Annotated in this window: 39 protein-coding genes (2 of these 39 running past the window's edge); 16 read left to right on the forward strand and 23 right to left on the reverse strand. The window is 51.1% G+C overall.

All coding sequences use genetic code 11. From position 1 onward, the window contains the following. Positions 1 to 1,842 carry the 3' portion of a hypothetical protein gene (locus tag ACEVG1_RS02945; RefSeq protein ID WP_374742063.1) on the forward strand. Its footprint begins 1,146 nt before the window's first position, so the window shows 1,842 of its 2,988 coding nt (coding positions 1,147-2,988); its start codon lies beyond the left edge, outside the window; its stop codon occupies positions 1,840 to 1,842. A 29-nt stretch (positions 1,843 to 1,871) separates the two neighbouring features. On the opposite strand, the gene ACEVG1_RS02950 is transcribed toward ACEVG1_RS02945, so the two are convergent. After that, on the reverse strand, positions 1,872 to 2,633 hold the full coding sequence (locus tag ACEVG1_RS02950) for a sensor histidine kinase (protein WP_374742064.1): 762 nt from the start codon (positions 2,631 to 2,633) through the stop codon (positions 1,872 to 1,874). Between the two features lie 88 nt (positions 2,634 to 2,721). Between ACEVG1_RS02950 and ACEVG1_RS02955 the strand changes: the two genes are divergently transcribed. Genes ACEVG1_RS02955 through ACEVG1_RS02965 form a run of 3 tightly spaced genes read left to right on the forward strand, consistent with a single transcriptional unit; the run spans position 2,722 to position 6,768 of the window. Beyond that, positions 2,722 to 4,173 (forward strand): flavin-containing monooxygenase, encoded by a 1,452-nt coding sequence (locus ACEVG1_RS02955; protein ID WP_374742065.1) that lies wholly within the window; start codon positions 2,722 to 2,724, stop codon positions 4,171 to 4,173. A gap of 40 nt (positions 4,174 to 4,213) precedes the next feature. Further along, positions 4,214 to 6,004 (forward strand): histidine kinase, encoded by a 1,791-nt coding sequence (locus tag ACEVG1_RS02960; protein WP_374742066.1) that lies wholly within the window; start codon positions 4,214 to 4,216, stop codon positions 6,002 to 6,004. 8 nt (positions 6,005 to 6,012) lie between these two features. Further along, positions 6,013 to 6,768: a LytR/AlgR family response regulator transcription factor gene (locus ACEVG1_RS02965; protein WP_374742067.1), complete on the forward strand. Its 756-nt coding sequence runs from the start codon at positions 6,013 to 6,015 to the stop codon at positions 6,766 to 6,768. Between the two features lie 43 nt (positions 6,769 to 6,811). Here the strand turns inward: ACEVG1_RS02965 and ACEVG1_RS02970 are convergent, their stop codons facing one another. Further along, positions 6,812 to 8,746, reverse strand: a complete 1,935-nt coding sequence (locus tag ACEVG1_RS02970; protein WP_374742068.1) for a glucosamine-6-phosphate deaminase — start codon at positions 8,744 to 8,746, stop codon at positions 6,812 to 6,814. A 450-nt stretch (positions 8,747 to 9,196) separates the two neighbouring features. Here ACEVG1_RS02970 and ACEVG1_RS02975 point away from each other — a divergent pair, with 450 nt between their 5' ends. From ACEVG1_RS02975 to ACEVG1_RS03000, 6 genes are all read left to right on the forward strand, one after another. Further along, positions 9,197 to 12,361 (forward strand): SusC/RagA family TonB-linked outer membrane protein, encoded by a 3,165-nt coding sequence (locus ACEVG1_RS02975; RefSeq protein ID WP_374742069.1) that lies wholly within the window; start codon positions 9,197 to 9,199, stop codon positions 12,359 to 12,361. A gap of 34 nt (positions 12,362 to 12,395) precedes the next feature. Then, complete coding sequence (locus ACEVG1_RS02980; protein ID WP_374742070.1) at positions 12,396 to 13,850, forward strand: RagB/SusD family nutrient uptake outer membrane protein; 1,455 nt, start codon at positions 12,396 to 12,398, stop codon at positions 13,848 to 13,850. Between the two features lie 25 nt (positions 13,851 to 13,875). Beyond that, positions 13,876 to 14,571 (forward strand): fasciclin domain-containing protein, encoded by a 696-nt coding sequence (locus tag ACEVG1_RS02985; protein WP_374742071.1) that lies wholly within the window; start codon positions 13,876 to 13,878, stop codon positions 14,569 to 14,571. Between the two features lie 32 nt (positions 14,572 to 14,603). Further along, a complete protein-coding gene (locus ACEVG1_RS02990; protein WP_374742072.1) occupies positions 14,604 to 15,593 on the forward strand; it encodes a hypothetical protein in 990 nt (329 codons plus the stop codon). A gap of 18 nt (positions 15,594 to 15,611) precedes the next feature. Then, positions 15,612 to 17,195, forward strand: a complete 1,584-nt coding sequence (locus ACEVG1_RS02995) for a M60 family metallopeptidase (protein ID WP_374742073.1) — start codon at positions 15,612 to 15,614, stop codon at positions 17,193 to 17,195. A 124-nt stretch (positions 17,196 to 17,319) separates the two neighbouring features. Continuing rightward, complete coding sequence (locus ACEVG1_RS03000) at positions 17,320 to 18,732, forward strand: Gfo/Idh/MocA family protein (RefSeq protein ID WP_374742074.1); 1,413 nt, start codon at positions 17,320 to 17,322, stop codon at positions 18,730 to 18,732. A 21-nt stretch (positions 18,733 to 18,753) separates the two neighbouring features. Here the strand turns inward: ACEVG1_RS03000 and ACEVG1_RS03005 are convergent, their stop codons facing one another. From ACEVG1_RS03005 to ACEVG1_RS03095, 19 genes are all read right to left on the reverse strand, one after another. Next, the gene (locus tag ACEVG1_RS03005) at positions 18,754 to 19,908 is read right to left on the reverse strand and encodes a methionine aminotransferase (RefSeq protein ID WP_374742075.1); all 1,155 of its coding nucleotides are present in this window, start codon (positions 19,906 to 19,908) and stop codon (positions 18,754 to 18,756) included. A gap of 40 nt (positions 19,909 to 19,948) precedes the next feature. Continuing rightward, a complete protein-coding gene (locus ACEVG1_RS03010) occupies positions 19,949 to 20,302 on the reverse strand; it encodes a helix-turn-helix domain-containing protein (RefSeq protein ID WP_374742076.1) in 354 nt (117 codons plus the stop codon). Positions 20,303 to 20,443: 141 nt separating this feature from the next. Next, positions 20,444 to 23,041: a TonB-dependent receptor gene (locus ACEVG1_RS03015; protein WP_374742077.1), complete on the reverse strand. Its 2,598-nt coding sequence runs from the start codon at positions 23,039 to 23,041 to the stop codon at positions 20,444 to 20,446. A gap of 110 nt (positions 23,042 to 23,151) precedes the next feature. After that, complete coding sequence (locus ACEVG1_RS03020; RefSeq protein ID WP_374742078.1) at positions 23,152 to 24,399, reverse strand: YeiH family protein; 1,248 nt, start codon at positions 24,397 to 24,399, stop codon at positions 23,152 to 23,154. A 23-nt stretch (positions 24,400 to 24,422) separates the two neighbouring features. Continuing rightward, positions 24,423 to 25,850 (reverse strand): phytoene desaturase family protein, encoded by a 1,428-nt coding sequence (locus tag ACEVG1_RS03025; RefSeq protein WP_374742079.1) that lies wholly within the window; start codon positions 25,848 to 25,850, stop codon positions 24,423 to 24,425. 129 nt (positions 25,851 to 25,979) lie between these two features. Beyond that, on the reverse strand, positions 25,980 to 27,242 hold the full coding sequence (soxC, locus tag ACEVG1_RS03030; protein WP_374742080.1) for a sulfite dehydrogenase: 1,263 nt from the start codon (positions 27,240 to 27,242) through the stop codon (positions 25,980 to 25,982). A gap of 24 nt (positions 27,243 to 27,266) precedes the next feature. Then, positions 27,267 to 27,857: a c-type cytochrome gene (locus ACEVG1_RS03035; protein WP_374742081.1), complete on the reverse strand. Its 591-nt coding sequence runs from the start codon at positions 27,855 to 27,857 to the stop codon at positions 27,267 to 27,269. A 250-nt stretch (positions 27,858 to 28,107) separates the two neighbouring features. After that, positions 28,108 to 28,602: a molybdenum cofactor biosynthesis protein MoaE gene (locus ACEVG1_RS03040; RefSeq protein ID WP_374742082.1), complete on the reverse strand. Its 495-nt coding sequence runs from the start codon at positions 28,600 to 28,602 to the stop codon at positions 28,108 to 28,110. Between the two features lie 64 nt (positions 28,603 to 28,666). Continuing rightward, positions 28,667 to 30,349 carry a hypothetical protein gene (locus tag ACEVG1_RS03045; RefSeq protein ID WP_374742083.1) on the reverse strand — a complete coding sequence of 561 codons (1,683 nt, stop codon included), beginning with the start codon at positions 30,347 to 30,349 and terminating at the stop codon, positions 28,667 to 28,669. Between the two features lie 21 nt (positions 30,350 to 30,370). Beyond that, positions 30,371 to 31,729 (reverse strand): DoxX family protein, encoded by a 1,359-nt coding sequence (locus tag ACEVG1_RS03050; protein WP_374742084.1) that lies wholly within the window; start codon positions 31,727 to 31,729, stop codon positions 30,371 to 30,373. A gap of 44 nt (positions 31,730 to 31,773) precedes the next feature. Then, positions 31,774 to 33,114, reverse strand: a complete 1,341-nt coding sequence (locus ACEVG1_RS03055) for a RagB/SusD family nutrient uptake outer membrane protein (RefSeq protein WP_374742085.1) — start codon at positions 33,112 to 33,114, stop codon at positions 31,774 to 31,776. Between the two features lie 19 nt (positions 33,115 to 33,133). Continuing rightward, positions 33,134 to 36,112 carry a SusC/RagA family TonB-linked outer membrane protein gene (locus ACEVG1_RS03060; RefSeq protein ID WP_374742086.1) on the reverse strand — a complete coding sequence of 993 codons (2,979 nt, stop codon included), beginning with the start codon at positions 36,110 to 36,112 and terminating at the stop codon, positions 33,134 to 33,136. 554 nt (positions 36,113 to 36,666) lie between these two features. Beyond that, positions 36,667 to 37,578, reverse strand: a complete 912-nt coding sequence (locus tag ACEVG1_RS03065; protein ID WP_374742087.1) for a TIGR01777 family oxidoreductase — start codon at positions 37,576 to 37,578, stop codon at positions 36,667 to 36,669. A gap of 117 nt (positions 37,579 to 37,695) precedes the next feature. Beyond that, positions 37,696 to 39,402: a hypothetical protein gene (locus ACEVG1_RS03070; protein WP_374742088.1), complete on the reverse strand. Its 1,707-nt coding sequence runs from the start codon at positions 39,400 to 39,402 to the stop codon at positions 37,696 to 37,698. Between the two features lie 19 nt (positions 39,403 to 39,421). Beyond that, complete coding sequence (locus ACEVG1_RS03075) at positions 39,422 to 40,804, reverse strand: DoxX family protein (protein ID WP_374742089.1); 1,383 nt, start codon at positions 40,802 to 40,804, stop codon at positions 39,422 to 39,424. A gap of 28 nt (positions 40,805 to 40,832) precedes the next feature. Next, the gene (locus tag ACEVG1_RS03080) at positions 40,833 to 41,717 is read right to left on the reverse strand and encodes a cyanophycinase (protein ID WP_374742090.1); all 885 of its coding nucleotides are present in this window, start codon (positions 41,715 to 41,717) and stop codon (positions 40,833 to 40,835) included. A 17-nt stretch (positions 41,718 to 41,734) separates the two neighbouring features. Beyond that, positions 41,735 to 43,087 carry a RagB/SusD family nutrient uptake outer membrane protein gene (locus ACEVG1_RS03085; protein WP_374742091.1) on the reverse strand — a complete coding sequence of 451 codons (1,353 nt, stop codon included), beginning with the start codon at positions 43,085 to 43,087 and terminating at the stop codon, positions 41,735 to 41,737. A gap of 16 nt (positions 43,088 to 43,103) precedes the next feature. Further along, complete coding sequence (locus tag ACEVG1_RS03090; protein WP_374742092.1) at positions 43,104 to 46,163, reverse strand: SusC/RagA family TonB-linked outer membrane protein; 3,060 nt, start codon at positions 46,161 to 46,163, stop codon at positions 43,104 to 43,106. Positions 46,164 to 46,557: 394 nt separating this feature from the next. After that, positions 46,558 to 47,799 (reverse strand): DUF1684 domain-containing protein, encoded by a 1,242-nt coding sequence (locus tag ACEVG1_RS03095; protein WP_374742093.1) that lies wholly within the window; start codon positions 47,797 to 47,799, stop codon positions 46,558 to 46,560. A 242-nt stretch (positions 47,800 to 48,041) separates the two neighbouring features. Between ACEVG1_RS03095 and ACEVG1_RS03100 the strand changes: the two genes are divergently transcribed. Then, positions 48,042 to 48,695 carry a DUF6266 family protein gene (locus ACEVG1_RS03100; protein ID WP_374742094.1) on the forward strand — a complete coding sequence of 218 codons (654 nt, stop codon included), beginning with the start codon at positions 48,042 to 48,044 and terminating at the stop codon, positions 48,693 to 48,695. Here ACEVG1_RS03100 and ACEVG1_RS03105 read toward each other — a convergent pair. Together ACEVG1_RS03105 and lipA are read right to left on the reverse strand one after the other, a co-directional pair. Next, on the reverse strand, positions 48,692 to 49,168 hold the full coding sequence (locus ACEVG1_RS03105; protein ID WP_374742095.1) for a methylated-DNA--[protein]-cysteine S-methyltransferase: 477 nt from the start codon (positions 49,166 to 49,168) through the stop codon (positions 48,692 to 48,694). The two genes, ACEVG1_RS03100 and ACEVG1_RS03105, sit on opposite strands and share 4 nt — an antisense overlap. A 28-nt stretch (positions 49,169 to 49,196) precedes the next feature. Next, complete coding sequence (gene lipA / locus ACEVG1_RS03110; protein WP_374742096.1) at positions 49,197 to 50,078, reverse strand: lipoyl synthase; 882 nt, start codon at positions 50,076 to 50,078, stop codon at positions 49,197 to 49,199. 203 nt (positions 50,079 to 50,281) lie between these two features. Here lipA and ACEVG1_RS03115 point away from each other — a divergent pair, with 203 nt between their 5' ends. The 5 genes from ACEVG1_RS03115 to ACEVG1_RS03135 all read left to right on the forward strand — a co-directional run. Next, entirely contained in the window at positions 50,282 to 51,844 is a 1,563-nt protein-coding gene (locus ACEVG1_RS03115) for a serine hydrolase (RefSeq protein ID WP_374742097.1), read from the forward strand. A 5-nt stretch (positions 51,845 to 51,849) separates the two neighbouring features. Continuing rightward, entirely contained in the window at positions 51,850 to 52,707 is an 858-nt protein-coding gene (locus tag ACEVG1_RS03120; protein ID WP_374742098.1) for a polysaccharide lyase, read from the forward strand. A 158-nt stretch (positions 52,708 to 52,865) separates the two neighbouring features. Further along, positions 52,866 to 53,750, forward strand: a complete 885-nt coding sequence (locus tag ACEVG1_RS03125; protein WP_374742099.1) for a hypothetical protein — start codon at positions 52,866 to 52,868, stop codon at positions 53,748 to 53,750. A gap of 389 nt (positions 53,751 to 54,139) precedes the next feature. After that, on the forward strand, positions 54,140 to 55,561 hold the full coding sequence (locus ACEVG1_RS03130) for a DUF5125 domain-containing protein (protein WP_374742100.1): 1,422 nt from the start codon (positions 54,140 to 54,142) through the stop codon (positions 55,559 to 55,561). A 12-nt stretch (positions 55,562 to 55,573) separates the two neighbouring features. Continuing rightward, positions 55,574 to 57,671, forward strand: the 5' portion of a protein-coding gene (locus ACEVG1_RS03135) for a SusC/RagA family TonB-linked outer membrane protein (protein ID WP_374742101.1). It continues 1,127 nt past the right edge of the window; the window shows 2,098 of its 3,225 coding nt (coding positions 1-2,098); its start codon is at positions 55,574 to 55,576; its stop codon lies off the right edge, out of view.

A 57,671-nucleotide genomic window follows, 5' to 3' on the forward strand; every position in this document is an offset into this window, starting at 1 on the left:
TTAGCCAGCACGCTATTCTCCATCACCAATGAAGGGGATGGCACCGCGGGCCATTTTGAGATAAACAACAGTGCCGCAACAGTACCGGCGCTCACCGTACAAACCAATAGCGAGAATGGGCTTGGTGGCTATTTCGCACATAATAACCTTGATGGCGATGGCAGTGCGCTGAAAGCGGAAAGCAACGGTTTTACGGCAATTTCTGCCGAATTATCCGGCTCTGGTCTCGCCGCCATTTCTGCCGAGATCTCCGGCTCTGGTAGCGCCGCACACCTTGTCAGTTCAAACCCCGGAAATGTAAATGCTGCCCTCGAGGTTCAGACCAACAGCAATGCGGCGATTGCTGGATCGTTCGCCAACAGCAACCCCAATGGCAGCGGTACTGTGCTGCGGGTAGCAGGTAATGGAACCGGCACCAGTATACTGAGCCGGGCGAGCGGAACCGGCGGACACGCTGGTTTCTTCCATACCAATACCACCAACAACAATTCGAATACCCTGCGTGTGGAAACGATGGGGGGCGGGGCTGCCATAGCGGCGCGGTCGGTTTCCGGCAGCACAATCTCGGGTTTCAACAATAGTTCGGGTACCGTTTTCGAAGGAATCAGTCAGGGTAGCGGCATGGTCGCTTCCTTTCGGAGTGTGAATGCAGCGAATACGCAACCCACGTTGTTTGTGGAAGGAAACAGTAACTCCGGATACACCGTGGATATCACCTCAGCTGGCCGGACCGGACTACGAAGCACGCTAAGCTCGACCAATTCAAACAGTTCCGCAATTTCGGGCATATCAAGCGGAACAAATGGTATCGCGGGGGACTTTCAGGTCAATAACCAGGCCAATTCCAGCGTAAGCCTGCGGGCAAGAAATATGGGAAATGGGCATGCGATACTTTCCTACTCCGCCAAGGGAAGAGCTATAGAAGGTCAGAGCAGCGGTCCAGAGCCGGTGGCCTATTTCTTTACATCGGGGGCTTCTTCGACCGGGCACGTTATCCATGCTCGTAACTCCCAGGCTAATAATCCCAGCGAAGCCCTGCTAGTTGAAACAAGCAGCACCTTGGCCCCCGCCGCGCGTTTTAGCGTGACAAACGGCATTGGTTCGGCAGTGATTGGAGAAACTGCCGTCACGATCCCGAACAACAATGCCGCCGTGATGGGCCGTGCAAATAGCACTGCGGGTGGTGCCGGCGCCTTTATGATCAATAGCGCGGGAAATACCGCCACGGCGCTACGCGTGGCACACCAAGGCACAGGAAATCTGCTGACCTTAACCCGCACAAACGCCGCAAGTACTAGTGACGTATTCGTTGTGGAGTCTGCCGGCTCCGCCAACCTCGCCGTCTTCCGCAGTGGCGGCGCAAACCGGGCCCGGATCAATGCGGCCGGCGTGGGTTTTTTTAATGGTGGCACCGTTGCTGGTGGCGCCGACATCGCCGAAGCATTCGATGTAACGGGGTCGATAGACCAATACGAGCCGGGTGATGTGCTGGTGATCTCCATGGATGAAGACCGCACCGTGGAAAAATCCATGGTAGCCTACTCCGATATCGTAGTAGGCGTATATGCCACCAAGCCGGGCGTGCTCCTCACCGAGGAAGGTATCGATGACGACATCACCCACATGGTGCCGATGGGGGTGGTGGGAGTTATCCCCACCAAGGTGTGCCTCGAAGGCGGAGCCATCAAACGGGGCGACCTCTTAGTGACCTCTTCTATTAGTGGCGTGGCCATGAAAGCCGACAAAAGCAAGATCGAGGCCGGCCAAGTGATCGGCAAAGCCCTACAAGCGTATAACGGCGCCGGAGTAAGCAAGATAAAAGTATTGGTAAACGTCAAATAAACGTATCAGAAAATGACGCTCCCCTACGGTTACCCCGCATCTTTTACCAGCGCAAATTGGAGGTCTACGGCCGTCCCTTTAACTGTGCCATTGGGATCCGTAAGGTCCCTGATGGCAAAAGGAAGTGTGAGCCTATGCGACGTATTGAACAGGGCGATTCGCTTCTGGGTAATGGCAATGCCCAATGACCGCTTGGCAGCGCCCGTCCTATCCGCGGTATCGCTAGCGATTTTACGCCCCACCCCATCGTCTGCAATGGTGCAGCAGAGCACGGCATCCTGCGCGGTGATCCCGAGGTCGATGGTACCCTTAGCTTGGCGGGGGAGCAATCCATGGATGATGGCATTTTCCACAAACGGTTGGAGAACCAAGGGCGGTATCCATATCTTTTCGGTATCGATGTCACTCGCCAACGAGATGTTGATCAATAGGTCCTCGCCAAAACGGAGCCGTTCCAGCGTGAGATACTGCGTTACCAAATCAAGCTCATCGGCAAGTGTGATGGTGGCCTCTTGCGAGTACTCTAATACATTGCGTGTGAGCCGGGAAAGGCTCGTCAGGTAATGAGTTGCCAGCGGTTTGTCGTGTTGACTGATGATGGCGTTGATGCTGTTGAGGCAATTGTTAAGGAAATGGGGGTTCATCTGCGCACGCCAAGCCATGTCTTCCAGCTCACTCACGCGCTGCTGATGCATGAGGCTGATATGAGTGGTTTGTTTTCGGAAATACCACCAGCAACAGCCTACTGTCAGCAGAGCAGCGCCTCCCGCAATGAAAAAATAGGTAATCATGTTTATACATAATTGGACCGCGTAAAGTAAGTGAATTTCAAGCAACTATCGCGAAAAAAGAAAAAGAAAATTTCAATTAAATATCCAAATGAAACATATAGGAATCATCGGGGCCGGCATCAGCGGCCTCACCACAGCAAAAACCTTTATGCAAAAGGGCTACCTGGTAACGGTACTGGAGAAGGCAGATGCCATTGGTGGCGTATGGCACAAACGGTGCTCATACGTCGGGGTAACCACCCAGACCACCCGCGATGAATATGCGTTCTCGGATTTTCCAATGCCTGCACATTATCCGATGTGGCCCACGGGTGAGCAGGTTCGGCAGTACCTGCATGACTACGCCACACATTTCGGGATCATGCCCTGCATCCGCTTCGGTACGACGGTGAAAAGCATGTACTATGACGGGTTCAATTGGGTGGTACGGCTACAAGATGACGAGACAGTAACGTTCGCCTATGTGGTGGTTTGTACCGGCACGTTCCACGAACCGCATGTACCTAAAATCCCCGGCATGGATACTTACCTTAATGCCGGCGGTGCGATACGACACTCTTCCGAAGTGCTGGATGCCGACCAGCTAACGGACAAGGACGTGGCGGTAGTAGGATTTGCCAAATCAGCCACTGATATGGCGACCGTAGCGGCAGAGGTCGGGAAAAGCTGCACGCTGGTTTATCGCCGTGCCCAGTGGAAGGTGCCGCGCTATTTCGGCAATATCATCAATATGAAATATTTGTTGTTTTCTCGCTTTTCGGAAGCGTTTTTCAATGCGCGCAAAAAGCCGATTTTTCAGCGTACCTTGCATTCGATAGGCAGGCCGTTGGTTTGGGCGCAGTGGCGTGCCCTTGAGATGCTGCTGAAAAAACAATTTCGGTTAAAAACTTGTGGCATGTTGCCGGCTCATCGCATCGAAGACCAGATCAGCTGCAGTTTGGGGGTTGAACCCGTGGGGTTCTATAAAATGGTCGCCGAAAAGCAGATTGTCGGGTTCTGCGCAGAGGTGAAACGCTTTGAAGGTCGAACCATGGTGTTAACCAACGGCGAGGTTCTGCAGCCCGACGTGGTGATATTCGGGACGGGCTTCAGGCAACGCCTACCGTTTCTTGGTGTGCAATACCAGGAAATGATTACCAATGCGAATGGCATGTACACGCTATATCGAAACATCGTACATCCGGACTTACCACAAATGGGCTTCGTGGGCTTTAACTCGAGTTTATTTACCACATTGACCTCAGAGGTGGCTGCCCACTGGCTCGCTGCGGTGGTTTCGGGCGACCTGATACTGCCTCCTGCCGAAGACATGCTCGAGGAAATGAGGGCGATGGAAAGATGGCGGTGTGAAGCGCGGCCCATAGCGGCCGAATTCAGCGGTCTATGTGTAGCGCCCTTCAATTACCAGCACCTCGACGAGCTGATGACGGACTTGGGCCTCCGTACACAGGCTTCCCGAAACTTCATCCGTGAGTTTTTTAAACCCATTAACCCAAAAGACTACAAAAAAATGCTTGCAGGAAAACCGAAGGCTTTTTAATCCCATTTTATTACCTTCGCCATAAGGAACTCACTGTAGAATGCGCCGCACGAAACAATACCTTGCCCGACTTATTTCCCTATCCCTGGTATTGGGTGTCGGGATGATTGCGGCGTCAGCACAGGAAATGGATAGCTGGGCAACCGTCCAGAAAAACGGCGGGGGCACCATCACGGCATTGTGGTATGACATTGATCCCTTCATTTTTGAAGACCAAAATGGTGAACTGCAAGGCGTTGAGTTTGAACTGATGGAGTCCTTTGTAACTTGGATCAAGAAAAGGTACGGATATGAGGTGCGGGTCAAATGGTCGGATGCGGGAAGTTTCAATGCCATCTATGACCGTGTCCATCAGGCCAGCAACCAAGGCTTATTCGGGTGGTCTTTCTTTTCGATCACGCCTGACCGGCGCCAAGAGGTTGGATTTACCCCGCCGTATATGCCCGATATCAACGTATTGGTGACCAATGAACTCATGCCCACGTTTACGAATGAGTCGGCGTTCCTAGACACGATTGCGCACCTGCGCGGTTACACGATGCAGTATACCGCCATGGAGAAGGATATGGAAAAGCTTATCCGCGGATTCGACATACCCATTTCCCGGCAATATGACGACTATGAGATACTGGAAAAAATCGCGAGCGATGGGAATGCCTTCGGTTACGTACCGCTTACTGTGTATGTGGTAAGCTTGCAGAAAGGAATCAAAGTAAAAAGACAGCATCTATTTGCCACCGAAAGACCGGGATTGGCCGGTATCTTCCCTAAAGCCAGCGATTGGCAACCTGTGGCCAACGAGTATTTCCAGAGTTTTGAGTGTAAACGGTTGGTCAACACGCTGCTCGCCAAATACCTGGGCAGCGAAATCGGTGGTATCATCTTGGAAGGACCCGGTGCCAGCCCCGACAGGCAGCGCGACGCCGAACTTGAATTGGTAACCAAGGAGCGTGAAATCGTATCGCAACGATTGGCTAGTACACTGCTGGCATCCCAGCGTGATAAAATACTCCGGAACGTGAGCATCCTAATGATTGCTATAGCGATCATCATCGTTATTCTGATCTATAACCGATACCGGATGAAAACACGCTTGACTAAGCTATTGACCCAACGCAACACCGTAATCGAAAGGCAAAACCGGGATATTGAGCGGATTAACAGACGGTTGCACATGCGGGTGCTGCAAGCCCAGATAAACCCCCACTTTTTATTCAACTCCCTCAACGACCTGCAGTATTACATCAACAAGGGCGATACCAGCACCTCGTTGAGCTACGTATCGCGTTTTTCCCGATTTATCCGAGAGCTTATCACGCAGGCCAATGAACCGGAAATTACCCTGGCTCAGGAGGAGCGCTTTTTGAGCCTTTACCTCGAACTTGAAAAGATGCGTTATGGGGGCAAGTTCGACTACGCCATTGCCATGGCGGATGGCACTCCGCGCGATATTACAGGAATACCCCCATTAATCATCTACCATTACGTGGAAAATGCACTGTACCACGGTATCCTCAACATAGAAGGAAAAGGAGAAGTTACCATAGCTTTCAGCTACCACGAGCCTTATTTGATCTGTACGATTACAGACAACGGTTGTGGCCGTGAAGCGGTTAAGGCACGAAACCAGAAGCGCGACGCAAACGACACAACCCCCTATAAGGGTCTTCTCCGCGACCGCATACGCGTCTTGAATGAGGAAGTGCCGGATCGCGTGTTGGTGAATGTAAAAGATCTGGTGTCGCCAAACGGGACCCCGGCAGGCACGCAGGTGGAGTTACGGCTCCTGGTCAATTCACGGACGCGAGAGGAAATTGTGTTTGATTACTGACAAGGCACATGCAAAAAGCAATTATTATTGAAGACGAGGCCCGCAGTAGAGAGCTGCTGTGCGACCTCGTAACCTCCAATTGCCCGCAAGTGGAGGTTGTGGCCCAAACGGGCACAATTGACGAAGCCGTTTCGCTTATCAGGGCGCACAACCCTCATTTACTTTTTTTGGATATTGAGCTTCAAACCGGAACAGGCTTCGAAGTGCTCCAACAGGTTGCCGACCTCAGCCCTGCGGTTATATTCACGACGGCATACGACCACTATGCGATAAGGGCCATCAAGTTTAGCGCCGCCGACTATTTGCTCAAACCCATCGACGTGGAAGAATTGAAAGATGCGGTTAACAAAGTGGCCGGTAGAACAGTGGAGAGCCAACACAAGTTGATGGTGTCGTTGATAGAAAACCTACACCAGTTGAAACATCACCACCCGCCCAGGCTTACCCTGTCCTTAGCTAATGAGTTTATATTTGTTCATCTGGAGGAAATCATCCGGATTGAAGCCGCTGGTGCGTACTCCACCTTTTACCTGACCGATGGCCGCCAAATTATGGTAAGTAAGAACCTCAGGGAATATGAATTGTTACTTTCGGGACACGCATTTATGCGGGTGCATAACTCACACATTATCAACCTCAACCAGATCAAAAAAATGATAAAATCAGACGGTGGATATGCGGTGATGACCGACGATTACCCAGTGATGATTTCACCAAAAAAGAAAGAAGCCTTCATTTATGCAGTAACCAAGCGGAGCCTGTAAATAGAGATGTCGCCAACAGCAAAATGCCATTGGCGACGGGAATCTATGCTTCGTCTTCCTCGAACTTCCACCGAACGAAAGCCTCGATCGCCTCGTACTCGGCCATGCCCAACCGGTCGTATAGTTTTGCTGTTTCGCGCGTGCGCTCTTCCGCACGCACCCAGAATTCGCGCGCGTCGTCGCCGGGAAATACGGGCAGGTCCTTCTGCGATTGGTGCTTGAATATCGCATGCCGCTTGCGCAACACCTCATTTGGCGAGAGCGGCACCGCCATTTCGATTTCGTGGATTTCGAATTCGTGCCAAGCGCCGCGGTAAAGCCACAGCCAGCAGTCTCTCGTCCACGCTTCGGTTTTCCGGAGCCGGGTCATCGCTTGGTGGATGATATCGAAACACACTTTATGCGTACCGTGCGGATCGGCAAAGTCTCCTGCGGCAAAGATCTGATGGGGTTTGATCTGCTGCAGCAGCTCCATGGTGGCCGTAATGTCGTCTTCGAAATCGAGCGTTTTGCTGTACTTGCCCCGGTCGTAGAACGGCAGGTTCTGGAAATGGATGTTTTCATCGGGCAGCCCGGCAAAGCGTGCACCGGCGATGGCCTCCCCTTTGCGGATGAGCCCCTTCACGGTGAGCAGTTCGGTGGTATCCATTTGGTTGGGCTTCTTGCCCGCAATAAACTGGCGTGCATCGCGGTAGAGCACTTCCAGTTTCTGTGTATCGATGCCCTGCGACTTAGCGAAATCGGTGGCAAACTCAATGAAACGGAGCGCGTCATCGTCCCAAACGGCGGTATTGCCCGACGTTTGGTACGCCACATGCACGTCGTGCCCTTGGTCGGCCAACCGGATAAACGTGCCGCCCATGGAAATCACGTCATCGTCGGGATGCGGCGAGAAAATAATCGACCGTTTCGTTGCCGGGTCGCGGCGCTCGGGACGCTGGCTATCGTCTGCATTGGCCTTACCGCCCGGCCAGCCGGTGATGGTGTGCTGCAGTTGGTTGAAAATATCGATGTTGATATGGTATACAGGCCCCTTTTCGGTGGCCAGCTGTGCCATGCCGTTGGTATTGTAATCGTCTTCGGTAAGTTTGAGGACGGGCTTATTGAGTGCTTGCGAAAGCCACACCACCGCTTTCTTGATGGTTTTGCGATCCCATACGCAATCTTTTACCAACCACGGCGTGTCGAAACGCGTCAGCAGGGATGCAGCGTCTTCGTCGAGTACGAACTCCACGCTGTCTGACAGCTGCAAGTAGGTGGCTGGCACCTCGGCAGAAAGCTCGCCCTCAACGGCTTTCTTCACGATTTCGGCCTTTTTCTGGTTCCACGCCATGAGGATGATCTCGCGGGCCTTGAAAATCGTGCCGATACCCATCGTAATAGCCTTGGTAGGTACATTCTCTTTGCCACCGAAGTCACGTGAGGCATCCCGGCGGGTAAGATCATCGAGTGTAACCAGCCGCGTACCGGAATTAGGGGCCGACCCCGGCTCGTTGAATCCGATGTGGCCGGTACGGCCGATACCTAAAATCTGCAGATCCAACCCACCCAGTGCGGTGATTTTTTGTTCGTAGGCTAAGCAGTAATCATGGATGGCTTCCATGGGCAATGTGCCATCGGGAACATGCACGTTGGTGCGCTCGATGTCTACGTGGTCAAAGAGATGCGCATTCATGAAAGTCACATAGCTCTGTTCCGAATCGGGTTGCATCGGATAATACTCGTCGAGGTTAAAGGTAACCACATTTTGGAAACTGAGCCCTTCCTCCCGGTGTAAGCGGACCAACTCCGCGTATACCTTTACAGGAGTTGCACCTGTAGCGAGGCCAAGGATGGCCTGCTCACCTCTTTCTTTCTTGCCGCGGATAAGGTCGGCGATACGTTTGGCCACCGCCAAGGAAGCCGCGGTGGGGTCGGAGTAAACACTTACGGGTACTTTCTCGAAGCGTGTTTCTTCCAGTAAATTTAATCTTGCCATTGTAAGGAATTACGTAAAAGGTGAGAAGCAAAAATAGTTATAAATGACATATATACAGCAAGTTTTTGGTGAAATATTTGTTGATCCATGTGGATTACGCTACGCAATCGTATGCACGAAAGGTTTTTTTTCGGGGACCTTACGGGTATTTTGTTTTCTACCGCCCAACCTTACGATTCGAGTGAGTAAGTACGTCATGTAATTACACTGTTATACACAATCGATTGCGTAAAATGAACAAACGGTTGCGTTGCTCCAGCGTTTCTTTTTGTCAAAAATCTACGTTAATCTTGTTTTGTCATTTCGGGTTTAACCCTACTGGCTGCACAATTCATACTGATTATATAACTAGTTTAAACTGAGGGAGGCTACACAAGTGAGGCGTACGGAATCGTACATCGGGCTTGACGCTTTTTACTAAAAGTTTATACATCAAACAACAAATGCACCATGATGAAACACTGTTTTACAACGTTAACGCTGCTATTTTGTGTCGTATGGGCACAGGCACAACAGCTAACGGTAACTGGTACCGTTAAGGACAAAGATGGCGTACCGCTGGCCGGAGTAACGGTCTTCGAGAAGGCCGTAGCTGCCAATCAAGTCCAAACCAAGGAGGATGGCCAGTATAGTATCACTGTAGATGGCCAAAAAAGCATTTTAGTGTTCAGCTATGTAGGCTTTGAACCCGCTGAACACGCGGTCGGTACCCGCACTCGTGTCGATGTGTCGCTATCAGAAGACGTATCTTCGCTAGACGAGGTAGTCATTGTGGGCTACCAACGCCAGTCGCGAAAAAAATCGACGAGTGCTATACAGGTTATCGGCGGCGAAGAAATTGAAAACCTACCCGCTCCGAGTTTCGAATCCTTACTTCAAGGGCGCGTATCTGGGGTAAACATCCAAAATTTCACCGGCGCCCCGGGTGCACGTAATACCTTTACCGTTCGTGGTAATACGACCATCTCGCAGGATTTGGGCTCCGAAATCGACTTGGCTAACACATTGAGTTCACCGCTTTTCATCATCGACGGAATGCCGGTATCGACCAATGACCTTGCCGGCTCCATGGCTACCGGTACCAATTACATTGCGGGAATCAATGTAAATGATATCGCCACTATTGTTGTGCAAAAGGATGCCGCGGCCACCGCGGTATGGGGGTCGCGGGGGGCAAATGGCGTCATTGTGATCAATACAAAAAAAGGACGGCTCGGGAAGCCTAGCGTCCGTATCGGTTACTACGCGGGCATGACACAAACCCCCGAACTACAACGTACCATCGCAGGGGCGCAGGAACGTCGGCAAAAAATGGGCTTAATGAAAGAATACGGTACGCATGACCAACTTGCAAATATCCCGCAGGTGCTTACAGACAGCCTCAACCCGAGTTTCAACAATGCTACCGATTGGCAAGAGTTATTCTATAATACAGGAATGCTCCAAAACATGGATGTTAACTTTTCAGGGGGCACTGAGCAATTGAACTATCGGCTTGGATTAAATTACTACGATGAAGACGGTATTGTCAGGAACACCGGATTCACCCGTTATTCCCTCCGAGGAAACTTTAATTTCAACCTTTTCCCCATCGCACGTACCAACCTTATCGTCGCCGCTTCCCGCATGAATCGGAAGCGCGGCTTAGGCCGAACCCCTATAGATAATATCACACCTATCAATGCCGCTACACTACCTGCGTCTTTCATCCGGTTGGAGGATGCCGATTACGAATTTTACTATGGGCAATATGACCAATTGAAAGACGACAACATCACCGACGCCTTAAGCGTGTTTTCACAAACCGATATCGACATCCTAAAAAACTTGACGTATAGTTTTCAGGGCTCTATGCAGGGTACCTTAGACCGGCGAGACAGGTTCATGCCCACGACGATAGCAAGCGGTGGTCAATCCTTTGCCGCATCCGAGAAAAACGACAATTACGTTTACAACATTGCCAATATCATCAACTATACGCAAACCGTGGCCAATGAACATACGTTCATCCTCACGGGCATGCAGTCTCTTGATTACACGCAGCATAAAAAGTCCTATCTTATTGGATATAATGTGCCTACAGACGATATAGAGGTAGTAACCGGAATTGCACAACGGGACCTCTCGGGATATTCTGATATTCGTGAAGCGGGCCTGTTGTCTTTTATGGGCCAATTTGCTTACGATTACAAATCGAAATATATCATCAATGCCTCCTGGCGCGCCGATGCGTCGTCTAGATTCGGCACCAACACCAAATGGGGTTATTTCCCCGCGGTATCATTTGCTTGGAATATCTCCGACGAAGCCTTTCTACAGTCCGTACCCTGGGTGAGTTTGCTCAAATTCCGTGCAAGCTGGGGTGAGTCAGGAACGCTTCCGCGCGATTTCTATGCACCGTTTAATGTGTGGGATCTTCCTTCCACCACCTACCGTGGCAATACCATCGCTGTCCCATCATTCTATCAGCCATTAACACTCACCAACCTCACGTGGAACAAGTCGGCCCAAACAAACATTGGAACGGATTTCTCCCTTTTCGGAGGTAGATTTAATGGTATGATCGACGTATACCGTAAGGAAACCAAAGATCCGATCATGTCTTTTGACTTCCCTTTCTATACCGGATATACCAGTTTGTCATATAATGTTCCGATGACCATCCTCAACGAAGGTGTTGATGTACAGCTTACTTCAAATAACCTCAAAGCGTCCAGTGCACTGCAATGGTCTACCACGCTCAATCTTAGCTATAACAAGAATAGGTTGGGCTCCCTGCCAAACGGGGACCGTTCATTTTACCAGGGTGCCAGAGGTGGACAGCAACTCTTGTTCTCTGTGGGCTCTCCTATCTACCAGTGGGCACAGATGATTTATCAAGGCGTGTATACCCATGCCAATGAAATTCCTGTTAATCCGGTAACAGGCAGTAGACTTACTTATTTTAAGGGCAACTATGCAGTCCAGCCCGGGTTTCCCGATTGGCAGGATATCAATGGCGATTGGGATGTTTGGAGCGACGAAGACCGTGGAGCAGCAGATGGTGATCTAACCCCAACGGGCGACCCAAATCCGAGATTTACGGGCGGGTTATATAACGAATTTAACTGGAAGGGTATTTCCGTTGGAATCCTCGGTGTGTTCACTTTCAAACGAGACATCATCAATACTTTTATGGCCGATCAGTACAATGGCGTATGGAACTTCGGTGGCATCAACAATTTTGCTAACCAACGGCTTCCCGATTACAGCAAAGAAAACTATTGGACGCCAAGCAAGGCGGAGGACCCTAATTACCAAGCGGACTTTCCCTCGTTGAGCCCTTATGGCCCCAACTATTATCAGTTTCTCCCTTTCAGTACCTTGTGGAATGAAAACGGTAATTATTTTAAAATAAAAACCGTTACGTTGGGTTATTCCTTTTCCTCCCAACTGTTGCAACGCGCCGGCATTGGGTTACAGGGCGCACGCTTGTACGCTATCATGGATAATATCTTAACTTTTCAATCAGCTTCCGTCCCCGATGCCGAGCTGATCACCCCGCAAGGTGAATACGATGGCGGGGCATATCCATTGCCGCGCAAATTTACGTTCGGCGTGGAAATCACCTTTTAATTCTTAATTGGATAACGTTGAAATGAGGATAATCATGAAAACACGACTTAATAGAATATTTACATACCTGATGGCCGTAGCTATTACAGGTAGTGCACTTATCGGATGCCAAAAGTACATCAATCTGGAACCGAAAAACTCAACTTACGACGGTGTATTCTGGGTGAATGGAGCTAACGTGCAAAAAGCGCTATCGGGCGCATACTCGATGCTTCGTAACGCTTTTCGCCAAGACCGAAGTTATTTTATCTTTGGAGACGTTGCGGCCAATAATTTCGTGTTGGGCGGTGATTTCTGGAACTATAATACGTTCGTTGAAAGCGGCAATTTTCGATTTGGCTATGCGCCTTATCTAGAAGGCTCTGTATGGAATTGGAGCCGGTTTTACGGCATCATCAACCAATGTCACCTCATCGTAGAAAACACCGCTGCCATTGATGTATCGAAATTTAGCGGCGGCGAAGCCCAGCAACGGCAGCTCGAAGGCGAAGCCCGCTTTCTGCGCGCATTTACCTATTTTTATATGCAGCGCGTTTGGGGAGACGTCGTACTTACCAAAGAATCATTCCGCGATCCGCAGAATATCCCAATCATCCCACGTATCCCGGAAGAAGAAACATTAGCGTTCTGCATTGAAGACTTGGAGAAAAGCATCGCGCTTCTGGACAACGCCAGTGATAAAGCACTGGCCGGTAAAGGGGCTGCACAAGCACTGCTTGCACATATCTATGCCTGGAAGCATGATTACCAGCAGGCCGAATCGTATGCCAACGACGTCATCAATGGCCCCTACGCTTTGGAGGATATCGAAAACTATGTCGATATCTGGAAAGGCAATTCGCAAGAAAGCATCTTTGAACTGAACATGCTGTTTGATGCCGTAAGCAACGAAGCGACTTCAGGATTCTTCAATATCTTTTTAACAGACCCCTTTATCCGCAACAAGTCGGCTGCATCGTCTTGGACCATAGGGCAAGAAGTTTCTCAATTACTTTTTGACGAGGACGAGGCTCGGTTTGACACGATAACGACCCCGGGGGCAAGTTCGACACTGCTGTTGAATAAATACCGAGGTGTCGACTACTACGATGCCAACAATCCCAACACCTATGTAGTCAGCAACAACCTGGTGTTGTACCGGCTGGCCGATATCTACTTGCTGCGTGCGGAAGCGCGCTTCAAGAACGGCAACGAAACCGGGGCGCTAGGAGACCTCAATGTTATTCGTCAACGCGCTAAGCTAGCGGATTTCGCTGGTTCCGGCGATGCGCTCTTCAACGAAATCTTTGACGAGCGGCGTCGCGAACTGATAGGCGAAGGCCATACGCAGTTTGACATGATCCGGATGGAGCAACTGCAACGGTTGTACCCCTCGCAATATACCGACGAGCGGATCGCAAAACAAGGGTATTATTGGCCATTGAATATGCGCACCCTGCTTCCGCAAAACCCGGAACTCACCCAAAATGAATGGTGGAGTTCAAACTAGTGTCAAACATTCAAATTGATTGAAAATGAAACTATCGATAAATAACTTGATTTTCGCAGCAGTAGTTACGCTCGCTATAGCATCCTGCAAACAGGACGACTACTTTGTGGGGGGAGACCTGCACAACCCCAATGTACCTTATACCACCTATGACTTCCTTAGAAATAATGACCGTGGATTGTTTGACACATTATTGATGTTGGTAGATGCTGCGGGGATGCAGGAAGAGATAAACCAATCGGGCATCACATTTTTTGCACCAACGGATTACTCCATCAAGAACTATGTCGCGGCGCGTACGGCAATTGAACAAAACATAGACCCCTTCCGAATGTGGACCGTTGATTCCATTATGAAGTATGAGTTATCCCAATTCGCCGACTCTTTGCGGATGTACATCGTACCCGAAACCATCAGCTATGACGATTTGAATTTAAATGGTGATGGCGTGCTCTACCAAACGTTAAATGATGATTATGTCGCAGTAACATACGAGGAGACCGATGATCCCGCTTTAGGATACAATCCCAACAGCTCCCACTTTCCACGGATTATGTATTACAACTATGTGAAAATCCCCAGCGGAACCGAACCAGACTCGGACGCTTCCCTGTCTTTCATCCGCACCCGCGTGCAGACATCCGGTGTAATCAGTACGACAGGCCGGGTCAATGTATTAGAAAATGGCCATCGGCTATTTTTCTTTCGACAAAACTTATGATTGATTTATGTATATCACAAATTTGTAAAGCAATGAAACGCAATATAAAATTAAGTATTCTGGCAGCAGCATCCCTTGCTATGGCTGCAGTGGCGTGCAAAAAAGTTCCCGACGGTTTTCTTAGCGATTACATCCGCTACGAAGAGCTCCCCATAAACGTACCCCAAGGTAGGGCATATGTGAGCTATGCACTCAATCCGGATGGCTCAAACAAGCCGGCGACGATTAAATTGCTGAACGTATATGATAAGGCCACGGGTAACGATGTAACGGATCTCTTTATGCAAAAATACGAGCTCCCGGTGTGGACAGGATATTACGATCCGAAGGTTGACACGACATTGGAGCTTATTGATGCCAAAAGGAAAGACTCGCTGGTGTATCCCATCAGCATCAATACTTCTAGTGGCCAATTGGAAGCCAACCGGGCTACAGTAAACTTACCACTAGGTTCGTATGAATTTGATTTGGAAGTTACCAATTCGGCAGGCACAAAGCAATATCCACGTATAGGCGAGTTTAATCTCAACGAAGCGCCTTTTTTTGAAATTCCTGCCGTACGCAGCACGGTAGCTATGAAAGTCGGAGCGGAGTCGACTACCCAATTGCTTCCGGCGGGCGGCATTGAGGTAAACCGCATAGGTGATGACGAAGACAAAATCATCGTAAGGATTGTTGATGAAAACGGGATATCATTCAACCCGAAGGCTGGAGAAATAGCGCGGCGCCCGGCTTCCGGTACAAGCGGTGGCTGGCTCCAAACCATGCAAGATTATTCGCTCAGCTACGAACTGTTTGATGATCGCATGGAATTCATTTATGGCGTCGTGCCCTTCCCACTCAACTCGCTCGGGAACGGGTTTAACTATTATTACCGCATCCCAACAGAGTATGTCCATTTTGACGAAAGCCTGGGATTGCCGGATGATACCTACTCCTGCAACGCCCGATTTTCGTTCCGAGCGTTTTTGCCGGGTACATACGAAATAACCGTCATCGTTGAAGGAATTACAAAAAGGTAACCATAAACATATACATAAGTGAAAACGAGAAGATTATTTGTACTGCCGCTTCTGGTCCTGGCGTTACTTCAGGCCCAAGCACAGTCTGCCGATGAACTGGCAGCCATCTACGACGACCTATCGATTTTCGAAAGCCCGATGGCAAGCTCGTTGAAAAAAGGAGTCAAGAAGAAAGATGTTGAGCGCGTGCAGAACGCCCAATTAAAGGAAACAGCCCGTCAGCTCCTTACTGGCCAGTATGATGCGAAATTTCGCTACGCCAATTACGAAGCGTACTTAGCGCCAACCACGTTGGGCCACCAATTAATGATTGGCGACGGATATAGCAAATACGAAAACATGACAGGCGTCTACTTACCCGTCGGCAAACACGTGGTGCTGGTTGACGGCATTGCCCAAGGCCAAACGGTGAATCTGCTCATTCCCAATTGGAACCGGCGTGCGCCTGAAGGCATTGAACCCACCAAAGACCCTGCGGGTTGGGGCATCGTGCGCCAAGAAATTCCATTGCATAACGGTGTGAATATCATCGAAGTAACCGATTTTGATGGGTTGGCCTATATCGATTATTTCTCTGACACGCCCGAAAACGAAACCCCCATACAGGTGCATTTCCCCGCTGCAACGGTAAACGGGTACTTTGATGTGGCAGAAAACGACGATAGCGACTGGAATAGGCTTATTGACCATGCTGTCTATCCCATCATTGATGCCCGCGGAAAGCATATCCAAATCGCTTACCCGGCAGCCGATTGCAAAAAATATGCTTATGGAAGAGGTGTCGAGCTAATCAGCAACTACGACTCGCTGGTATATCGCCAGCATCGGCTGATGGGATTGGTGAAATATGACAGAATGCCCAGCAACCGCATACTGGCAAGGGTAAACTACAATTATTACATGTTCCGGGATGGCGATGGTGTGGCCTACATGGGTACGGATCCCGGCAATGCAATGCCCTTGGTGGTGGACCCCAACCGGGTGATATCGGGCGACCCCTGCTGGGGGTTCAGCCACGAGGTGGGCCATGTGCACCAACTGCGGCCGGCGTTCAATTGGGGCGGCTTGGGAGAAGTAAGCAACAATGTGTTTTCATTGTATGTAACGACATCCTTCGGCAATAAAAGCCGGATTTCCGAACAGGGAAATTACCAAAAAGCACGCGAAAGCATCATCGAAGGGAAGATCAGCTACCTGCAAGATGCAGACGTGTTCAACCGACTGGTTCCGTTCTGGCAATTGCAACTGTATTTTTCGGGCGTAGGCGAAAATCCAGACTTTTATCCCGATTTATTCGAGGCATTCCGGATGCAGGCGGCCGAGGATAGGCGCCCAAGGCGAAGGGGTGGATGGGGTGATCGCGGAGACAATCCAGCTCCCTACCAGCTCAACTTTATCAAAACAGCCTGTAAAGTGGGAAAGGTGGATCTGACCGACTTTTTTGACCAATACGGCTTTTTCTATGTTGGCGATTTCGACTACGAGGACTACGGGAACTACCATTACAGCATGACCCAGGAAATGGTCGATCAGTGTAAAGCTGAGATAAAGGCGATGGGCCTGCCCAGGCCGAAGATAGGAATCAGCGGCCTTAGCGACTGAACACAATAAAATTCAAGCAAACGGTTGCGTAACGTTCACATTTTGATAACTCAGCAAACTATCCTATACTTGTTAACCCAACAAGGTGTGATATGTGGTTGCTAACCACTCTAAAATGCTAAATATGAAGTACAATCGAAGAAATTTCTTAAGAAATGCCACCCTTCTTTCGGGAGCTGTGGCTACGCTGCCGGCCGTGGCACGCGATGCCGGTAATGACTGGCTGCTCAATGCTCAACCTGCGCTCCCGCAGCGTTTTAACATGAGTGGCTACGCCGCACCCAAAATCGATAAAGTCCGCATCGGGTTTATCGGCTTGGGCCAACGCGGCCCCGGTGCGGTAAACCGCATGTCGCGCATTGAAGGCGTAGAGATAAAAGCCCTGTGCGACAAGGATCCGGCAAGAGCTACCAAAGCCCAAAGCATCCTCGAGAAAGCCGGTCTGCCCAAAGCAAAGGAATATTCGGGCGAAGATGGCTGGAAAGATATGGTAGCCAATGCGGATTTGGACCTTGTATACATCTGTACACCGTGGGACCTCCACACGCCGATGGCCGTGTACGCGATGGAGCATGGCAAGCATGCGGCAAGTGAAGTGCCCATTGCGATTACGCTGGATGAATGCTGGCAGCTGGTGGAAACGTCCGAGCGCACGAAGAAGCATTGCATGATGCTCGAGAACTGCTGTTACGACTTTTTTGAGATGCTCACGCTCAACATGGCGCGCAACGGCCTGTTCGGTGAAATCGTACACGCTGAAGGGGCATATATCCACGATCTGCTCGACCTCAATTTCGATAAGAACGGCTACGCGGACATGTGGCGGTTACGGATGAATGCGACCCACAATGGGAACCTTTACCCCACACACGGTCTGGGACCCATCGCCCAATGTTTGGACATCAACCGCGGCGATAAGATGGACTACCTCGTGTCGATGTCTACTAGTGATTTCATGATGGGTGAAACCGCGACAGCCAAGGCCGCGGATGATTCTTTTTTCGAATCGTTTGCTGGACGCACCTATCGCGGCAACATGAATACTACGCTCATACATACGGCAAAAGGCAAGACCATGATGGTACAACACGACGTCACTTCACCACGCCCGTATTCGCGCATACACTTGGTCAGTGGCACCAAAGGCGTAGCTTCCAAATGGCCGTCGCCCGAACGCATCGCTTTTGGTCACAATTGGGTGAAAGACGAGGAACTGAAAGAACTTTATGATAAGTACACCCCGGCACTCATTAAGCATGTGGGCGAAGCAGCCAAGCAAGTAGGCGGCCATGGCGGTATGGACTTTATCATGGACTGGCGGTTGATCGATTGCCTACGCAACGGGTTGCCACTAGACCAGGATGTCTATGACGGCGTAGCATGGAGCTGTATATTCCCGTTGAGCGAACAATCGGTGGCTCGCCGCTCGCGCTCACTGGACATACCCGATTTCACCCGAGGTGCCTGGAAACAGAACAAACCGGTAAACCTCACCCTCGAAGGCGGTGCCACTACGGGCGTACGCAAGATAGGATAACCTTACCAACAAAAGGGCGCCTCATACCATTTTGATGGCTATGAGGCGTTCTATTGCCCTTTCCAATGTTTCTTGGCGCTTGGCGAAGCAAATCCGGATCAACCCTTGGTTAACCCGGTTTGTATAGAATGCAGCCACGGGTATGGCCGCTACACCGTGCTGTTGGGTAAGCCATCGGCAGAAGGCATGCTCAGGTTGGTCGCTGATGGCCGAATAGTCTGCCAACAGGAAATAGGTGCCTTCGCACGGCAAGGGCACAAACCGTGTGCTTGCCAATCCGCGCAGCATCAGGTCACGCTTCGCTTGGAAAAATGCATGGAGCCCCAAGTATTCCGCTGGCGTATCCAGAAAATCGGCCAATGCGTATTGGATAGGGGTATTGACGCTGAATACATTGAATTGGTGTGCCTTGCGGAATTCCGCCATCAGCTCGCGGGGTGCCAGGCAATACCCCACCTTCCATCCGGTGATGTGATAGAGCTTCCCGAAAGAGGCAACCACGAAAGCACGCTCGCGTAGCCCGGGATATTGCGCAGCGCTACGATGTGTCTTGCCATCGAATACCACGTGCTCATAAACCTCGTCGCTCAATACGTAGCAATCGCCACCGGCCGTAAGGCGCGATAGCTCGCGGTAATCGGCGTCATCCAATACCCTTGCCGTCGGGTTGTTGGGCGAATTGATAATGATCAACCGCGTCTTGCTGGTCATCAATTGCCCAACCAATTGCCAGTTGATGGTAAAATCGGGTGCCAATACGGCTACTGGCTTCGGGATACCGCCAAATAGCTGTATGGTGGGAGCGTATGCATCGTAGGCAGGGTCGAAGAGAATAACCTCATCGCCTGGCCGGATAAGCGATGCCATCGCAGTAAACAGCGCTTGGGTAGCACCAGCGGTTACCGTGATTTCAGACTCCGGATCATAGTCCGCACCCGTAGTGGCCGCCACTTTCGCTCCGATACGCTCACGGAGTACAGCGACACCCGCCATGGGCGCGTATTGGTTATGGCCAGCCCGCATATGGTGGGCCACCAATTCAATGAGCCGGGGCGAGCAGTCAAAATCTGGGAAGCCCTGTGAGAGGTTAATTGCCCCGTGCTGCGCTGCCAGCTGAGACATTTGGGTAAAGATAGAAGTACCGACATGCGGCAACTTGGATGTTGGTGGAGTCATGGCTATGTGTTAAACGACACCACAAGGTTACGTATTTAACTCAAAAAACCCTTCCTTCTTTAAGCATTTCGCGGTAAAAGCGAATACTGTCTTCCAATTGCGCAATGTATATTTCTTTATCGTGTATTATTTTGTTGTAGAGTGCCTTTTCTTCCGTGATAAACCGTTCAATATCACCATGGGGGGGCTTTTCGCTGCCCACCAATTCATGCAGTGTCGCATCCAATACGTTCGCAATCTGGCTAAGCCGGTCGATATCAATCCGCGTAATCCCGCCTTCGATATTCTGGTAGGTCTTCAATGCGATATGCAGTGCTTCGGCCATCTCCGCTTGGGAGAAGCCCCGCTCTTTTCGCAACCGTTTTATTTTTACCAGAATAGCCGCTTGTTCCATCGTCCCGTACTTAGTTCCGTTTCGGAGGTAAAGGTATTATTTTTTTGAAAAAGACTACTAATTTAGTGGATTATTTTTTTCTTGCGATTGCCGCTGCTTTTTCACCTGTTTGCTTAACCTATGCAGGGGAATACGGAAATATTAAAAGGCGTACCGCAATGTCGCCCCGTATGTCCGTGGATCACCCAAAACACCGGCATAATGGCCGGCATTGCCCCCGGCGGGCAGCAATTGCTCAAAATATTCTGCATCAAAGACATTGCGACCCCAGACGAAAAGTGATACGCCTTTTGCTGCGCGGAAGCCAACCCGTGCGTTAATCAGCGTGTAGCCATCTACGATAAGATAGTTGGATGGTGATGAGCTTGAAGAAAATGAGGAGCGATAAAAACCATCCACTGCAAAAACAAATTCACCCTCTTGTCCAAATAAACTGGTCGGTTTGGTCAGCGCCTCCCCACCGAAAGACGAGGCCCATTTCGAAATTCCGGGCAATGCTCCACCCGAAATGTCCTTAAACGTCGGGCCACCGGTCTCTTCCAGCGGTGGAGGCGCATTCGTGAATTTCACATAAGAGCCGTTCGTGTATGCCAAGGAGGCATACAATGAAAAATAGGACCCTAACCGTGCGTTTGCGTCCGCTTCCAGCCCATTCACCCGGATGTGTTCGGCATTGGCCAAGTATCCCCGGTTCACAGATAAATCTGCCGACTGCACCTGTGCTTGGTAGTCTTTTACCTCGGTGTTATAAACGGTTAGCCCTAAAGAAATATTCCTTGTAGGCTGTGCTTTCACGCCCACTTCATAGTGCCTGACGCTTTCTGGCTTAATCACCGCCAACTCGAGCATCGGCTGCCCACCTGCGTTTGGCAGTCCGCCAAGGTTCAAACCCACGGGCCGGAATCCGGTGGAAAACGTGGCGAATGTGTTTACCTTATCGGACGGTTCGTAAGCAACGGTAACCTGCCCCGACACATTGGTGTCATCGATATCGGCCTGGAACGCTTGCGCCGAGTAGACCGCATTCTTGATGGCAAGCAGATCCGGATCGTCCGTTTGCAGCCCTCCATAGGTTTCACGGCGGAAATCAACCTCTTTTTTGTCGTAATTCAGGCGGATGCCGGGCAACAGGCGGAGCTTTGGCGTAATTTTCCAGTCGACCTGTGCAAACACCGCCCCACTAAACGTTTCCAGGCTAGGGTATGTTTTTATGCCATATCCCTCCAATAATCCCGGCGTTTGCCACAGGGCGCTCTCCGAATTTTGCGAAAAACGCCATTGGTCCCGTCCTGATTCCTCCGTGTGTGCCGAGTCGGCATGGAGCGACTGTCCGAATGCAAAGATCCCAACCACTGCGCTTACCGTCGGTGAAACATCGCCCGCCCAACGTACTTCTTGCGACCATTGCTCGTGGCGCGAGGGGGCCTGTGAAAGGGCTAACCCCTGCAGCCCGGTAAAATCACGGTCATTGGAAGGCATCCAGTTCCAGTAACGCCATGCGGTTGTGGCTGTCAACGTTCCGGGTCCTACCTTTACATCCACGTCGGCCGAAACACCGCCCAAATCTTGACCGGACCGCCACGGGGTGTCGTGGTCAATCAACCGTTCAAAGGGATTGCGGCTTGGCAACTCGTACCCCAAGTCGGCGATGATCTGGTCAAACTGCCGATAGGCAGCCCGTTGGGTCGGTGCTACGCCCGCAATCACCTGCGCATAGCCGTTGGGCCGTTGGCGGGTGGCATCGCCGGCTAGCAATACTTGCCAGTTTGCAGATGGCGCATAGAGGAGCTGGCCGCGTACCCCGAGGTTGTTCAGGTCGTTCAACCGCTGCTGGGTGGCCACATTGTAGAGCACCCCATCCCGTTGCGTGCCGCTGAATGACAGGCGAGCTGCCAGGTGGTCAGACAGCGGACCGCTCACCGAAGCCTTTGCCTGGATGTACCCATAATTTCCGTAACTGAGTTCTGCCCGGCCTTCCGGTATAAATGTCGGTTTACGGGTGGTTACGTTGAATGCCCCCGCTACTGTGTTATTGCCAAACAAGGTACCCTGCGGGCCGCGCAGTACCTCGATTTGCTCCACGTCGATGAAGTCGAGGGTCGTGGCCGCCGTTCGTGCATAGTAAACGCCATCCACGTAAAAGCCAACGCCAGGATCGATGCCGTCATTGGTCAGCCCGAACGTGGTACCCAAACCGCGGATACTCAACCCCGTGTTGCGGGGATTGGACGAATATAGCTGTACGGTCGGCACCATTTCCTTCAGCCGGTTTACGTTGAAAGCGCCGCTTTCTTCGGCAAGCGCACCGCCCACTACCGATACGGGTATGGGCACGTGTAGCAGCAATTCCCTACGGCGGCGTGAGGTGACCACCACCTCGCCCAGACCGGTTGCGCTGCGGTCAAGCACGATCGTCACATTCGGCTCGTTTACCACCACTTCTTTGGTCTCGTAACCTATGTACGATACGATGACCGTGATCGGCAATTTCTGCCCAGTTACAAACCGGAAATGCCCTTGCCTGTCTGTCTTGGTACTGTGGGTAACACCTGCCAGCTGGAGCGTCGCTCCCACGAGCGGCTCGTGGGATGCGGCATCTTTTACCACGCCCTCGAAAGTCGCGTTAATGAGCGGTTGGGATTCTTGGGCGTGAAGAAGCGCGCATACGGCTATCCCGAAGCCTGCCAAGGCAAATCGCTTGATTGCCCTTAAATGAGTACGTATAGGTTTCAATATCATTTGAATTACTTTTAATTGCTAACCGCAACAAAAGTATACCTATCTAGTAGACATTAAAAGGCATAAAAACTGCCTATTATAGGAAGAAAATAGACGTAAAGCCGGTCTCTTTAGCCAAATAGCCACCAAGCAACAGCCAGTGTAATCAGGATGTTGAACGATTGTGCGATCAAGAAAGCCCAAAAAGGTTTGATGCTGTTATGGGCCAATAGGTCCTTAAAATTCGTTTCCAGGCCAATGCTCGTAAACGCCAAAGCAAACCATAACCCTTGGATATCTTTGAGCCCTCCCTTCACCTGGCCAACGGTAGCGGCGTCTAGTACGAATGAAAACAACAGCGATGCGCCGATAAATCCGAGGACGAATTTGGGGAAGCGCTCCCAAATGACACCCAGTCCGGGTTTTTCGACGTGTTCACCATCCGGAGTGCCCCTGTACGTCCAATAAACCGAAATGGCAAGGGCAGCAATACCCAGCAACACATTCTGTGAAAATTTCACAATGGTGCTTATTTCCAATGCACGCTCGCCCACTAAACTGCCAGAAGCTACCACGGCACCCGTGGTGTCGATACTACCCCCTAACCAAGCTCCGGTCACCTCCTGCGAAAGCCCGAAAACCTTGGCGAGGTAAGGCATGGCGATCATCATGGGTATCGCCGTAATCAATACCATCGATACCACGTATGATAGCTTCTTTGAATCGCCTTTAATCGCTCCGGAAGTCGCAATGGCCGCCGAAACGCCGCATATAGACACGGCACTGGATATCATCATGGTCAGTTCGTCATCTACCTTCAACTTGCGGCACAACCAAAATGCAAAATACCATACAGACAGTACAACGATGAGCGATTGCACCAAGCCAAGCGACCCCGCTTTCAGGATGTCCGAGAAAATGACACGTGTACCCAACAGCACCAGACCGATCTTCACCAATAGTTCCGCGTTTAACGAATCCCTGAACCACCGGGGCAGCTGAAACGAATTTCCTATCAACAGACCGATCACCAAACTAAAAATCACCGTTTCCAACCCAAGTTCGTTCATAAACGCATTTCCAGACAACAATAACGAACCGAGCGTCAATAGAAACACGAGGGGGAACCCCAAAAGCTGGGACTTGACAGGCTTTCCGGTAACGAAAGCTCCGATGATAACGATGGCATAAGCAAACAGGAATTGGAAAAAGACGCTTACCCCATTGGATGCGGTAAATAATGCCGTCAGTGCGGCACCGTCATTCCATTCATACGCGGGGATGGGAATAGATAGGCCCCATACGGCCAGTAAAATGATGAGGAACCCCAAAAAAACAACTGCCCAATCTTCGGTGAGCTTTATACGTGATGATGACATAATAAAAAGAAAAATAGTTAGATTTAAAAAATATCCTTTAGCACCTGCTTAGCTGCATAATAACCACACATGCCATGCACGCCGCCGCCAGGCGGCGTAGACGCCGAGCAAATATAAACACCTTTGGCCGAAGTACGGTAGGGAGAGAGCCGGAGCGCCGGCCGATTGAACAGCTGCGCGATGTTGACCACGCCACCGTTGATGTCGCCTCCAATGTAATTGGCATTGTACCGTTCCATAGCTTCGGTATGGAACGTGTGCGTGGCACGGATGGTATCCCGGAATCCCGGTGCAAACCGTTCTACCTGATTGGTTATCGCTTCGGTCATGTCTTTGGTCGAACCGTTCGGCACGTGGCAGTAGGCCCACCCGGTCTGTTGGCCCGTAGGTGCCCGCGACCCGTCGAATACACTTTGCTGTGCAAATAGCACAAAAGGTTTCTCCGGGTGTATTCCTTTCCACACGCGGCGCTCGCCCCCGGCTATTTCATCGAACGTGCCTCCCAAATGCACCGTTCCCGCTTTCCTGGCTGCTTCCGCTCGGAAGGGTACGGGCTCAGTCAATGCCCAATCTACTTTAAATACGCCCATACCATACCGATGGCGATTTAACTGCCAACGGTAAAATGGGGATAGTTTATGGCCGCAGATTTCCAAAAGCTGCTTGGGCGACGTGTCGAACAGGATGGCTTTGGCCTCGGGTAAATCGGCCAGGGTTTTGACCTCCATACCGGTTTGGATTGTACCTCCAAGCGACCGGAAGTAACCCGCCATGGCATCGGCAATGGATTGCGACCCACCCCTTGGTATAGGCCAACCGCCACGGTGCCCGGCGATGGTAAGCACAAAGGCAATGGCGGAAGAGGTCAAGGCATCCAGTGGAATCATGCTATGGGCTACGATACCCGCCCACAGGCCTTTCGCTTCGCGGGTACGGAAACGTGCAGCAATCTGCTTTCCCGATTGGAGTGATTTCAACCCAAAAGACGCTAAAGCGAGCGGATCTTTCGGTATTTTCAGCATCGGACCCAGGATGTGGGTATCGATCCGGGGCCAACTTTGAACCAATGGGGCAAAGAGATTCCGGTAGGCACCACCGTCCACTCCCAATCCTTCTGCCGTTTCGTTAAGCGGTTGGTACAGGGCCGCTGCCGTACCGTCATCAAACGGATGGGCGGCCAGCACGGGAGGATGGATATATTCGAGACCGAAGTCATGCAACGGTAGCGTGCGCAGGAACGGCGACGCCATCCCCATCGGGTGTACGGCCGAACAAACGTCGTGGTGGAAGCCTGGCAGTGTGAGTTCAGCCGTACGCATTCCACCGCCAACGGTATCCTTCGCTTCCAATAGCAATACCTGTAGCCCACGTTGTTGTAACGTGATTGCAGCCGCCAGCCCATTGGGGCCACTGCCAACCACAACGGCGTCGAATTGCTGATGATTATCCATTACCTTACAATTATAACACTAAATTATCGAGTACACTATTTAATTCCGGAAAATTGAACCGGAATCCTTCCGCCGCAATATGTGCGAAACCGTCGGCAGTACTGCCTCCGGCGAGGATGAGATTTGGATTCATGGTGTCGGTCTTCTGCCCCGGCCTCTTCCTTGTGTTTCACTGGCCAGTACCACTTGCCCATCCGGTTTCAGCCGCCAGGGGACGACGGGGTTGAAATGATAGCCGCCACTGGAGCCGCGTGCTTCGACCAACTCTTGCAAGAAAGGTTGGCGGTAGCCGGTTTCGTCGTACGCCCTGCTCATGATCACCGTTTCGCGCCCATCCCATTGCCAAAGGAAACGAAATGCGGTATGCGCTTTATCCAAGACCGGATGCTGCAGGCGCGCCGGATACCAGTTCTTGCCGTTGTCTACGCTCACCTCCACGGTGGTAATTTTACCTCTTCCTGACCACGCGATTCCGCGGATCTCCATCCACCCTTTTTCCACGCTGACCGGAAAGGTCGGAAACGTGATGATGGAGCGTGCGTCCATCACAACGCTGAATTGCCTGATTTTGCCGTCTTTGATGCGTTCGGTATATTTAGAAGTTTCTTCCCGGGTCATGAATGGCGAGTCTGACAATTCGATGCGCCTGAGCCATTTGATAGACGTGTTTCCTTCCCACCCCGGTAGGAACAGACGCGCCGGGTAACCTTGTTCGGGCCTTACCGCCTCGCCGTTTTGGGCGTATACGATCATGGCGTCGTCCAGTCCCTTGCTGATGGGGATGCTCCGTGTCATCACGGCGGCATCGCCCCCTTCGGCGAGGAACCAGCTCGCTTTGGGCTTGAGGCCAACTTCGCGGAACAACGTCGAAAGCATGACCCCCGTCCATTCGGATTGGCTGGTCAGGCCGCAGATATGTTGCGGTGTCAGCTCTTCATTACCCCCGCGGTAGTTGCCCGAACATTCGAGAAACCGGATTTGCGATACCGACGGGAACCGCTTCAGATCGCGGAGCGTAAACTTCAAGGGGCGCTCGACCATGCCATGGATCAGCAACTCGTATTTTTCAGGGTCAATGGCAGGAACGCCCCCATGATGGCGCTCGAAATGGAGGTCGGAAGGCGTGATGATGCCATAGAAATCCTGCAGCGGACTGCGGGATGACGTGAAGGACGTCAATTTTTCCAATTGTTCGGCCGGTGAGCGCGTGCCCAATTTCCCTGGAAACGGCCCCAGCTTCTTGGTGGGGTCGTCAGATGCGCTCATTGGCAGTCCGGCCGTTTGGATCACCCGCTCGAACGGCCCTTGGGTAAGGACCAATCCCATCGCTGCCACGCGCCCGATCAATTGGCGCCGATTGATTTTTTCAAGATGATTATCTTCTTTCATCATTGGATTTGTTGATTCATGCCGAAGCTACTTGATTTCCGGACCACCTTTTCGGTCGTCTGGTATAAACGAAGCCCTTGCTGGCATTTCCACTTGGGGAAGCCGCTTCGCATCCATGACTTCGTTCGAATCGATGATGCCGTTCGCTGACAACAGATAGGCGGTCAGCTGATAGACTTCTTCATCGGTGAGTGTTCCAGGCATGTTGAAGGGCATCGTCCGCCGGATGTAGTCGAATAACGTGGTTGCATACGGCCAGTACGTGCCAATCGACTTCTGCTCGCTGCTGATGAGCACGTCATATGGCCCCTCATCGCCGTTCAGTCCATGGCACGCGGCACACTTGGCCAGGTAAATCGTTCTTCCCGCTTTAGCGCTTCCTGTCCCGTTCGGCAAGCCCTTACCATCCGGCCGGATATCGATATCCCAGCGTGCGATGTCCGATTCGGTGGCATGTTTGCCAAAGCCGAAACGTTTCGGCCATGTTGCTTCTTCGGTTGACGCTGAAGCAACGGAACCCACAGCTTTTCCTGCCACTGACGGGTCCCCATCGCCGTCTTGCCGGATATCGCCCGTTCGGTGTGCATCTGAACAGGCAAACAGCATAAGCATACACATAACGACAAAGTACCTCATAGTAGTAATGCTATTTACATTATCCCTTGGTGCGAAGCGGAAACTGTGAGGGGCTAGTCAAGTACTATCGCGCTGAAATCGTGACCTAAAAGATCTACCAATAGGAGCTGCTAGCGGCCCCATCAATCTTCCAATTACGCGGATTAGTAATACGGGTTCGTCAACTTGTTCCTCGGTTTTCATCGTGATTTTTTTATATATCAAACAAATCTAGGGATAATGTGTCCGTATTTTAAACGGCTCCTTTCACCTGGTAAGAGCCTCCTTCGAAAGCCGGTTCGCCCAAAATTGGTAACTCCGCCTTTATCCTATTTACCAACTGCTTACAAAGGCTAGATGCGGTGGCCCGCCGGGGAGCTACCACCTTCACAAAAAAAAAGCATTCCCCCGTATGTACGCGCCCCAAGCTATGTTTAACGACCATCGTACTGTTGGGGTGCATACTCAACAACTCCCTCTTGATAACAGCCAACCGCTGTTCGCCCATATCTCGATGTGCCGTATAGTTTATAGCAGCCACCGCTTTGCCATCCAGCACGTCTGTCTGTACCCATCCCTGAAAAACAACGATTGAGCCCGATTCTACATCGGGCCAATCTTGGTGCAAGAATCTACCGAGCTGTACCTTGGTTATCGGCCCGTCGACGAAAAGCGAAGTGTTTACCATTTTCTTGTCAAGATACCTGAAGTGCGCTCGAAAATACCCCAATGATAACTTACTCGTCATTATTCACCTACAGCACATCCAACGCTGTTGCAGACAGGTTCTGCATGTTTTGTTGCGCAGCCATTTAACGGTAATTACCTGCCTCCAATTTGCCTTTAGATAGCTTGTAATCCTTTTCGACCCGATCCAAAACGACGTAAAGCGAGTCCCGGTTCTCATCGATGCCATTCAAGATTACGCGGTCTCCGCCGTTGAGGGCTTGATACTGGACGATGAATCGCTCCCGGGTTTCCCTGGCGGCGAGTTCATCCGCCCGTGCGAATTCGCGTAAGCGCCTTGTCGTGCGTGCCCGGGGATGCACATACTCAGCCTCGTTGCCCAAACGGGCCTTTACGTCTGCAGGTATCCACTCTTCCCTGCTGATGGCAGGTTCATCTACCGACGAGAGTGTGCGGATCGTGCGGCTACGTGCGCCGCCGTCTCCACCCGCGCCCGCCGTTACGTTCCGGGCATCGGGTATCAATTTAAACTTATCCTCCAGGTACAGGGTGTTGGAAACCGTATCGACGTAGTAATGGAAGGCGCGTTGGCCACCGGCTACTCCGGACAGCTCAAACGTACGGTTGACATCCCGTTTGGGGTCTCCGCCACCGTTTGACAGATCGAGCGCCAAGGGGCGGTTTACCCGAAAGGATAGGGTAGACCAGTTTTCAAATGTGGCTGACTGCCAACGGATGGAATCCAATGGATTGAACGCGATTTCCCGACCGTTTAACCTGAATTCCGTCACTTGGTAATTTCCGCGCAATTCCTTCACGCCAGCAGTAGACGGTTGTTTGTAGGGGTCGTACAGGAAGTCGATCAATTGCAGGTAGAAGAATACGCCGATAAATACGAATAGGATCAAGGATTTGATCGTGACTCGCGCATACTGTACCAATCCGTTGAACCTAGGGAAAGTGAGGTTTACCTGCGCAGGCAGTTGATGGATGAATACACGTGCGAACGGATGGTAGTATGGCACCAAAAGAAATAACCCCAGCAATACAAAATACGAACTGTAAACATGTACACCGCCGTCATAAGCGAAGTTGACCACGGCAATCGCACCCAACGTGCCGACCAGCAAAGCCGCGCCGATACCTACGGTTTTCCGGAAAAGTAAGAGCGCACCAGCTGCGACTTCCAGCACGCCCGCGAAAATCTGATACCACGGCACAATGCCAAAAGACATCCAGAAAATCTTTTGCGACGTGAGGTCTCCATAATTCGTATCCAGTATCCCTAGCGATGGATAGGGCATTTGCACCGGTAGCAACTTGGTAAAACCAAAGCCAATGATGCCCAAGCCAGCGCGGTATCTTACCACCAGATTCAGCCAGTAATACCACCGTTCAAAGTTTCGAGGGATACGACGTGCCGCTTTGGCCAGCCACGTCCAGATTAATCCTCCTGCTGTTGCGATAAGCAACGTCGTCAGCCAATTGGCGAATCCCAATAGCCGATAGCCGAAAAAGCTATTACCGAAAAGGTTGATGCCCGATCCAAATCGGCAAATATCATATAGGTCCCGATAATCTAGATTGGTCCAATCAATCCGGAATACGTGACTATACCACAACGGGTTATTCGGCACGGATAATGCGATAAAGAAGATAAAGGCGATTCTGAAGAGGACTTTCTGGTACCCCTGCCAACGCGGCGTTATTTGCACGTCTAGGTGTGCGGTGTTTTGCTTGTCGGTACCTCCTGTCTGGGTAAGCGTTCCTGCTGCGGATCCCTGTCCAATGTTTGTTGATTCAGCCATGGCGTTTCGTGGTCAAGTTGGTTATAATTTAAAGCCCAGTGTAAAGCGCCCGACTTTCTTGACCTCTTCGATGAGGTATTTTTTGTCAAGGCGATCCAAGCGTGCCAGCAAGGAGTCGCCGTTTGCGTTCAATCCTTCCAAGACGATGGTTTTGCTGTTGAGCCGTACGATGTCGAGCGACAAGCGGTCATCGGGATAGTTCGGGTTTCGGTTTTGGAGTACCAATTGCCCCTGATCGCCTTGCCCATTATACGAGTAATACTGACGGTCGCCCGCTAGTGCATACTCGTAGCTGCGCAGGCTATCTACCCGCTCCAGCTTGATACCGTTGTATCGATTTTCCGTAACCGTGCTGTTCGAACGGATACTCACCGTATTCCATTTCTCAAAGACGACGTCCCTCCAACGTGTAGGATGATCCGGTGAATAAGCGATGGTGTCGCCGTTGACCACGAACAGGCCGACGTTATAGATTCCCGCTGCGCCTTCCAACCCGGGCGTCTCGGGATAGTGCAGTGTGCCATGTTTGTAAATCGCATAGCTCTTCGCACCGAATACCACGACAAACAGTAGGGCAAAAGCACCTTTAAGTCCGATGCGCCACAGGCGTATCGGACTATCGGCCCAGCTGAACCGGAATGACGATGGCCGGGTGGGCTGGAGGTGTATCGTCAGTTGCGCAAACCGCTGAGCATCATAAAGAAACAACACGAACGTTAATGACAGCAAGAATAGCGAATACACATACCCGGTCCCTTCATATGCAAGGTCCGAAAGGAATACATTACCATAGAACGGAAGGATAAAAATTACGGCAAGGAAAGCCGTACGTCTGAAGAGCAACAGGAGGGCAGACGCCACTTCGACCAAACCCAGGAAGGATAGGTAGGCTGGTGCCACGCCCAGGCTCAGAATGAAGTGTTTCCAGTGGCCGAAATAACCGTATCCCGTGTTGAGGTGGCTGATGGATGGCTCGGGCGCAAACGAGGGAAACAGCTTGACGAATCCGAACACAAATAATGCTGCGGCTAGCCGGTAACGCACGAGCACCCGCAGGTAATAGTACAGGTCGTCGTGATTGAGGCGCACGGGCTTTATCCGTTCACTGCGTTGCCATAAAATGACCGCTACAGCCGCGATTACTGCTAACACGATCCAATCCAGAAACGTACTCTCCGGCCCGAAAAAATGAGGCGTGAAAAGTACCAGGTTCAACACATCGATCACGAAGGTATCCCAGCGCAATGCGAAGAGCTGAGCATAAAAACTCCATTGGAACGGAATGGTCTGCAACAGGAAATAAATCAGCGCAAAGCGAATCAACCAATCCTGCGTGCGATGTTTTTGCGATCCCTGTACGGTGTGATGTTGAGTTGCCATGTTATATTATTGTTTGAACTTCTTTTATACTCGCTACACCTGCATCAATACCCGGGGTTCGGATCAAGGTCGTCGACCACTGTTTGGTTGTATGGAATTGGGAAAAGCAGCTTATTGGGATCTGTCACATCCAATACTTCCGTTGCCCGCTCTGTCCGTACCAAATCGAACCACCGGTCACCTTCCAACGCAAACTCCAACCGGCGTTCATTCTCGATAGCCAGCAAAATTCCATCGGCGTTAAGCCCTTCCAACGCTTCCAGCCCCGCACGCAACCGTACGGCATTCAAATCTGCAAGGGCACCGGTAAGGTCCTCGCCAATGCGCGCTTTGGCCTCTGCTCGGATTAGGTATTGTTCCGCGATACGAAGGATGTAAGCTGGATCCGTAAACGGGCTTCGGTAGTAGAGATTTCCATACCATTTCCCTTGATTGTCTTGTGCAATCAGGACATTTCGGTTCCCACCCGTAGTTGGCGTATTCAACAGGGCCACCAACGCATCATTCGGCGCCCATTGCCGCTGTCCGCCATTGATACTTGACTGCCAGAACGTACGATGTCCGTTTGTATTGTTTGCACTGTAGAATAGTTCGAAAATGGATTCCTTTGTCCCCCGGACATTGTCGGTAAAAAATGAACCGTACGGTCCGATTAGCTCGTAGTTGTTCGTTTGATTGATGATTTCCGTGGCAAATTGTTCGGCCAGCGCCCAGTCTCCTTGATATAAATGAAAGCGAGCTTTCAAAGCACGTACCGTGTTCTTCGTCGCCCGGAAACGGTTGACGGTTTCGGGAAGCAGCGCAAAGGCCTGATCCAAGTCTGCGAGTACTTGGGCATATGTCTGATCCAAGCTGCTCCGCGGAATCCCCCGTTTATCCGAACTGGACAACGTGGGTTCCGTAACGATCTGTACGCCGCCCCATGCACGGGCCAAATCAAAATAGGCCAACCCCCGGATAAAGTGGGCCTCCCCTGTGTATTGGTCTTTTGTTGCCTGATCAAAATCGTTTTGCAATGGCAAGCCAGGGACGGCGGCTATCACGTGGTTTGCTCGATCAATCACCTCGTAAATGCCGGCCCACCCTTGTGCAATGTAGGTATTATCAGTGCTAATATCATGATCGATAAACTGCTGTACGAAATTCTGGGAACCGGTCCACTGTACGTTGTCTCCGGATAGGTAGCCGAAAGCGGGATAGGTCCATCCGTAGTATGCATCGGCTCCAAGCCCGTTGTACACACCGTTGATGGCTGTTAAAGCCGATGCCCCATCGGTAATAGCATTCGTTCCGGAGAGCTCTTCCTTTGGCTCAACCGTGAGAAACGATTCGCATGATGTAAGCAATAGCAAGGCACTGCTCAAACTATATAAGATTGTCTTCATTTTTTTTCAATACTTAGTTCTAAAATGTGAGGTTAACTCCGAACTGGAAGGAACGTGGCTGAGGCGGCGTACCCTGATCCAAACCCTGGATGTTCTGCTCTGACGACACATTGGATTCCGGGTCGGGACCTGTGTACTTGGTGAATGTCAGTATGTTGCTGGCCAGCACATAAAAGCGTATATCTGCATATTTTGTTGCTTGTCGAGGCAGAGTGTAACCTAGCACCAGGTTTTTTAAACGGACGAATGAGCCGTCTTCAAGGTAACGTGAACTCTGTTGCCGGCCGTAATTATCCCCAGCCACCAAACGCGGTACGGTGGTGTCATCGCCCGGTTGTTGCCAGCGGTCCAGTTGGCTTTTGAACAAAATCCGGTTGACATCCAGTTGTCCTCCGCGCTCACCGAAGAACCGCATCAGGTTCAGCACTTTATTCCCTTGCTGAAACGTAAAGAGAAAATTCAGATCGAACTGTTTGTAGTTAAATGTATTGGAAAGCCCCCCGAAGTATTTTGGTTGGGCCGTTCCCAGTATTTGTCGGTCGGCGTCGTTGATCACCCCATTGTCATCGACATCCCGGAATACAGCGTCTCCGGTGTTTGGATCCACATAAAGCTGCTCCCACAGGTACCAGGATTGCAGTGGATATCCCTCTTCGACGCGTACCCAACCACGGCTGTAGTAACTCAACGGTGTCTCCAGCTTTTCCACCTTGTTATCATTATGGGAGATATTGAAGTTCGTACTCCATTGAAAATCCTTGGCCCGGACGTTGACCGAATTGATGGAAAATTCGAAGCCCCGATTGCTGATTTCGCCTGCATTGGCGAAATAGCTTTCGTAACCCAAGAGCGCAGGAACCGGAATCTGCAACAAGGCATCTTTCGTGTATTTCGAATAATAATTGAATTCGAGGTTTATCCGGTTGGCCAGCAAGCCTAGATCGACCCCCACGTTGAACTGGCTTGTTTCTTCCCATTTAAGGTCTGGGTTACCCAACTGTTCCGGCGAAATCCCGGCATAGTCTCCTGCCCCGTCCAATGTGTAAGGTGCCACCCCATTCCAGAGCACCTTTGAAGCAAAATCGGCAATTCCTCCTTGATTTCCCAACACCCCGTAGCTTGCCCTTAGTTTGAGGTTGCTGATTGCCTGCACCCCTCTCAGGAAGTCTTCTTCGTTCACCCGCCAGGCACCGCCGACAGCGGGGAAATAACCCCACCGATTGTTCTCGCCAAACCGCGACGACCCATCAGCACGGAAGGTAAAATCCAGGTAGTATTTATTGCTAAAATTGTAATCAACCCGCCCGAAAAACGACGCCAAGGTAGCTTTACTCCACGATTGCGATCCTGTTCGGTTTGCCGCCGCTGAAATAATCTTGAAATTATCATTGGGAAAACCCCGGCCCTCCGCTTGTGTCAGTTCCAATACCTCACCTTGCAAGGTGTTTCCGAAGAGGATGCCCAATGTATGCCTATCTTCGAACACATCATTATAGGCAATCGTCTGCTCGTTGACCCAAGTAGTATACTGCGAAAGCGCCGAAGTGGCCAGACCATTCGTGGGAGCCCTTCCCAGCAGCAATTTCGAATTCCAGTATTCGTGTTCGTTGTAATTGTTGTAATCCACGCCAAAGCTGGATTTGAACGTAAGCTTTTCCAGGAATTTTAATTCGGCAAAGACGTTGCCCAGGTACCGTAGGCTTTTTGAGCCGATATCATAATTGTCTATCAACAATTGCGGATTGTCAAATCCCGCTGAAAAACCCGGGGTTCCGTCCGGATAGAATATCGGAGTTATAGTAGGTGAGTTGATGGCAGCTTGCAGCATTCCTCCCTGCGGGCCATCACCCGCCCGCGCCTGATTTCGATCGGTTATATTGAAGCTGTTGCTCGCACCGAAGGTAGCCCAGTTCGTCAATTTTTGATCCAAGTTCAATTTTACGCTTGTGCGTTTCAGGTGAATTGGCTTCAATATTGATTCCTGACTGGTATAACTTCCACCCAAATAATAGGTCGTTTTATCCGTTCCACCCGTAATCGAAGCATCCGCATTCAATAGTTTCGCTGTCCGGAACACCAAGCTTTGTCGATCGTAGGTTTGTTGCTCTTCAGGCAATCCACGCCCGCCTTCCGAAACCGGGCGGTACGGTTCGGGCAGGCCATTGTTTCGGTTCCACTCGTTCACCAGGGTAGCGTGTTCGGGGCCGGTGGTCAGTTCCCACAATTTTACGGCTTTTGCCGTGCCCTGCGAATAATTCACCTGCAACTTAGGGCGCGATTGATACGCGCCCCGCTTAGTCGTGATGATGACCACCCCATTGGCGCCCCGAGCACCGTAAATGGAAGTCGCCGTTGCATCTTTCAACACCTCGATACTCTCTATATCAGCAGGCGAAATATCGGCCAGCGGCGAGGTTGCACGCCCGCCGGTATCGAATGTTTGCAGCGATGTATTGTTTACATAGGTTCCGTCTATGATAAAAAGCGGATTATTCGTCGCGTTAATAGAGGTTGCCCCCCTGACGCGTATGTGTATCCCATCACCCGGAACACCGGTGTTGGAATTGATTTGGACGCCCGCGGCAGCGCCCTGGAGTTGCGCATCCACACTGGCAACCGGGATGTTCTTCAGGTTTTCGGGATTCACTTTCGTTACCGATCCAACCAGGTCACTCCGTTTCTGGGTAGCATAACCAACAACCACAACCTCATCCAAGCCTGTGGCATCCTGCTCCAGCTCAATTGTGAGGGGGCTGCCATCGGCAACGACCTCCTTTGTCTTATAGCCGACAAAGGATACGGTAATTGTGTAGGGGAACTTTTGGCCAGTTACGAAACGGAATTGGCCACGGCTGTCGGTCTTAGTGCTATGCGTAACGCCTAACAACTGCAAAGAAGCACCTTCAAGAGGTCGCTTGGTGACTGCATCGACCACCACGCCATCCAACGTGGAGTTAATCAAGGGCTTGGTTTCCTGCGCTTGCAGCAGGATAGGCATCAACGCAAAAACTAACGCTAGAGTCGAATAGTAAAATATTTGATGGAAATAGCGTGTCGTTGCGTCACAACGTCGTAATGTTTTAGTCATAAAATTTCAAATTAAAGGGAACAAAACTCCGCTAAGCGGCAAAAAAACAGATTGGTCTAGTACATGCAGCGCCACATTCGACAGGGATCGGGTGTCCCCGTATAGCAACGGCGATTCTCAAGGTATTGAGTCAATACACACGGTTTGTCCATACAGTCATTATTAATTTTCATGAAGCAAAAGTATACTAAGTTAGTAGACTTTAAAACGTATAAATTATGCGCTATTTAGGTATATATTGTTCGCATTTCCGTCGGAATAGCTCCATGTCGGGTTTTCGGGCCACACAACCGTGCATGAATCCATTTATTGCGTCAATAAAGCGAGCCCATCTGGTATAGGTATAATTAGGCGTGCCGTTTACGTTGTCTTTTAACTATATGGGAGATTTCGGGAAGGCCGATTTCAGGATGCGGAACTCATGAAGACGGCATTGTGTTTTCAATCATCGTTCATCATGACAATTACAACAGTAGGTTATCAAGGGCATGGGCTACGTCAGGATAATCAAACCGAAAATCCTCATCGCGCAGTATCTTCGACACCACACGATGTCCATCCAACGCCAATTGGGGTTCCGTTCCGATGACGCGTGCCCCCAATCGTACCGCCCAGGCCGGCGCGGGGATACCGATTGACACGCGTAATCTCCTGCGCAAGGCTTCCATAAATGCTTTATTCGTTACCGGATTCGGGCTGCACGCATGGACGATTCCCTCCACGGAGTCATTCGTGATTATCCAGCCGACCAACTTCGCGAAGTCGCGTTCGTGTATCCAAGAAACATATTGATTGCCCGGACCGACGGTGCCACCCAAACCCAGTCGCACCAATTTAACCAAGGGGTCGAGCATCCCACCTTTGGAGAGCAATACGGAACTTATCCGAAGTTGCACCTTCCTCGTGGCCGGAACGTTCGCGTCAGCGAAGGCGGCCTCCCACTGCTTTGAAACCTGCGCCAGAAAACCAGTACCGTTGGGCGGATCCTGCTCGGTAAACAACGTCGATGAGGGCTCGAAAATCGAAATTCCACCGGCATTTATCCAAACGGCCGGGGGGTGTTTGCAGCCGGCAATGGCATCTCCGATCAACGTCGTTGTCAGCACTCTAGAATCCAGTATTTCCTGTTTCTTCTTCGCTGTAAAGCGTGTATTGATGGATTGGCCCGCCAAATTGATTACTGCTGTTGCACCCTCGAGTTCGCGGGTCCAATCCCCTAAAGTATAACCATTCCAGTAGGTATATCTTATATTTCCCGAAACCCGAAATCCAGTACGGCTCAACACTACAACTTCCCAACCCTGCTCAGTATATACATCTGACAGTAACATCCCTAATACACCTGCTCCGCCGGCAATAATGATTTTACTGGACATTTACTTGCAATACTACTACCAATTGATTGTTTTTTCCTTGAGCACAGCGTGTTTTCGTACTTATCCAAAACTACAAATAAAGAATCCATTTTTTATAATAATGGTATCGAATTAGTTTTAGTCATATTTACCCGCATCCAACGTGCTTCGTGACAATAGGTAGTTCCGATCTTTGCGTTGAAGCACTACGTAAATCGAATCGCGGTTTTCATTGATGCCGGTCAGCACGACACGGCTTCCATCGTCGGTCTGGTAGTTCAGGATCATTTTGTTGCGGTTTGATGGGCGTTGCGGGCGAGACAATTCCCGTGATCTCCGGGAGGTGGCGCCTCGCGGGTCGATAAAAGAGTTCTCGTCGCCGATGCGTTGCCAAGCCGCTTCACTGATCCATTCCGTACCCAACGGGTCAGCTATCGAGTCGAGTTGAAGACCACCCCGGCGATTTACGGTCTGTGCTTCCCGATTTGTATTACGTCTCGACGCTTGGCTTCGAGTACTCTGTTGAGGGCCATCAGCCGCCGGCATCTGTCGCGAGTCCGGAACTCGTCTAGGGGCAATTTCTCCGCCCTCAACAACACCAAAGCCACCGCTTTTACGGATCTTATCTTGTAAATACAGTGTGCGTTCGGCCGTGTCTGCGTAGTAATGAAATACACGTTGCCCACCACCGGTTCCGGCGATTTCGAATGTTCGATCTAGATCCCGGATAGGACTTCCACCCCCGTTTGACAAATCCAGCCGTGTCGGTCTATTGACGCGGAAGGTCAAGGTGCTCCATCGTTCAAAGGTAGCTTCCTGCCATCGGATCGTGTCCAATGGCGAGTAGGGTATTTCTGTGCCATTGATCTTGAACTCGGCAACATGATAATACCCCCTTAGCGGCTTCACGCCTGCCGTGGAAGGTTGCTTGTACGGATCATACCAGTAGTTGTTGAGTTGCAGAAAATAGAATACGCCCAGGAACAGCCCGATTACAGCTACTTTCAGTCCCAAGCGCACAGCACGCTGCCACTTTTCCGGGAACGTAGGCCAAAGGTCTACAGGAAACGTATATTCCTGTTTGATGAACAAGCGGTAGATCCGGGGCACGTAGTAGGCGAATATGTACACGCCCAACACGACGAAGTAGGCCGCGTACGTCTGCACGCCACCATCATAAACATGGTTTACCAGCGTAATGCTGCCCAATGCACCGAACAGCAGTGCCGCACCGTACACCGTGGTCTGGCGAAAGAACAGCAATGTTCCCGCCGTTAGTTCTACGATACCGGTAAATACTTGGTACCAAGGCACGATACCAATGGAAAGCCAATATATTTTCTGTCCGGTAAAATCACCGAAATGGGTATTGAGCAGCCCTTCAGACGGATAGGGCATCTGGACCGGTAGCACCTTGGTAAATCCGAAACCGATGATGCCAATCCCGGCACGGAATCGTGCAATCACCAAAGACCAGTAGTACAAGGTATTGTATGATTGCCGTTTGCGGTCGATCAACGTCCACACCAGCCCACCGATTGTTGAAATTACGAGCAAGGTAACCCAGATGCCGTGGCCTTCGAGGCGGGGAATACCGAACCATTGGCTTACCTGCGGAAATGAAGGTTGATAACGTGCAATGCTGTACAGGTCTCGGTAATGCAGGTTGGTCCAATCGAGGTTAAACCATTGCTGAAACCATCCGAAATTGGGCGGCCAGGAGAAAATCCCCGAAGGAACGACCAAGAGGATGATATAGATGAAACTGATACGGAAGGCTATTTTCTGGAACTGGTTCCAAGGGCGTGTCCCGTTTTCCGCCTGTGTTGCGTGTTGCTGAGCCATGTGATTTGTTGCTAATTTTCTACAATACTAAACCTCCGCGGCGCCCAGATTTGCGGACTTCCTCTAGAAGATACTTTTTGTCCAGGCGACCCAACAACACTGAAAGAGAGTCTCCACTCGAAGTCACGCCCGACAATATGATTGTATCCACGTCAGGTCGTTCGTAGCGGACGTCAAACCGATCATCCGGATAATGCGGATTTTTGTTCTGCAGGTGGAGTACCTGATTATCGCCGTCAATTGTATAGTGGTAATAGTGCCTACCTTGTGTGCCATCGAGCTCAAACAGGCGATCCGCGTCGTGCGAGTGGATGGTTTCGATACCCCCGAGCCAAGGGATAACGGGTGCCGCTGTTTTGACGCTCAGCGTAGACCAAGTCTCGAATACCACATCCTTCCAACGCACAGAATCATCTTTAGCATAGGGTCGTGCTTGCCCATTCCAGACAAACTCCTGTACGTTGTAAATGCCCGAGGCATCGGGTAGCCCGTTTGCTTGAGGATAATGATAAGGTCTTTCGCCGTACGCGCGATAAGTTTGAATCCCAAATACGCCAATGAAAAGGAACACAAAAAAAGCCTTCAGCCCGATGCGTAGGTTCCGTTGCCAGGCATGCGCGAAATTAGGGCGGTAGGTATCGGGCTGTCCCGGCCTGTTCAGCGAAAATACGTTGATGATGCGTTGGGCGTCATACAAAAGCAGGAAACCCGCGATATGTAGCAAATAGAGCGCATAAATTGTTTCGTTTCCTTCGTACGCTAGGTTGGACAAAACCACGTTACCATAGAAAATCACAATCAGGAACGCCCCAAGCGCCGTAGTGCGACGCCACAACAACAGCAACCCACCCAATAGCTCCAGGCTGCCCAGGAACGTTTCGAAGGTTGGTGCTACGCCCAATGAAAGCACAAATATTTTCCAGGCCGCAAGATCACCGTAATCGGTATTCAAATTGCTGATCGAGGGATAAGGAGCCTGTAGCGGGAATACTTTAATGAGGCCGTAGGCAATCACGCCTAGCGCTAGCCGGTAACGGAGAATCACCCGGAGCGCATAATACAAATCGTCGTAACTGAAACGTAGTGGTTTCCGCTTTTCCCACCAATGCCACAACGCGGCTATCACCACGGAAAGCAAGGCAATGATGGCCCAGTCGCCCAGCGTATTGAGCCCCCAGAAATCGGGCGTGGTTTCCTGTCCAAGTAACTGCGGGGTATACCGGCTGATGTTGAAAAAATCATTAAGACCGAGCTGCAGCCAATTGATGGAGAGTAGGTTGGCGAAATACTTCCAATCCAAAGGTACCGATTGGAGGATGAAATAGATAAATACAAAGCGAAAAATTGCCTTTTCATAGGACCGCCATGCCTGCCCGTTGTTTCTGTTGAATAAAGTTGCCATGATCTTCTTTTAAGTGATATCGGGTATGTTATCGCTCTTCCGCAGGTGGTGGTTCGCGCCGGCTTCGCCGCTCCTGGATGGTTTCGCGCTTATTTAGGTCGTATTTCTGGCCATGGCTCAAGAATAGGAAAGGATGTCCACCATTGACGATGGTTTTGTGATTATATATCGCAACGTATGAATTGCCAATCACCTCCAGCGTATCGCGTTGTACCCATACAGCTGTTGCCTCGTCTAGCCCGATCCCGATCAGTTTGGGCGTGCTTCTCACTACATCAATGAGGTCGAATTGACGATTCCTTTTCAGAAGATGTTGGTCTATCACCGAGTTTTTCAAGAAGGCCAATCCCTGTGTGTGATCGCCGAGCAATACATCGGATCCACTGGTGTCTCCGCGCCAAAGCAGCGACCCCTGGATGCTGGCTCCCGCAGAGCTGCCTGCCAAGACACCACCGCGATCCAACACTTCCAAAAAGGCTTGATGGGCCAAGGTGTTGAGGTAGTAATCTGCGATACGCCATTGCCTACCGCCGATAAAGTAGATGCCGGTAGCCTGGCGAATTGGTTCGACAAATGCCTCGGTATTGGCCTCTTGAATCGAGGTAGTATGCAATAAGCGAATGCGCGACACCCCAGTTATTTCCTTGATAGTTGTAACATGCCGCTCGTCCCAAGCCGATGAATCCCCTGCAGCCGCAGTTATGACGACGATGTTCGCGTGGGCTTTCCCACCGGCCAACTCAACGAATTTTTCCCAAATGGATGCCGTTGTCCCCACACTACCCCCAATGATGAGGAGAGAACCTCGTGTCGGACCGTGACGGGTGTCCCCGGAACTCGTTTTGATAGGTGATTGTGCCGTTGCCAAGCTTGCTGACAGCGCCAAGCAGCTAATTAATACTATTTTTTTCATTATTTATAGTGTTTACTTTATTCGAATCCCGGATTTTGCTCCAATGCGGGATCCTTTTCGACCGAGCTTGCCGGTATTGGGAATACCCATTGGTAAGATTCTTTCAATAGCGCGTTATATTCCCCAAGTACTTCGCCTGCACGGCCGGTGCGGACGAGATCGCTGAATCGATGGCCTTCGAAGGCAAGTTCTAACCGCCGCTCGTGCTCAATTGCCGCCAATACGTCCTCAGCGGCAGACGTTGCGGTCAATTCTAGCACGCTGGTCACCTCCGCGCGGGCTTGTACCGCCCGGATATCTTCGATTGCCGCGGCGATATCGGCGTTGGTTTTACGCGCGCGTGCTTCCGCGCGTATGAGGTACTGTTCGGCAAGCCGCAATACGAACAGCGATCCGGTTCCGTCCTTTTTGTTATAAAGTTGAATAGCGAATAAACCTGGTTCCTGCGAGGATTCGCGAAGCACCTGTTGGCGTGTGCCGCCCCGTTCCGAGTCGCGCAATGCAGCGATCAGCGATGCTTCGGGCACATACGTCTGATTGCCGCCATCATCGCGAGAGAGGTAGCTCCGCCAATAGGTGTTGGCATCTGCGGCCGTAAATACGATTTCGAAGATAGACTCGTTGCTGAGCTTCGTCGTATAGAACGCCGTATAAGGCTTAACCAACGCCAGGCCACTTGTCGCAATAGTTTTGGACGCGTATTCTTCGGCTTGATCCCATTGTTCCGTGTAGAGAAACAGGCGCGCTTTAAGGGCGTAAACAGCATAGACGGTAGCCCTGCTTCGGTCGGTGGTGTTGGTAATCAGCCTCTCCGCTTCGTTGAGGTCTGCCAATACCTGTTCATACGTGGCTGGCAGTGAACTCCGTTTTAGGCCTTTGTGGGTATCGATACGTTCGGTAGGTTTTGTAATGAGCTGCACGCCGCCATAAAAGCGCGCTAGGTCAAAGTAGGTCAGAGCACGCAAGAAGTACGCCTCACCGATAATTTGGTTACGTTCGGCCGAGGTGAATTGGTTATCGACCACGCCAGGCACACGATGGATGATGAAGTTGGCTCGGTTGATGGTTACGTAAAGCGCCGAAAATGGTGCTCCGCCGTTGTCTTCCACATTCCGGTCCGGCACGATAATGGTTGGATTGGCATAGGTAATCACGTTATCGCCAGCCAGGTTGAAAGCGGTCACAGTAGTTGGATAACTACTCTGTAAGTTGTTGTAGATGCCATACAATGCCGCCAGCGAGGTACGTTTATCGGAGATTACCCCTTGGTCAGATACTTGCGTCTCAGGCTCTAGGTCGAGTAGTCCGGAGCACGAGGAGAAAAGGACAAGGGGAATGAACGAGAATAGGATTCTTTTATACTGTTTCATGGTTGTTTTGAAGTGATTATAGATTTGCATTTATACCAAATAGAAAACTGACGGGTTGGGGTACCGTGTTAAAATCCATGCCTAAGACGAAATCCCGATTCGTTTGCGAGTTGGCTTCCGGGTCAGGGCCGGAATACTTTGTCAGCGTGATGAGGTTTGCCGCGGTGAATGTTGCCTTCGCACCCGCGAAGCCGACGGATCGCACCCATTGTGAAGGAAGTGAATATCCTAGGGTTATATCTTTCACCCTTAAGAACGAAGCATCTTCCAAAAATCGGCTACTGTAGCTGTTGGCACTCGCGGGTTCATAATTACGACTTCCATCCGGATTCGTCGCCGATGAAAGCCTGGGTAAAACGTTGGTATCTCCCGGTTTCTTCCAGTAATTGAGCTGACTTTTTTGCATGGCGCGTTCGGTTGACCGCACACCACCCGACTCCAAGAAATACTTGGTATAGTTATAGAGTCTATTACCCCAGCGGTAGGTAATGTTCACGTTCAAGTCGAAGCGCTTGTAGGAAAGTGAGTTTCGCAGCCCTCCTTCGAAATCTGGCCAAACGCTTCCCAGCAATTGCCGATCCGCTTGCGTGATTTGGCCATCGCCGTCCACGTCCTCGTAAATAACATTGCCGGTCTGAGGATCCACACCCAACTGCTTGTGTACCCAGATCGACGAAATCGGGTGTCCCTCTTCCAGTCGGAACTGCCGATAGCCCCCTGTGATGGGTTGTAGCAATTTTTCAACCTTGTTGGTATTACGCGAAATGGTGTAGGTGGTGCGCCATGACAAGTCTTTGTTATTGAGATTCTCTGAGTTGACGATCAATTCGACACCTTGGTTGCTGATTTCTCCTGCATTATAGGTAATAGCAGAAAATCCAGTGATATCCTGCACAGGAAAACTGTTTAGCAACAAATCTTTCGTGTATTTATCATAGTAGCTGATCTCAAAATCCAAGCGTTGTTTAAACAAAATACCGGACAACCCGACGTTCCATTGCGCCGTGGTTTCCCACCGTAAGTCGGCATTGGCCATTTGCGATGGTGCAATCCCGGCTAAGTCTCCATAGTTTTGGTTGCCTTCCCATAGGCCAAGCGATTGGAAGTCGCCAACCGACGCATTTCCCGTCAAGCCCCAACTCGCTTTCAGGCGGAGTTCATTGATAATATCTGATTTCGGGAAGAATGGTTCATTGCTAATTCGCCAGTTTACTCCTGCCGCGGGGAAATAGCCCCAACGATGGTCTTTGCCTATACGGGAGGAGCCATCCGCCCGGAAAGTACCGTCAATGACATAACGTTCTTTATACGAAAAATTCACCCCGCCGAAATAAGAAAGCAATGCGTTGGACGAGGCTGTTGTGGTGCCGTTTCGAACGCCTGCCGAGGCGATGGTCCGGTGTTGGTCGCTCGGGAACTGGCTTCCGGTAATGACCTGTCCTGCTTTGTCCGTATACTGGTAACTGGTACCCAGAAATACCGCTAGGTCGTTGCTTGCAAAAGACTTGTTGTAATTCAACAACTGGTCTGCCGTGAAAGTAGCCCGCTCTGTATTGCGGTACTCCGCAGCACCTGCGGGTAAACCGGTACGTAATTTGGTGTTGAAGTAGGTGTCTTCCTTATAGATATTGTAATCTACACTCCAGCTGGACTTGAAAGTCAAGGACGGGAACACCTTCAACTCGCCAAACACGTTATTGACGGTCCGCAAGCTGTTGGATCTGGTGTCCGTATTTTCCAGCATCGCCAAGACGTTGTCAAACGTGAAATGGGTAGTGTATTGTCCGTCACTGTCAATGATGGGAAAAAACGTCGGCGTGTGCAATGCGGCTTGGAAAAGGCCAGTGCCACCGTCGCCCACGCGGATAAGCTTCCGGGGTGTGGCGGATAGGTTGTTGCTCGTTCCAATTTTAAATCGGTCATTGATTTTGTAATCAAGGTTCACTCGAAACGTGTAGCGAGAAAAGTCTTGTGCTTTCACCGTGGATGGCTGATCCAGGTATTCGCCACCGATGTAGAAATTGGAACTGGCCCCTCCACCTGCGATCGACAGATTGTAGCGTTGTGATATGGCAGTACGCCAGATGCTCCCCAATCGGTCGTATGTTTGCTGTTCCTCGGGCAAACCCCATGCTGGAAACGCCGCCGTCGCTTCTTCCACTGGCCGGAACGGCCGATTCTCATAGAGGCCGCCGCTGTTAACAAACGCTTCGTTGACGATTGTTGCGTGCTCTTCGCCCGTGACGAGTTCCCATAGGTTGCGTGTGGTGGATGTACCTGTTTGCAAGCCGAAGTTTACACGTGGCCTGGCCTGTGCTCGCCCCCGGTTGGTTTTAATCAGAATGACGCCGTTCGCACCACGAGAGCCATAGATTGCAGTAGCATTCGCATCCTTGAGCACTGTTATTGATTCTATATCCGTTGGGCTGATATCTGACAAGGGATTGACTAGTTGTCCACCGAGATTCGTCCCCTGAAGGTTGTCGCTGTTGATGATGACATCGTCCACTATGTAGAGGGGATCACTGCCACCTGTTATCGAATTTGTGCCCCGGAGACGTACCAACACCGACGTGCCCGGAGTACCTGAATCATTCGTTATCAATAAGCCGGGTACCTGTCCCTGCAGCTTCTCAACGATGCTGGTGTAAGGTGCTTGGGATAAGTCTTCCCCTTTCACCACTTGAATGGCACTGGTCAAAGCGCTTCGCTTGGTCTTGGTGTATCCCACAACCTCAATCTCATCGATTGCACTGTGATTGCGTTCCAGTTCGATGATAATTGGGCTACCTGTAGCAACAACGGTCTTTGTCTTATAACCGATATAGGATACAATCGACGTGTATGGAAATCTTTGTCCTGTCACGAATTGAAACTTCCCATGGTCATCGGTTTTGGTACTATGTGTCACTCCTTCAATCTGTATGGTGGCTTCAGCTAATGGCTCTTTCGTTATTGCATCGACCACAACCCCATCTAACGTGGAATTTATCAAAGGGGTGGTCTGCTGCGCGCTGGCAATCGCCTGCGACAGCAACAACACGAAGAGGCAAATTTTATGTCTAATTCTGGTCATTTCAATTTTTTAATTACGATTATTTGTAATGTCTTATAAATCAATCTATAGCCCTTTACGGGTAGACACTAAACGGCCATAGGGTTTCCGTAACCGCTTATCACTTGCGTCAATACGCAACGTGTCTATTAACCGTAAGTCAGTAGGTGGTAGGGGTAGGTAACATTACATGCACATGTACATGTGATAGCGGCGAGGCATATTGGCAAGGATAAATGTAGGGGGGTTCGAATTTGTAGTGACTCCGTAATACATGATGTTAACTTTTAAAAAAAAATACGATTTCATTGTGGATGCAATCATTCATTAATTGCAACCGCACAAAAGTATACTAAGTTAGTAGACTTTAAAACCCCTAAATCATGCGTGCTTTAGGTATAAATGCTGCCTGAAATTACTGCCGCCGGAGCCGTGTCTTCAAATAAAGACTTGTTTCATCGTTGATAAGGTAGTAAGTCTCTTGCTGCTGCTCGGCCTGCCGGTCGGTGAAAAGGATACCATAGAGGTGGTCCGTCTCATGCTGGAAAATCACCGCCGTGAAGCCTTCGATCATTTCCTCATGCGCTACGCCCTCCCTATCCTGGTAGGTGAGTCGGATGGTATAATTGCGCAGTACCTGTCCCATGGTGTCGGGGATGGAGAGGCAGCCCTCCAGCCCTTTGCGTAGCAGTTTAGAGCGCCACGTGATTTTGGGGTTGAGATACAATTCCATCGGTTCACCCGGTTTGTCGAAGCGCTGTACCCAAATGAGGTTGCGGTTTATGCCTACTTGGGGCGCGGCAATACCCACACCGGGGTGCAGCGAATCCGTTACGGACAGGTACATACGCTTGGCCAAGAGCGGGAGCAATGGTTCGTTGGGACTTATATCCACCGAAGGCTTTCTCAATACCGCTTCTTCTGCGGCTACCGTATCCTGGATGACACGCATCAGTCGCGCCGTATCGCCCGATAGGACCAGCTCGCGTTCTGCCGTGGTAAGCGGTTTTGGTGCGATCAGCGGTTGGGGGCGCTCCCGGACCGGGCCGGTGTAGTTCTTTTCGCCCGCCTTTACGGCAATCGGCAGAAAATTTTCCGCCGGCGGTATCGGGCACCGGTAACCGCTGCTGTATGCGCAGTAGGGATTGTAAGCCGTATTGAAATCGATGGTGATGCTGCCGTTGCGGATGTCGTTTAAAGACAGGTCAATATAGCGACCTCCGCCATAGGTTTCCCCACCATTGGTCTCGTCCGTGAATGGCAGGAACAGGTGGTCGCGGTATAAAGGGTTGGCAAATAGATCCGGGCTCCGATATAATGTCAGTTCTTCTTCATGGCCTTGCAATTGAAACCGCACTTTGGCATAGCGGACATAGCTTTTGCTGGTACCGTCGGACGTGGGCATGCGGAAGGGTTGCTCTCGAAGGAGGATTTCAACATGGCCGTGAGCCACATATGTACTGTCGGGATCGTAATGGTGGATATGCTGTATATCTTCAACTGTCAACGGAGCACCAGGATCGTTCGCCAACCGTTCCAGTTTCAGTTGCCGGAGCTTACGCGCGCTGTCTATACTATATTGCCCAATTACCAACTGTGCAATGCAGGACAACATTGCGGTGACCGGGACCAGTTTGGCAATAAACGAATGGATCATTCCGCAAATATAATTGGTTTAGTGTGCACCAAATGACATTTCATCATCGAACTTTCTATCCTAGCCGAAATTTGTCCGTTATTAACTCAATATTTATAGTGTTTAAACAAAGGTATAATAGTGCTATCACATAGGGTTAACAAAGGTATAACTCTATCAAAGCTGTATTAATACATTATTTTTAGTTTTTTTATTCTATCTTTGAATAGTATAACATTAGGAAAAACTAAGAAGCAGATATTATGGCCATAGGGCACCAAGGTATCAATGGCCCCTTTAGGGGAAAGGTAGGGACGGTTGTGGGGTACAACCTCAACGGACAGCAAGTGATGCGTTCCGTAGGTCGTCGCATCAAGCCTTTTACGCCATTGGAGCTTTTAAACCAAGCAAAGATGAAAGCGGTGTCTAAATTTCTCTCGCCGATCCAGAACATCGTCAAATTCGGTTATCAGCAGGAGGCACCTTCCGGAAGCCGGGTAGGGGCATTTCAATTGGCACAATCGTACGTCAGAAAAAATGCGATCGATCTGGATGAGGAAGATGCGCCATTCGTCAATCCGGCGAAAGTACTGATTTCGCGAGGTACGCTGCCACCCCCACTGAACGGCACGGCGACATATGAAGATAACCGGTTGACCATCCACTGGGAGCAATCTGGAAATGCGTGGGGCGAGGACAGGCTCGTGGTACTGCTTTACGACGGCTACCTATTCCGCTATTTTAGGGAAAGCGGTGCTGAGCGTCAAGAAGGAACGGAAATCTTGGTGATAGACGCCCTGCGTCGTATAGAACAACCGGTGCATGTGTACGCAGCATTCCGGAATGCCTTTTCCGGCAGGATTTCGGATAGTGTATACTGCGGTGCCCTCATGCCCGGAGAAACGGGAGGTCGTTAAAATAAAGTCTGTTGTTTATAGGGATTTTCATGGTCTAGCAACCATTTTTTGCGCCACAGCCCCCCTGCATACCCGGTGAGCGATCCATCGCTTCCGATGACACGGTGGCACGGCACCACAATCCAGAAGGGGTTCTGCCCGTTGGCGGCGGCCACGGCACGGATAGCCTTCACATCACCGAGACGCCGGGAGAGTTCCAGGTAGGAAATCGTTTTCCCGTAGGGGATGTTGAGGAGTTCCTGCCATACGCTTTTTTGGAAGTCTGTACCTTTCGGGTTCAGCCGAAGTTGGAAGGTCTGTCGGGTTCCGGCGAAATATGCTTCAAGCTGTTTAACGGCATCGACTAACGAAGCGGGAATATGCTGGGATGGTTTGACGGCATCCTCCTTCGATACAGAAACCGCGACAATCCCGTCTTCATCACCTTTGATTGCGGTCATCCCAAGCGGGGTCTGCATAAATACTTCTTCCATGCTCGATAAGGCGTTCGGAGGGCAGCGTTCACTGCATATCAAACAAATGCTTCTCGGCGTGGTAAGACGACCGCACCAAGGGGCCGCTTTCCACATACTTGAAGCCCATGCGCAACCCTACTTCTTGGTAGTACTTGAATTGATCGGGCGTAATCCATTCTACCACGGGGTGGTGTGTTTTGGTGGGCTGCAGGTATTGCCCGAGGGTGAGTATATGTACGCCGGCTTCGTACAAATCGGTCATCGCCTCGATTACATCGGCCTCGGTCTCGCCGAAGCCAAGCATGATGCCCGATTTCGTGCGCAATCCGGCAGCGGAGATACGGCGCAGGCACTCGAGGCTACGATCGTATTTCGCTTGTATGCGCACTTCGCGCGTAAGCCGTCGCACGGTTTCCAGGTTATGCGAAACGACTTCCGGCCTTACGGCCAACACACGCTCGAGGTTTTCCCAATTCCCCTTGAAGTCGGGGATGAGCGTTTCCAATGTTGTATCGGGGCTTTCGCGGCGGATGGCATTCACCGTTTCTGCCCATACCGTGGAACCACCGTCTTTGAGGTCATCACGGTCTACCGAGGTGATAACACAATGCTTCACTTCCATCAGCTTCACCGAGCTGGCCACCCGGTTGGGTTCATCCCAATCAACCGCCAACGGCCGCCCGGTCGCTACGGCACAGAACGAGCAGGAGCGCGTACAGATATTTCCCAGGATCATGAATGTGGCCGTTCCGGCCCCCCAACACTCGCCCATGTTCGGGCAATTGCCGCTCTCGCAGATGGTATGCAGCTTGTGCTCGTCTACCAAACTGCGCACGTGCCGGTACTCTTTACCTACCGGTAGCTTCACACGCAACCAATCGGGCTTGCGCTGCAATTGGTTCGCCGGGATCACGGGAAGTTCAATCATAGGTACAAAGTTAGGGATTAATCTTGGAACTTGACAAAGGGCTTTTGTTAGGCTTGTATCATATCTTCTTGCCGAACGATAATTACCCATAAAAGCAGCAATATATACCCTCCTCCCCTAAGTATGGGCACCTACTTTTGCTTTACTAACTGGCGGGAAGCAAGGTGGCCAATCCACTTTGCCATACGTATAAATCTGTGGTTATGAGAAGAACAATCGGTATCTATGCGATTTTGGCGTGTCTTGGTTGGGGTTGCCACCCCGATCGTACCGCTGTGCCTTTTGATAGCGAACGTGTAAACGATCTGGCGACTTATATGGCCAGTCTCCACCGTCAACTGCCAATCCCTGCTTTATACGTAGTGGCCATAAAAGGCGATTCCGTTTACTACCAAGCCCACGGCGAAAAATCGGTGAGATCGACCACCGACACCGTTCTTGCCGAGTTCACCCCCATTTTTACCGGCGGTGTTTCACAATTGATGGTGGTGACGGCGGTCATGCGGCTTGTAGCGGAAGGGCTGTTAAACACAGATGACCCTGTTATCAATCATTTACCTTACTTCCGGTTGGGTGATAGCGATGTTGCCGGCATCACCATCGAGCACTTGATGAACCAAACAGGTGGAGTGCCACCCCATGCCAACCTTTGGGATTATCCCGACTTCAGTGAGGGGGCGTTGGCAAACACCACCCGCAGTATCCGGCTACAGCCCGCGGAATTTGCGGTGCCGGGAACCCGGGTCAAGCGCTCACCGTACAACTATGATATACTGGCAGACATCATTGCCAAGGTAAGCGGGGTACCTTTTGAAGACTACATGCAGACGAATGTACTGGAGCCGCTCGGAATGGAACACTCGTTTTTCCCTAAGAATAATGGATTTATAGATACCGTACCACGACCACACGTTATCGCCGATTGGCTGACTTACGCGATGGATACCATTGGCCCGTATCCGGCCAACCGCGAGCATTCAGGCAGCATGGGTTTACATGCATCGGCAGCCGACTTGGCGAAGTGGTTATATATGGTAGTACACCATGGAGTGGCAGCAGATGGTACCTCGTTCCTGCCTAAACGATTGGCCGATCGTACCCTCTCGTCCTTTCCGGTTAGCCCGGCAGCCGCGGTCGGCTTTGGATGGGAAATCGCGTCGAACACCGCTGGCCGGGTATACGAACAATTCCACGATATCGGCGGATTCTCCGCGCACATAGCGCTCGTGCCGGAAAAGCAACTGGCCGTTGCCCTCGTGGCCAACATATCGGGTGATTTCGACGTCCGCCCGATATCGTCAACACTGATCCGCTGGCTTTCCCACCGGGATTCGCTGAAAGCAGAACGGCCGCTATTAGCTAAGGCGTTGGGCGAACGGTTTGCTGTTACACGTAACGTGGATAGCGTATTCAGCTACTATGATTCGTTGGTAACAGATTCACCACTTACCTATGATTATTCACTAGAATCACTCAGCCAGCTAGGGATAAACCTGCTTTACCGGGTAGAAGACATCGAGTCGGCAATCGCTTTTTTCGAAGCATGCACAGCGCGATTTCCGCGGGAGGCCGCGGCACAACTGGACTTGGCCGAGGCTTACTTCGCGAACCACCGGATACCGCAATGCCAAGAAGCGCTTGAGCGGGCCCGCGTATTGCTCACCGCAGGCGCGGCGACAAAAGGGGAGGGGATATCGACCCGTATGGCCATGCTTACGGATGCCGTTACCGGTTTATCGACAACAAATTCTAACAATAACCAATAACTAGTATGATGAAAAATCAAGTTGTATTACGTAGCATGGGGCTAGGTTTCCTTATGCTCGGCATGGTGGCCAGTTCCTGTGAGAACAATGTGCCCGTTCCCGACTACCTCGTTGATGAGGATGCAAAGACCGTTGCCCGTGCGGTCTACTCGTCCAGGTCGGTCAATTTCAATAACCGCCCCCACGGGAGTACCTACAGCAGCTCTTGGGCGCAGCAGGATTTTGGCGATGGCTGGGGCTGGAATGCATCGAGGACGTATATTTCCAACCAGACCCTGCGGATAACGCTCGTTGCCAATTCCATTGGCGGCGGCTCGGGGATGACCGCCAACGTATCGCTTCCCCCGGCAGACAGTTACGAAGTTTCGTACCAACTGCGGTTTCACAGTGCGTTTGACTGGAGCCGGGGCGGTAAGCTGGGATTCGGCTTCCTGATTGGGGATGGAAATACCGGATGCGACCGGCCAACGGATGGAAACGGAGGTAGCGCTCGGCTTATGTGGTACCAAAATGATAGCGGGAGGGTATATTTCCGACCGTACGTCTACTACCGTGACCAGCCTTCGCAGTGCGGCGATTCCTTCGGTAAGTCCTATCCGTCGTCCGGTAGCCTCTCAAAAGGCACTTGGTATAACGTGACGATCCGCGTGCGTAGCAATACCGGCTCCAGTGCCAACGGATCCGTACAGTATATCGTCAATGGCACAACCGTATTGAACCAAAGCCTGCGATGGACAACCAATACGTCGAAGCGGCTAATCAATGCCCTCTCCTTCCACTCCTTCAGGGGCGGTAGCCAATCTTACTGGGGTTCGGGCAGCGTTGGCTATATCTATTACGACAATGTGAGCTGGAAGCGATAGGTTGTGGGTGTATTTCATTGCCCACCTGGTAAACCATTTCGCTAAGGGATAGTTAACAACCAATTTGTGAGCGGCGGAAACAGAACGGTACCGACGCGTTCGCTGTAAACTCGTGACGATTGGAAGGCCGCCCGAGGCGGCCTTAATTGAGTATCAACATGATGTATAGATTTGTTTGCGCCGTGCTGGCGGCATGCGCGCTCGTAGGTCAGTTGTATGGCCAGGAAGCACAGGAAAAGCAGGCCAACCTGGTGGTAGGGGCTGGGATAGGGCTTGCACGTGAGCAACTGCACTGGTCCATCGCCGGCGATGCCCAGGGGCAAAACCCTCCTGTGCTCTCCGAATTGGCTTGGGAAGGTCTATACGGCGCAAAGACATGGATGGATGTCGAATGCCATATAGGGGATGGGTGGGTTTGTGCAGCCAACTTTTCGCACATGGCCATTTTCAACGGCCAAGCACGCGACACTGACTATGGTGGGGATAACCGGACCGCAACGCTCTTCGATATGCGCTTTAGTAGTAACCGGGGGCATACCCTGTCCTATGGCGGCTTGGTAGGTTATCGCCTGCACTGGCATCGGTTCTCATGGGTCCCGTATGTTGGGTACAGGCGGCATACGCAGCACCTCCTGTTGCTGGATGGGGGGGCTTTGGAAAGCACATACCATACAAAGTGGGAGGGCCCGGAGATACGCCTATCGGCCTCCTACAGATACCCAACGATACTGTATGGGTGCACGATTTCGTACGCGCAGCTCCGTTACGGCGCCATAGCGGATTGGAACCTGGTCGATACCTTTGCACATCCGGTAAGTTTTACGCATAAGGCAAAAGGCTTTGCCGTCAGGTTTACCGGTTCCTTGCTATTATTCCCTCATGCAAAGGTTTCGCCCCTGGCTTTCGTCCAGTACGGGATGATGCGGACGGGTACGGGAATCGACGAATTGTACCTGGCGGATGGCGGGCGCCGGTTTACACAGTTGAACGGCGTACGTGGCAATTCAATGGCGCTGGGGGTTGGCCTCACCTGTAGGTGGTAATGTATTTACAGCATGGTTGCTTATCCGCTGAACGATTTTCACCCCCAAAACAAGCGATAACTACACTTTCCTGAATGGATTAGGGCGTACTATTGCAAATACGGATACAATAACCGTATCCATATTATAACCCGATAACTTTTAAACCGTAATTAAATTATGAAACAGAAATGCCCTACTTGACCACATGCGGTCCAAAATCAATTAAAGCCTGTTTTGTGTGCTTAAATGGTTGATTAAATAACCGAGTTATTGAATGAAGAACCTTTATTTTCTATAGAATAAAACTATTAGACCTAACACTCCATACCCGAGTTGACGCAAGGAGGGTTTTCCCGAGTGGCCTTACCTGGGTGTGGTTTTTAGTATTAACCGATTAATAAAAAGTCATGAGAGGAAAAAGAAATCTCTTTGTGATGCTTGGGGTGTTTATCGTAGCCTATTCGTGCAAGGATAACATACAGATAGACAGCCCCAGCATCCTGTCGTACCAAACCGCCGAGGTAGCCTATATGGGCGATAGCATCCCCGTTGTCGTTACCGTAGACGGTAGTTATCCATTAAGCAGTGTCAAGGTGTCGTTTTTTCAGGATGGCGACCTGATCTCGGAAAAGCTGATCCCTGCCAGCAAAAGCGGCACCTATGAAGGAAAGTTGCTGGTGCCTTTTATCAAGGATGTGGCAGGCGGTGAGGCAGAAATACACTTAATGGTCAAGAACCGGAACTTCAACTACGCGACAACCGTCATCCCGATACAAGTTTCCCGTCCGGAATTTCCCTACCTGACGCTGAAAACAGCGTATGGCGATTACCGTATGGAGCCTGTACCGGACAAGCCCTATACATATGCCGCTACCGAAAATTTTCCGTCTACCCAACTCAACGCCCTGGTTGAAGCGCCGGCGTACGGAGAAAACGGAAATGCGTTCTATTTTGGTGGTGGGGTGATCAAGGCCAACGCCTCCGATCAAGATTCCATTGCTTTCCAGACGGATCTTGTTGAACCGGGAATGGCTTATACGGTATCGTTTGATGTCCGCAGCTACCAGGCAGCACCGTTCTTGGTCCCTTCGTTTGCCGGTACCCCATTCCCTGATTATACCGGCAATATCGCCGTTATCGAACAGTCATTTGCGAACAGCCAATCCATCCAAATTCGGGGCATCCTGGATATCGCCGACTGGTGGATTGACCCGACTTTCCTAGATCGACAGGGCGATGGAACGCTGACTTTCCGGGCGATGGATGGGAAGTACCGGGTTACGGCCGACCGGGGCTTGAAGTACTTCCGGATCGAACCGATGGACGGAGACCAGCTGGCAGATTTCGACCCGGCAACGAAAACCGGCGGTATCTGGGTAAATGGCGGTGTGGGTAATCTGGAAGGGTCGGCACCTGTGGAACGATTGGGCATTCCGTCCATGACCAGCAACCCTTCCTTATGGAATCCGGAAAAGAACGTTGCCATGGCGCCCCTGGGAGATGGTATCTATCAGCTCAGGCTCAAAACCAACGAAACCATGTTCCAAAGTAACGTATCGGGTAGCAATGTCGGTATCAGTTTTTACCAGAACAGCCGTTCGTTCGATAATGCTTTGGGGCTGGACCTTGTACAGACCCTCTATGGAGGGGGGATGTCTACCTCACCCGACGGTGGTACGCCGCGGTTTGAGCTCCAGCAGGCCAACGGGCAAAGTAACGGCCAGATGATAGCCAGCGGGAGCAACAGGAACCTTGGGGAACGGACGTTTGTCTTTACGCTAGATGTCAATGTCTCGCCAGCCGCCGTATCCATCAGTGTAGCAGAATAAATTAAGAAAACGATGAAAAAAATACAAAAAATAGTGGAAACGGTACGTGTTTCCGCATGGAACGGGAAAGTACTCCTGTTGGTACTTTGCTGCTGCCTCCCGTTCGGATTGCTTGCGCAGCAAGCAGCTGTGTCGGGTTTGGTAACCGATGGGAGCGGAAACCCTGTCGCTGGTGTTACGGTTTCAGTGGCCGGTACGGCAATAAAAACCAACACGGACAACGGGGGGCGGTATACCCTGCAGGCCATACCCGGAAATACGTTGGTTTTTACGTCAGTGGGTTATGTCACGGAACAGCACGTACTCCAGCCCGATGAACAGGTTGTCAACATGCGGCTTATAGCGAGCGCTGAGGATCTAGACGAAGTGGTGGTGGTCGGCTATGGCCAACAGAAGAAAGAGAGTGTTGTGGCTTCCATCAGCACGGTAACCGCCAAGGAGCTCGCCGTTACCGGAAGGGGACTGTCTAACTCCATCGCCGGGCAGCTGCCCGGTATCATCGCCATACAGCCTTCCGGTGAGCCTGGATACGATGACTCCAACTTCTGGATTCGCGGTGTCAGTTCTTTTGCCGGGGGTACGAATCCCCTGATTATCATCGACGGTATACCACGCAGTAAAGCGGATATGAGTAACATCCCGGTGGAGGACATCGAAAGCTTCTCCGTATTGAAAGATGCGTCGGCTACCGCCGTCTACGGAGCTGAAGGGGCCAACGGTGTTATATTGGTGACCACCAAACGCGGGACACCACAAAAAACCAACGTTTCGACAGACCTGCGGCATTCCGTACGGACACCGATCCGTTTGCCCCACTCGTTGGATTCCTACCGTACGCTGAACCTTTATAACGAGGCAAGCTGGAACGAAGCCGGAAATCCGCTCACCGGTTGGCTTCCAACATACGATGATGCGACACTCGAAAAGTACCTCACCGGTGCCGACCCCGACCTGTATCCAAATACCAACTGGCTCGACCTGCTGAAACCGCGCACCAATACGTCGCGCTATACGATCAATTTCCGCGGTGGCGGAGACCGCGTCCGGTTTTTTGCTTCAGGGGCCTACTACACGGAAGATGGGCTTTACAATAGCAACACCGTTGAAAACTACAATGCGAACCTGAACTACGAACGGTTCAACTTACGTTCCAACATCGACATGGACCTGAGCACCACCACCAAGCTATCGGTAGATCTTTCTGGCTATTTTGTCAGGCAGAATGCGCCCATACAAACCGCCGACCAACTATGGAGCATCATCTCCCTGTCGCCAAGGTATATGTTCCCCATGATTTATTCGGATGGAACGTTTGCCGAGCATCCGGTATACTCCGCCGGTTCGGTGGGCACAGCGGAACGCGCAAACCCCTACAACCTGCTCAACAACATGGGCTATAGCAGAAATCAGGAAGTCACGTTGCAATCCAAGGTGCATCTCACACAGCAGTTGGAAGTTATTACAAAAGGGCTTTCCTGGCGGGGCATTGTCGGCTTCGACAACTTGTCGCAGGGACGGACCAATAGGACAAAAGAAGCAATATCGTACTATGCCAACTCGCGGGATGCCGACGGTAATCTGATTTTTAGTCAGATACGGGGTGGCGCAGCGCTATCCAACCCCAGTGCTGCGGGTAGTTCTGGCGAACGGAATATTTATCTCGAAACCGCGTTGGACTATAAACGGACGTTCGACAAGCACGATGTGACCGGGCTGGTGCTATATAACCAGAAAGAAAAGCAATACCAAAATAGGGGAAACGGGATCGAAATGCTGCCCTACCGGAAACAGAGCTTTGTTGCCCGCGGAACCTATGGTTATGACGGGCGTTACCTGCTGGAGGCTAGTATGGGGATGACGGGTAGTGAAAATTTCGCGCCGGGCTACCGCTGGGGGTTCTTCCCGTCGGTGGGTGTTGCTTGGTGGCTCAGCCATGAGGGCTTCTGGGAGCCAATGGAGCAGGTCGTGAATAAGCTGAAATTCCGCCTTTCCTACGGCAAGGCAGGCAACGATGTGCTGGCCAACGACCTCTCCCGTTTCCCGTACCGCGAGCAGCTGAATGAAGGTGGACCGGGATACAACTTCAGTTGGACCGGCGGCTCTGGCGTAT

Origin of the sequence: Parapedobacter sp. 2B3 (assembly GCF_041925275.1) — a bacterium.
Lineage (GTDB): Bacteria > Bacteroidota > Bacteroidia > Sphingobacteriales > Sphingobacteriaceae > Parapedobacter > Parapedobacter pyrenivorans_A.

Coding starts and splice junctions, on each gene's coding strand:
- ACEVG1_RS02950 (WP_374742064.1), bottom strand. CDS start 2,633: ATGATTACCTATTTTTTCATTGCGGGAGGCGCTGCTCTGCTGACAGTA.
- ACEVG1_RS02955 (WP_374742065.1), top strand. CDS start 2,722: ATGAAACATATAGGAATCATCGGGGCCGGCATCAGCGGCCTCACCACA.
- ACEVG1_RS02960 (WP_374742066.1), top strand. CDS start 4,214: ATGCGCCGCACGAAACAATACCTTGCCCGACTTATTTCCCTATCCCTG.
- ACEVG1_RS02965 (WP_374742067.1), top strand. CDS start 6,013: ATGCAAAAAGCAATTATTATTGAAGACGAGGCCCGCAGTAGAGAGCTG.
- ACEVG1_RS02970 (WP_374742068.1), bottom strand. CDS start 8,746: ATGGCAAGATTAAATTTACTGGAAGAAACACGCTTCGAGAAAGTACCC.
- ACEVG1_RS02975 (WP_374742069.1), top strand. CDS start 9,197: ATGATGAAACACTGTTTTACAACGTTAACGCTGCTATTTTGTGTCGTA.
- ACEVG1_RS02980 (WP_374742070.1), top strand. CDS start 12,396: ATGAAAACACGACTTAATAGAATATTTACATACCTGATGGCCGTAGCT.
- ACEVG1_RS02985 (WP_374742071.1), top strand. CDS start 13,876: ATGAAACTATCGATAAATAACTTGATTTTCGCAGCAGTAGTTACGCTC.
- ACEVG1_RS02990 (WP_374742072.1), top strand. CDS start 14,604: ATGAAACGCAATATAAAATTAAGTATTCTGGCAGCAGCATCCCTTGCT.
- ACEVG1_RS03000 (WP_374742074.1), top strand. CDS start 17,320: ATGAAGTACAATCGAAGAAATTTCTTAAGAAATGCCACCCTTCTTTCG.
- ACEVG1_RS03005 (WP_374742075.1), bottom strand. CDS start 19,908: ATGACTCCACCAACATCCAAGTTGCCGCATGTCGGTACTTCTATCTTT.
- ACEVG1_RS03010 (WP_374742076.1), bottom strand. CDS start 20,302: ATGGAACAAGCGGCTATTCTGGTAAAAATAAAACGGTTGCGAAAAGAG.
- ACEVG1_RS03015 (WP_374742077.1), bottom strand. CDS start 23,041: ATGATATTGAAACCTATACGTACTCATTTAAGGGCAATCAAGCGATTT.
- ACEVG1_RS03020 (WP_374742078.1), bottom strand. CDS start 24,399: ATGTCATCATCACGTATAAAGCTCACCGAAGATTGGGCAGTTGTTTTT.
- ACEVG1_RS03025 (WP_374742079.1), bottom strand. CDS start 25,850: ATGGATAATCATCAGCAATTCGACGCCGTTGTGGTTGGCAGTGGCCCC.
- soxC (WP_374742080.1), bottom strand. CDS start 27,242: ATGATGAAAGAAGATAATCATCTTGAAAAAATCAATCGGCGCCAATTG.
- ACEVG1_RS03035 (WP_374742081.1), bottom strand. CDS start 27,857: ATGTGTATGCTTATGCTGTTTGCCTGTTCAGATGCACACCGAACGGGC.
- ACEVG1_RS03040 (WP_374742082.1), bottom strand. CDS start 28,602: ATGACGAGTAAGTTATCATTGGGGTATTTTCGAGCGCACTTCAGGTAT.
- ACEVG1_RS03045 (WP_374742083.1), bottom strand. CDS start 30,349: ATGGCTGAATCAACAAACATTGGACAGGGATCCGCAGCAGGAACGCTT.
- ACEVG1_RS03050 (WP_374742084.1), bottom strand. CDS start 31,729: ATGGCAACTCAACATCACACCGTACAGGGATCGCAAAAACATCGCACG.
- ACEVG1_RS03055 (WP_374742085.1), bottom strand. CDS start 33,114: ATGAAGACAATCTTATATAGTTTGAGCAGTGCCTTGCTATTGCTTACA.
- ACEVG1_RS03060 (WP_374742086.1), bottom strand. CDS start 36,112: ATGCCTATCCTGCTGCAAGCGCAGGAAACCAAGCCCTTGATTAACTCC.
- ACEVG1_RS03065 (WP_374742087.1), bottom strand. CDS start 37,578: ATGTCCAGTAAAATCATTATTGCCGGCGGAGCAGGTGTATTAGGGATG.
- ACEVG1_RS03070 (WP_374742088.1), bottom strand. CDS start 39,402: ATGGCTCAGCAACACGCAACACAGGCGGAAAACGGGACACGCCCTTGG.
- ACEVG1_RS03075 (WP_374742089.1), bottom strand. CDS start 40,804: ATGGCAACTTTATTCAACAGAAACAACGGGCAGGCATGGCGGTCCTAT.
- ACEVG1_RS03080 (WP_374742090.1), bottom strand. CDS start 41,717: ATGAAAAAAATAGTATTAATTAGCTGCTTGGCGCTGTCAGCAAGCTTG.
- ACEVG1_RS03085 (WP_374742091.1), bottom strand. CDS start 43,087: ATGAAACAGTATAAAAGAATCCTATTCTCGTTCATTCCCCTTGTCCTT.
- ACEVG1_RS03090 (WP_374742092.1), bottom strand. CDS start 46,163: ATGACCAGAATTAGACATAAAATTTGCCTCTTCGTGTTGTTGCTGTCG.
- ACEVG1_RS03095 (WP_374742093.1), bottom strand. CDS start 47,799: ATGATCCATTCGTTTATTGCCAAACTGGTCCCGGTCACCGCAATGTTG.
- ACEVG1_RS03100 (WP_374742094.1), top strand. CDS start 48,042: ATGGCCATAGGGCACCAAGGTATCAATGGCCCCTTTAGGGGAAAGGTA.
- ACEVG1_RS03105 (WP_374742095.1), bottom strand. CDS start 49,168: ATGGAAGAAGTATTTATGCAGACCCCGCTTGGGATGACCGCAATCAAA.
- lipA (WP_374742096.1), bottom strand. CDS start 50,078: ATGATTGAACTTCCCGTGATCCCGGCGAACCAATTGCAGCGCAAGCCC.
- ACEVG1_RS03115 (WP_374742097.1), top strand. CDS start 50,282: ATGAGAAGAACAATCGGTATCTATGCGATTTTGGCGTGTCTTGGTTGG.
- ACEVG1_RS03120 (WP_374742098.1), top strand. CDS start 51,850: ATGATGAAAAATCAAGTTGTATTACGTAGCATGGGGCTAGGTTTCCTT.
- ACEVG1_RS03125 (WP_374742099.1), top strand. CDS start 52,866: ATGATGTATAGATTTGTTTGCGCCGTGCTGGCGGCATGCGCGCTCGTA.
- ACEVG1_RS03130 (WP_374742100.1), top strand. CDS start 54,140: ATGAGAGGAAAAAGAAATCTCTTTGTGATGCTTGGGGTGTTTATCGTA.